Source organism: Candidatus Neomarinimicrobiota bacterium (genome assembly GCA_022560655.1).
In the GTDB taxonomy this organism is placed as follows: domain Bacteria; phylum Fidelibacterota; class Marinisomatia; order SCGC-AAA003-L08; family TS1B11; genus JADFSS01.
On record JADFSS010000008.1, the window covers coordinates 1 to 52,194 of the forward strand.

Consider the following 52,194-nt stretch of genomic DNA (forward strand, 5'->3'; position numbering starts at 1 on the left):
ACTTTGGTATCTCTTCGGTATCACTTCGGTATCATCCCTCCCGTCGGTGGACGTGATACCGGCAGGGGGGGAGGGGGTTGCCCGGCCTGCGGATGGCACTATCCCTGCTGCTCAGTGATAACTTTGGCGGGCGGCCATCATCGGTCAACTGACAGCAATGGAACAGTCATCGTAGAGGTTTAGCATGGCAACCAGCATATCCCGGCAGTTGGCCCGGTTCGCACTGGCGCTGGAGTTTGACGATCTGCCCAAGGAGGTCGTCCGCGAGGCGAAGCGCTACCTGTACGACACCATCGGCTGCGCCTTTGGGGGTTTTGACACCCGGGACTCGCAGATCATCCGGCGGCTCTACCGGCAGATGGAGGGCACCCACGAGGCCAGCCTGCTGGTGAGCGGCGAGCGCATCCCGGCCGTGAACGCCACGCTGGTCAACGCCATTGCCGTGCGGGCGCTGGACTTCAACGACATCTATTGGCGCGAAGACCCGTCGCACCCCTCAGACCTCATTCCGGCGGCCCTGAGCGTGGGCGAGCTGGCGGGGGCCACCATGCAGGCGACCCTGACGGCCATCGTGCTGGGCTACGAGTTCGAGCAGCGCTTGTGCGAGTTTGCCAAGCCCGGCGTGCGGGAGCGCAAATGGCACCACGCCACGCTGACCCAGTTCGCCGCGCCCCTGGTGGCCGGCAAGCTCTTGCGGCTCAGCGAGGACCAGCTGGTCAACGCCATCGGCATCTCGGGCAGCCACAGCCACACCATTGGCGCACCCACGGCGGGGGCGCTGACGATGACCAAGAATACGGTGGACCCGCTGGCGGTGCAGGCGGGCGTGTTTGCCGCGCTCATGGCCCAGGAAGGGTTCACCGGCACCGAGGAGATTTTCGAGGGCAAGGAGGGCTTCATGGATGTGTTCGGCCCGGACTGGGACGTCCCGGCGCTGGTGGACAATTTGGGGGCCAGTTTCAAGATCATGGAGTGCTCCATGAAGGCCTTTCCCACCGAGGCGCTGACCCACACGCATATCGCGGCCACCCTGCAGGCCGTAACGGAGCACGACATCCAGCCGGAAGATATCGAGGAGGTGCGGGTCACCACCATTGCCCGGGCGCGCGACATTCTGTTCGACCCGGCCAAGTACGAGCCCAAAAGCCGGGAGACGGCGGACCACAGTCTGCCCTACTGCATCGCCCGGGCGATCCTGGACCGGAAAATCACGATCCGCAGTTTCGATGAAGAGCAGCTCCAGGACCCGCGCCTGAAGACCATCATCCACAAGATCAAGGGGGTGGCCAGCGAGGAGTTTGAAGCCCTGTTCCCGGAAAAACAGCCCTCGCGGGTGACCATCAGGACGACCAGCGGCCAGGAGCACTCCGTCTATCGGGAGTACCCCAAAGGTGATCCCCGGGAACCCATGACCGAGCAGGACCTGGACGACAAGTTCGCCGCCCTGACGTCAGCGCGGCTGTCTGAACAGGGTCAAGCGCGGGTCAAGGAAGCTGTCTTTACCAGCGATACGCTGGCCGGCGTGGGTCACTTCATGTCCATGATCGTGGAGGACTAGGCCGCGGCCGGGTGGGCTGGCCACTTGCCACCCTGTCTGCCGGCCGAGTCAGCCCGCGAGCGAGCTGGACACCTGTAGGCATGCCGCGCGGCGCTCGTTAGATTACGCCCGATGGGCAAACCGCGACGACTCACATTTTGGCAAGCGCTGAAGGAGCGCCGGGTCCTGCCGCTGCTGGGACTCTACCTGGGGGCGTCCTGGGTGGCGGTGGAGTTCCTGGGCTTCCTGGTGGACCGCTACCGGCTGTCCCCGTACCTCATCGACCTGGTCCTGCTGGTGCTGGGCACGCTGCTGCCGGCGGCGGTAGTGCTGGCCTGGACCCACGGCAAGCCGGGGCCTGACCAGTGGACGCGTCTGGACAAGGTGGTCCTGCCGGCCAACCTGGCGCTCACGGTCGGGCTGGTACTGATCCTGTTCTCGGGCAGGGACCTGGGGGCGATTACCGAGGTGGTCACGGCGGAGGATGAGACCGGCGCGCGCATTGAGCGGGTCATCCCCAAGGCCAGTTTTCGCAAGCAGGCGGCGCTCTATTTTTTTGCGAATGAGAGCAGCGACAGCGAGGCGGATTGGGTCAGGCGCTGGATTCCCATGGCGATCTACCTCGACCTGATCCAGGACGCCTACTTTGACAACCGCTCGCCGTTTCAACTGAGCGCCGACCTGATGGAGTCAGGGGCGCAGCTGGGTGATGCGCCGCTGGCTCTCAAACGGGAGATTGCCCGCAAACTGCACCTGACCTACTTCCTCGATGGCGCCGTCCGCGGCCTGCACCCGTTCGTCCTGGAAACCCGCCTCTACCGGACCGACAGGGGGCGACTGCTGGCCCGCCATCATTATGACGGCTTCGATCTGGGGGAGCTTGTGGACCGGATTGCTGTGGACATGAAGGCCGACCTGGGGGTGTCGCCAGGGGAGATTGACGCGGCGCAGGACCTGCCGGTGGCGGCCCTATCGTCGGATGATCCGGGTGCCCTGGCCCGCTTCATCGACGGCATGATGCAATTAAGTTTTCATCGGGATTGGGCGGCGGCAGCCCGGTCGCTCATGAGGGCGGTAGATGCGGACCCGACCTTTGCGCTGGCCCAGTTCTATCTCTACCAGACTAACCTGTTGCTGGGCACCGAGTCGGGGGACGCCATCGACGCAGCCATGCACTACCTCTACAAAGTGCCCGAGCGCCTGCAGGGTGCTATCAAGGAGGTTTACTATACCTGGCGGGGGGAACCGGAGAAGGCCCTGGCGGTCCTGCGGCTGGACGTAACCCTTTTCCCCGACGACATTATTGCCCACCGGCGCCTGGCGAATTTTTACAGGAAAACCGCCTATTTTGTCGAGGCCCTCGGGCAGTACGAGTTCATCCTGGAGCTCGACCCGGCCGACGAGCTGGTGCTGCGGGACATTGCCAATATACACGGGGCGCTGGGCCATTTTGAGGAGGCGCTGGCCAGCCTGCAAACCTACAGCGATCAGTATCCACGAGACGTCGAGGCCCTGCTGGAAACGGGTGAAATTTACCAGCTACTGGGGCGACTGGCCGATGCCGAGCAGGTATACGACCGGGCGGCGCTGCTGGCCCCTCAGGGGGCCCGGGTGATGATGCTCCGCGCCAGCCTCCACTTTCAGCAGGGGGCGCTCGAAGCTGCGCTGCGCCTCGCCAGGCAAGCGGCGGATGCGGCCCAGACCGTAAAGGCGGAGGTGGAGGCGCTTACCAGGCTGGCGGGCCACTACGAGTCGCTGGGACGCATCAAGGAGGCCATGCAGGTGATTCGCCAGGCCATTCCCGCCGAGCGTAAGCTGTATGGGCCCGCAGGCAGCGCCGTTCTGCGCCTCAAGCACTTCAACCTGTATGCGCTCACCACCATGGCTGACTCGGCCGAAGCGCTGCTGGCCGACATGGATGTCCACCTGCCGAGCCCGTGGAACGATGTGTTGGATGTGATGCAGATCTACTTCCGGCTGAGCCGGGAAAACCCGGCCATCACAGACCGTGAGATGGAGCAGGTGGAGGCCTTTTACCAGGAGTACAAGCTGCTGGTGGACGTTCCGTGGGAACTGATGAATGCCCGCATCAGGGAGAGCAGAGGCGAATACCGCCAGGCCATCCACGGCTATATTGCGGCGCTGTCGCGCTACCCGAAGCGGCTGATGGTGCAGCGCCACGTGGCCCGCTGCTACCGCCAGCTGGGCGATGAGGAAGCGGCCCTGGCAACGATCAGGGAGCTGCTGGCGGTGTACCCCAACAATCCGGCCGCGCTCTACGAGCAGTATCAGATCCTGCGAGGCGCCGATGCCGATGGCGCTCAAATCCCGCTCCGCCGCCTGGCCGCCATTTGGGCTGAGGCCGACGAGGTCTACCTACCGGCGCGGGATGTGAGACAGGCGCTGGGGGCTGAGGTTCGGCTGTAGCCAGGGGGCTAGCCGGCAGACTCGGCGCTGAGGCTAGCGATCTTTTTCCTTCAGAAAGTCCCGGTAGATGCGGTCACTGTCAGGGTTGAGCACCTGCATATCGTCCAGTTCCCGCCACATGCCCGCCCGGGCGAGCATTTCGGCCGTCTCCTTGGCGTGGCCGGACAGAAAAATCGAGAGATAGCGCTCCTGTCCCTGGCGACGCACCACCGTGCTTACCGAGGTATGGAATTTGCCCAGCGCCTGCCGCAGTGCGGGTGCATCGGGCTGCTCTTCGGCGACGATCCCCAGGGCCTCGTAAAAGTAGGCTTTGGCCCGGCGCATGTCCTGGTTTGAGATCAGCCGCTCCACCAGGCTGACCCGACTGGACCAGGCGCGGCCCACGAAGGGGTCATTCTCACCCGTTGCGGCCAGATTGGAAGCCCGGGTGTAGTAGGCCGTACCGGCCAGAACCTCATAGGTGTCCAGTTCGGCCGCGATGATGATATAGCCGTAGAACTCCAGAAATGAGGCCAGCGGGTCGAACGTGGGCGAGAAATTGATGGACCTGCCCGCGGAATAGGGGAAGGTGGCGTCGCGGACAAAGTAGACCTGGTCCTGCCGCTTGTTGAACAGAATCTGAGCCTGGTAGTAGATCTCGTTACCGATGTTGACGGTTGAGAGAACGACCAGTTGCATATCCAACATCATGTCCAGATCGGCGACGTCATCCTCCCACGGGGAGTGCAGGTAGAACTGACGTATGGCTTCCTCCAGCCCCTGGAGCTCCTGACGCTCGCGCACGCTAAGCCGCTCCGTGTCAATTTGGGTCGTCACCTCGCGAAACTGAGCGGGGAGCGCCGTCGCCAGCACGAGCAGTGCTATGGGCACATAGTTCCACATGGACATAAGGTAGAGCCGCGGCGATTCAATCCCAAGGGAAAGCCGCCGGCCTATGCGGCCAGCGCCTGCTCGCGCATCCTGAGCCGCCGTCGGTAATCGATGCTGTCCACGGCGCGGACCGCATATTCCTGGGCGGTGTAAATCTGCTTCATGGTGGGCTCATCGGTGCGCCGGGCCGCATCGCCCACGGCAAAGAAGTTGGGCACCGACGTTTCGCCGCGGGAATCGATGGCGATCTGGCGCTGCTGGGGCGGAAGTTCGTCATCCAGCAGTTTGACGCCCAGCTGGCGGGCAAGCTCGTTGTAGACCTGGTAAGTGCCCAGCACAACCAGGGCAAAGCGCACCTCTATTTCGGGATGGCCATGGAACGCAATGGCGCACAGCTCGCCAACGTCGCCACGCACAAAATCGGTGATGCGTTGCGGGACCAGCTCGATGCCGTAGGCGTCGCAGAGGGTGCGGTTGCCGTCGGAAAGGGCGGGTTCGGCGCCATTGGTGAGGATATAGACGGCGTTGTCGTAGCGCTCGTGGAGCATGAAGGCGACCTCGGCGGCCGTATCGCTGGAGCCAAAGACGGCCACGGCGTCAGCGCGGGTGAGGTGACCCTCGCAGCGGATGCAGTAGAGCACGGATTCACGGTTGGCGAAAGGATAGATGGGACGTGTGGACTCAATCAGATTGCCGTGCCGGTCGTGTATCTGGATTTTTGGCTGCTCGTCCATGATGCCGGTGGCCAGCACCACAGCGGGCGCCTGGTAAGTCAGGGCGTCCACCTCAACGGTGAACCCCCCGTCGACGATCCGAACGGCCTGGCAATCCGCGTCCAGTATGGTGACCTGGTCCGGGTAGTGTTTTGTGAGCCGCGCCCGGGTATTTTTGATGATGAGGCGGTTGGGGATGTGGTAGTGCTGGGCCTCGATGAGCGCCACCCCCTGGGAGTCGCCACCGGTGCGCAACGTGGCCAGCAGCTGGTTTCTGATCAGTCCTTCGTGGACGGTGATCATGTTGTCCACGTTCATGACCCACTGCGAGCGGCTGCGGATGTGAGCGTCTTTTGAACCGGTCACCAACAGTGTCCGCATGTTATTCTGGGCGGCTCGCAGGGCGGCGGCACTGCCGCCAATTCCGCCACCGATGGTGATGATGTCAAACTGTGGGGTAGTGCTCATTGGCCAGCTCTCCGGAGTATATTGTCTTGGCGAAGGTACGCACAAAGTCAGGTCCGCGACAGGCCCCGCGATGGCCGGATGCCTTGAATTGTGCCCCTCCGCCCCGTTAGCTTGCTCGCGCTATGAGCAATATCGCTGACCTCATTCGTTCCCGGGAAGAGCACCAGCCCGTACTGGAGGCCGCCAGCCAGCTGGGGCAGGAGCAGGGGCTTACCCCCTACGTTGTGGGCGGCTACGTACGGGACCTCATTCTCCAGCGGCCGAACCATGACATTGACCTGGTGATTGCCGGCGACGGGATCGCATTTGCCCATGCGCTGGCAGAGCGGCTGGGGGTGGGCAAGGTCGTGGAGTACGCGAAGTTCGGGACGGCGCTGATCCCCATGCAGGGGCTGGAGGTGGAAGTGGCCACCGCCCGCAGCGAGATCTACCAGCCCGATTCGCGGAAGCCGAGCATCACTGCCGGTGACGTAGAGACGGACCTGTCCCGGCGGGACTTCACCGTCAACGCCCTGGCCGCCTCGCTGGGCAGGGAGAGTTTCGGCGACCTGCTCGACCCATACACCGGCATTCAGGACATGCGCAAGGGCATCCTGCGCACGCCCCTTGACCCGGACACGACCTTCAGAGACGACCCGCTGCGCATGCTCCGTGCGGCGCGGTTCGCCGCGCAGCTGGAGTTTGAGGTGGTGGCCGACGGCCTGGCGAGCATTGCGCGCAACAAGGAGCGCATCAGCATTATCAGCCGGGAGCGCATCACCGGCGAGATCATGAAGCTGCTGTCCGCCAACAGACCCAGCACCGGTTTTTTTATTCTCAAGGAGACGGGCCTGCTGGCCTACGTCTTCCCCGAGCTCGATGTCCTGTCCGGCGTGGAAGTGCGGGATGGCCGCGGCCACAAGGACGTCTTTACCCACACGCTGCAGGTGGTTGACAACGCCGCCGCCGCGAGCGGGAAGACCGCCCTGCGCTTTGCGGGCCTGGTGCACGACATCGGCAAACCCATGACCAAGCGCTATCATGCCCAGAGCGGCTGGACCTTTCATCACCACGAGGAGGTAGGGCGCAGAATGCTGGAGGAGGTGGCCCGCCGCATGCGGTTGTCCAACGAACTGCGCAACTATCTGATGAAACTGACCCGGCTGCACCTGCGGCCCATTGCCCTGGCCAAGGAGGGGGTCACCGACAGTGCGGTACGGCGGGTGATGCACGAGGCCGGCGACGACGTGGACGACCTGATGATTCTGTGCCGCGCCGATATCACCACCAAGCAAGCCGCTCTGCAGAAACGCTACCTGGGCAACTTCGAGCGGGTGGAGCAGTTGATGGGGGATGTGACGTTGCGCGACGAGATGCGGGCGTTTCAGTCACCGGTACGGGGGGACGAGATCATGGTGGAGTGCGCTCTGGAGCCCGGTCCGCTGGTGGGCCGGCTCAAGCGCGCCATCGAGTCGGCCATCCTGGATGACCGCATCCCCAACACCCGGGAGGCGGCACTGGCCTACCTGCGGGAAATCAAGGACGAGATACTCTCCACGCCATCCTAGCCGCAATGGCACGCGCAGCGGAGCCGGCCGAAATTTTTGCTTGCCCCGGTACTGTTATGGTGTTATACTCTTGTAGAACAGTAGTGCAATAAAGCGCACAATGCAAGGTTTGCTAAACCCATGAGCACCCGATTCTGCACCCCGCCATTAACGTGAGATTCGCTCTCCTCAGCGTTGTATTTGCCACCCTGCTGGGGGGCCAGCAGGCGGCCAGCATTTCGGGCTTTGTCACTGATGCCGAGTCGGGGGAGGCGCTCACCGGCGCCAATGTCGTGCTGCAGGGCACCCACCAGGGCACGGCAGCCAACCTGGACGGCTACTACGTTTTGAGCAACCTGGCACCGGGCAGCCACGTGCTGCAGGTGAGCTATCTGGGTTACGCAACCCTCGACGTTGAGATCGCCGTGAGCAGCGGACAGGTCTATCGCCACAATGTGGAGCTGGTGCCCAAAAGCCTAGAGGGCGAGACGGTGGAGGTGACCGCGGACAGGGAGAAGTTTCAGCGCGATATCACGGTGAGCAGTGTTACGCTCAATCCGATAAGTCTGCGGTCATTGCCGCAGCTGGGGGAGGTGGACCTGTTCCGTGCGATCCAGCTGCTGCCGGGTGTGCGGGCGCAGTCGGAATTTTCCAGCGGCCTGATTGTGCGCGGCGGCAACAGCGACCAGAACCTGATCCTGTTTGACGGTATCACCGTTTACAATCCCTCCCACCTGGGGGGTCTGTTTTCCACGTTTATCACGGAGGGTCTGCGGGAGGCGGAGCTGTTGAAGGGGGCCTATCCGGCGGAGTATGGCGGCCGACTCTCCAGCGTGCTGGACATTCACAGCAAGGACGGCAATTCCAAGCAGATGGCGGGGAGCGCCGAGATCAGCCTGGTGGCTGCCAAGGCGCTTATCGAGGGGCCGCTGGGCAGCGGCGGGTGGTTGCTCACTGGCCGGCGGACCTATTTGGACCAGGTGCTGAAGGCGCTCAACAGCGCCGCTGTCATCGATTTTGAGCTGCCCTACTACTTCTACGACCTGCAAGGCAATCTGTACCAGAATTTTGGCGTGAATGACCGGGTGTCGGTGAGTCTGTACAGCGGCACCGACAACCTCGACTGGCCCGAAATCCTGGCCCAGATCAACTGGGGCAACCAGACGGTGAGCACCCGCTGGCGCCACCTGTTCAGCACCCGGCTCATCTCCACGTTCATGCTGGCGGACTCGCGGTTTGAGACCAATTTCGCTTTCGGAGGCAGCGGCGCCGCCGAGTTTCACAACCGGATACGCGACGTGTCCGCGAAGGGTGACCTGACCTATTTCAGCAGCGACCAGCGATCCATCAAGTTCGGCTTTGAGACCAAAGCCATGGATATTCACTATCTGGCGACTTTCGGGAGCGATACGACCGCGCTGCTCAACCAGGCGCCGCTGCAGACGGCCATTTACTATGATGACAAGTGGAACTTTCACCGGTGGGTCCTGCGCTATGGTCTGCGCCTGAACTATTACGATCTGGCCCGGGAAAAGGTGACCCTGGCGCCCCGCCTGTCGGCCAAATATCTGCTCAACACCTCGTCCGCGCTGAACCTTTCGCTGGGGCGCTACTACCAATACATTTTTACGGTCAATGACGAGTTCAACCTGCAGGTGATCAACTACTGGCTGGCGCAGGATGGGTCCACACCGCAGCAGTATTCGGACCAGTTGATCCTGGGCTATGAGTATCAGGGCAGGGGGACCTATTTCTCCATCGAGGGCTACGCCAAGACCATGTACAACCTGCAGGTGTTCCGCGACACCCGGGCAAGTTTCGATGAGCCCGGTTTTGGCAGCACGGTGGGTGAGAACTTCCGGTCCACCGATGCGGTGGCCTGGGGTGGGGAGCTGTTTGCCCGCAAAACGCGGGGCCGACTGACGGGCTACCTGGGTTACACCCTGTCGTGGGTGGTGAAGCAGATTGAGGGCGAGCCGAAATACTGGGCCAACTGGGACCGGCGGCACGAGTTCAAGACCTCAGCCAGCTGGAGCCTGACGCCCAAATGGGGTCTGAGCTCCACTTTTCAGGTGGGGATGGGCTATCCCTACACCCGCATGCTGGGCACCTACTTGTATTATGAGCCGGGGCTGGAGGACGACCTCACGATTGAGACCCTCCCCGGGACGCGGAACAACGCGCGCCTGCCGGCCTACCACCGCCTGGACCTGAGCCTGACACGTCGCCTGAGCGGCAAGCGCCTGGCAGGGGAGCTGTACATCAACATCATCAACATCTATAACCACCGGAACGTGCTCTACGTTTTCTGGGACACCGACGAACTCGTGACGGGCAAGGCGGCGGTGAAGAGCGAGCTGAAAATGTTCCCCATCATCCCCTCGCTGGGCATCAGGCTATCGTTTTGAGGGCAGCCGTGGTGATAAAACGGGCCGTTCCCGTCGTTGGACTGGTGCTGATGACGCTGGGGGGTTCCGGCTGCGACTGGATCAACGGACTGCCGCCGGACCAGTCCTACCGCGAGAAGATTGTGCTGAACGGCACCCTCATCGCCGGAACGCTTATCGATTCCTCAGCGCTCACCGCTACAATCAGGCTGCACCGCAGCGCCGACATTACCGAGCCTTATAATGACCTGTCAGTAACCCTGGACGGTGCCACGGTGACGCTGACCGAGGGTGATTCCAGCTATGCCCTGCTGGCCTACCGCGAGGCGCCGGGACTGTGGTACCACCCGACGTTGCTTATTCAGGCTGGGCTCACCTACAGCATTTTGGTGACTACGGAGCGGCATGATCCGGTCACCGCCACCACCACGGTACCCTCGGCGCTGGCCATCACCGACATCATGGTGGATGGCGAGGTACGCGATTCCATCGGCACGATCGTTTACAAGCCTGCCAATGGTGACAGCGTGACCCTCTTTCGGCCGACCCAATTCACCTTCCGCATCGTGCCCGATGAGGCCCTCAATCCGCCGGCCATGGCGCGACTCGTCCTGACCGCCAGAAACGCCGAGGAGCCGACCATGATTACGGACGACGACGAGCTGAGAGCGTTCTTCATAAAGTGGCAGGGGATTCCGGCCGACTCTGTTGCGCAGCGCATTCGTAGGGGCAGGTCGGTCTCGCTCAACAGCATCAATTACGGTGAGGAATTCATCGTGGGCTGGAGCCTGCTCCGGTTTTACGGGCAGCAGAATCTAAGCATTTTTGCCATGGATCAAGCCTACCTCGACTACCACAAAGGCAACATTGAGGGACTGCCGTCAGACCCCAATTATCTGCCGAACAGCAACGTTATCGGCGGGTATGGTCTGTTCAGTTCCGCCAATCTGGGAACCGGGCCGAGCCGGTCATCGATGGACTGGCGGCTGCTACGCCCCGGCAGTGGGGAGGGTGGTTCCCCATGACCCTCACCTTTGGGAACAAGGTGCCCATCTACCTGCAGGTGGCCCAGATGATCCGGGACGCGATCATGTCCGGCGATCTGCGGGAGGGCGAGGCCATCCCCTCGGTGCGGCAAATTTCGGTGGAGCAGGGGCTGAACCCGCAGACCGTGCTGAACGCAACCCGCCTGCTGGTGGATGAGGGCATTCTTGAGAAGCGCCGGGGGGTGGGTATTTTTGTAAAGGCCGGAGGCAGGAAAGCGCTGATGGCGCTGGAGTTGGACCGGTTCAAAGGGAACGATCTGCCCGCCCTGGTGAAACGGGCCCAACTGCTGGGGCTATCCAGCAGGGCAGCCGTGAAGCTGGTCAAAGCGCAATTTGAGGAGTAAGTCCATGGATGCCCTTATTCACATTGCAGACTTAAGCAAGTCGTTTGGCTCCACCCAGGCGTTGCAGAACGTCAGCCTGGATATTCCTGCTGGCCGGATTGTCGGTCTGGTAGGGCCCAACGGCGCGGGCAAGACCACCCTGCTGCGGGCCCTCGGCGGAGGCATGGACTATGAAGGGGAAATCCGCGTGCTGGGGCTGGAGCCCAGAACCCAGCGCAAAGCCTTGATGGCCATGACGGGGGTCATCCACGATGTGGCCGTGCTGCCGCCGTGGATGCAGGTGCGGCATGTGCTGGATTATGTTGATCGGGTGCACCCGAACTTCAGCCGGGCGCGCTGCAATGTGCTGCTGGCCACCACCGATATCACCATGAAGAAGAAGGTGATGCAGCTTTCCAAGGGGATGAAGACCCAGCTGCATCTGGCGCTGGTCCTGGCCACCGAGACGCGGCTGCTGTTACTCGATGAACCCAGCCACGGCCTTGACATCCTGTTTCGCAAGCGGCTGTATTCATCGGTGCTGCAAGACTACTTCGACGGAGACAAAACCATCCTTATTTCCACACACCAGGTGGAGGAGGTGGAGCATATCCTGAGCGATGTCATTTTCCTCGACAAGGGCAGGATCATCCTGTACACCAGCATGGACGACTTGAAAGAGACCTTCGCGCAGCTGACTGTTTCTGCCGAGAAGGCCGATGAGGTTCGCCGGCTCGGCCCGCTCACCGAATCAGAGCTGTTCGGTCGCAAGGTCTTTCTGCTGCGCGACGTCGACCGCGCCACGCTGGAGCCGCTGGGTGAGGTGCAGGTGCCCTCGGTGGCCGACGTCTTCGTGGCCCTGATGGGGGGTGTAGCATGAGCGCGTACCGGGCCCTTTTGCAGCGGGAATGGCGGGAGTGGCGCACGGTCATTGCCATCGTACTGGTGCTGTATGTGATCGGGCTGATCGGAGCGGCAGTGGCACTCCGCGAGGGGGGTGACCGGCTGATCTCGGGACGGGATAACGAAGCCTGGCAGGAGGAGTTGCAGGAGGAACTTGATGAGGGGGGGATCGACATCGACTTCAGTTGGTTCGAGCCAGGGAACGTGATTGGGGTCAGCCAAGCCCAGATCCTGCTGTTCGGGTGGGCCCACATGCTCCGGACGGGGGTCTCCTTCATCAACCTGATCCTGCTGGTGGTAGGCCTCTACTACCTGAGCGATGCGGTGTACAAAGAACGGAGTGACGGCAGCACCTTCTTCCACCGGGGCATGCCCGTTGGCGACGTGGCGCTGCTCTCATCCAAGCTGCTGATGGGGACGGTGGGCATACTGGCTCTGTCGTACCTGCTGGGTGTGTTTTGGGTGCTGGAGGGCCACCTGACGTTTCCATCGGGTTCGGCCCAAATGATGGCAAAATTTGGATTTTCGCCCTCCCAGGTGAACATTGGGGACCTCATTTTGGATTGGGCCGTGTTTCACATTCTGCAGCTGGCCTGGCTGTTGCCCGTGGCGGCCTACTTCCTGCTGGTTTCGACGGTAACCCGCAGCCGCCCGGTGCTGGTGGGTGTGGGCGTGCCGTTGCTGCTGGGGTTGCTGTGGCGCTTCCTGGTGGGCGACAACGCGCTGTTGCGGGAGCTGACCGCGAACTTCAGCGTGCTGGGCGATGTCCTCGTTGACCAGTGGCAGGGCGGGCACCCACAAGATCTGGCGGCCGGGGAGCCCGTGGTTCTGTTTGGTTCATTCTCCGAGTATGTTTTCAGCCTGCGGACGTTGGTCTCGGTGTTGGTGGCGGGAGGGCTATTCGGCCTAACCTTCTTCGCCTACCGCAAAAACCTGCCCGTATCCTAACCTATGGCCTCTCGGGGCGATCATAATTTTGTGGCGCCGAGTCAGGTTGTTGCGTGCTTGTCTCAGCGGGGCAGCTGGGCGAAGATCACAGGCAACTTTCCCGGCGCCAAGGCCGTCTATCTGGGTGGCCGGCTGCCATGACGAGCAGCGGTTGGCGGAGGATCCAAGCGTCCGCCCTGGCATTGAATGCAGTAATCTACAAGGTGCACCATGAAGTTATCTAGACAGCTGGGCCTGTTCATCACGCTGGGAGGCGGCTGGCTGACTGCCCAGGGGATGCCCGGCCTCACCCTTGAACAACTCATTGATCTGGGGCTGGATAACAGCAGCGGCATACGCATTGCGCAGCGGAACCTGAGCGCGGCGAAGGCTGACCGCAGGGGATCCTACTCCGGGTTGGCGCCCTCACTGAGGCTGACCTACCAACAGGACCTTGACCCGGGGCAGGCTTTCATTGACCCGCTCACCGGCAGCAATGTGGAGCCGCAGCCTTTTGGCAACCAACTGATCCTGTCGCAAACCCTTTTTGACGGTGCCGCGGCATGGTATCGCGCCGCCAGCGGGGCGAACGCCCAGGCCAGCGCAGAATGGACCCTGACCGAGGCCCGGCAGCAGGGGGTGCTGGCCATTAAGCAGGCCTATTACAACTACCTGTCCCGCCTGAAGTTGCTGGGGGTGTCGGAAGAGGCGCTGGCCCTGAGCCGGAAGCAGTTGGAGCTGGTGGAGGAGCGCTACCGGCTGCAGGCAGTCAAGCAGACCGACCTGCTCAAAGCCAGGGTCAGCACGGGGCAGCGGGCGGCCGACCTGCACCGGGCGATGCAAGCATTGGCCACGGCCCGCACCAGCGTGAATGTAACCCTGGGGCAGGAGCCCTCGAGGGCCCTAAACCTGGTGCAGGAGAGCGTTTCGCTCGAGCCGCTGCCGGACCGGGAGGCGGCCCTGACGTTACTGCTGAGGGACAACCCAACCCTTGAGAGGAGCCGCCTGGCCGTTGAAAGCAGCTGGCTCAGCGCCAAGCAACAGCGGGGGCTGCTGCTGCCATCACTGAGCGTGAGCTATACCCTCAACGCCAGTAGTGCCGTGGCGGGTGAAGTTTTCACTTTTCCCCAGGACATCAGAAGCACAGCCGCACGGCTAAGCGTATCGCTGCCGTTGTTTACCGGGCTGCGGAACTCGTCGCAGTACAGTCGCTTGAGATATCTGGCCCTGGCGGAGGAGGAGCGCCTGGAGGCGCAGGAGCGAGAGCTGAAGCGGCAGCTGGAGAATACCTTTTCCAGCCTAAAATCGTTGCATAATATCTATCCGATCAACCAGGAGGTACTGGCCTCTGCGGAGGCGGACGTGCGGCTGGCCGAGGTGCAGTACAATCTGGGGGCCATCTCCATTTTGAACCTGCTGGACGCCCAGGTTTCGCTCATCACTGCCCGCAGCACGCTGGTACGCACGACTTACGATATCAAAATCGCGGAGGCACAGCTGCAGGCGCTCATGGGCGTCTCCCACCGGTGAGGATAGATGAAAATCGGCTCTAGGACGATCAGCCTGAAGAATTTCAGCTTCAGGAAAATCAACCGCAAGCAGGCGCTGATCGGATCGGCGGTGGTTGCCCTGCTGCTGATTCTACTGCTGAAGGGCAGTGGCGACAATGAGGGTGAGCTGGGCGACGAGCCCCGCCAGCGCAGCCCCGTGGCGGTGCAGGTTGGCGAGGTCCGCAGCCAGCGTGTGGTGCAGACGGTGACGGCTGCCGGGAAAATCCGGCCGGTCTTCGAAACGGAGATTTCATCGACGGTGAGCGCACAGATCATGGAGCTGCGCATTGACGAGGGCGATGACGTTCAGGCGGGGGACACCCTGGTGGTGCTGGACCGGCTGCGGTATGAGGCGGCGCATAGCCGAGCCAAGTCCGGCTTGCGGTCGGCGCGAGCGGGACTGAGGAAAATTACCGCAGAGCGGGAACGGGGGCGACAGCTCTACGAGAAACAGCTGATCAGCCTGCAGGAGATGGAAGCGCTGGAGGCCTCATTGGAGTCGTCTCTGAGCCTGGTAGACCAGGCCACGGCGACCCTGCAGCAGGCCCGTGACGACCTGGACAAAACAGTATTGCTCGCGCCGGAGGGCGGCGTGGTCACCAAGCTCAACAAGGAGCTAGGCGAGATGGCCCTGGGCTCCACTTTTCAGGCGGACGTCCTGCTGATTATTTCCGACCTCTCTTCCATGGAGGTGGTGGTGGAAGTGGATGAAACCGACGTGGTGGATATCGAGATCCTTGACCTGGTGCAGATCGAACTGGACGCCATTCAGGACACCGTATTCCTGGGCCGGGTTTCCAAGATTGCCCACAGCGCGGTGGTGCAGGGGCAAGGCACACAGGAGCAGGCCACCAGTTTCGAGGTCGTGGTGACCCTGGACGTGGCCGGCGAGTCCCGCATGATAGATCCACGCATTCGGCCCGGTATGTCGGCGACGGCCACGATCACGACCGCCCTGCACGAAGCGGTGGTGGCGGTGCCCATCCAGGCGCTGACGGCCCGTGTGCCGGAGATACCCCCTCCGGGGGAGTTGGCCAACGGCGACGGCATCGGTGGGCGGCAGAGTTCCAACGGTCCTCCCGGCCGGGGGCGAAGGCGCGGACGGCGCGGCGGCGAACAGGGCCGGCCAGGGGGCGGGCCGCCCGGGCGTGGCGACCGGGGTTTTGGGTTCGAGCGGCCCGAGCCGGTGGAAGTGGTCTTCGTGGTGGTGAAGGATTCGACTGGAACCGCCGGGGGCTTCCTGAGGAGACTGTTGGGCAAGCCCGAGATCGAAATCGTGGAGCAGCGGCAGGTCAAACTGGGCATTTCATCCGACACGCATTACGAGATTCTGACGGGGCTGTCCGAGGGGGAAGAGATTGTAGTGGGTAATTATCGCGCGGTGAGCAAAGAGCTGCGCGCGGGGAGCCAGATTACCCGCAAGGAGAGCCGCTCCCCACGGCGCAGACCGCGATGAGTGCGCTGCCGCCGGGCCAATTGCCGCCTAACGGCCGGAAGGGCTTCATCGTCCTGGAGGGGGTCACCAAGATTTACAGCATGGGCAAGGAGCAGGTGCATGCCCTGCGAGGCATCACCCTCAACATCGCGGCCAGTGAATACATCTCGATCATGGGGCCCTCCGGCTCGGGCAAGTCGACCCTGATGAATATTATCGGCTGCCTGGACACGCCCACGGCCGGCCGCTATGAGTTTGAGGGCGAAGTGGTCTGTGATATAGCGGGCGACAAGATTGAGCGGATGGATGACAATCAACTGGCGCAAATTCGCAACCGGAAGATTGGCTTCGTCTTCCAGACCTTCAACCTCCTGCCGCGCACCTCGGCCCTGCGCAACGTGGAGCTGCCGCTGATCTACGCCGGTATGCCCAGGCGAGCACGCCTGGAGCGCGCAGCTGAAGCGCTGGAGCTGGTGGGACTCTCAGACCGTGCGGACCACAAACCCAGTGAGCTCAGCGGAGGCCAGCGGCAGCGGGTTGCCATCGCCCGCGCCCTGGTGACCAACCCGGCCATTATTCTGGCGGACGAACCGACCGGCAACCTGGACTCCACCACGGGCGAGGAGATTATGGACCTGCTGGACGGCCTGCAGCGCCAGGGCAACACGATCATTCTGGTCACCCACGAATCACATATTGCCGCCCGGGCGCACCGGGTGATTCACATTCTGGACGGTGAGGTGGCCCTGGATGAACGCACCGTGAACGGCCAGACGGTGCCGGCATGATCGAAATCCTGCGGGTAGCGGGGTCGGCGCTGTGGGCGCACAAATTCCGGACCCTGCTCACCACGCTGGGCATCGCCATCGGCATCTTCACGGTGGGCGTCGTGATGGCCATCATCGAGGGGCTCAATTCGTCGTTTGCCAATCAGATATCGGCCCTGGGCTCGGACGTGCTCTACGTGGACAAGCGGGCCTGGTTTCAGGGACGGGATGCCTGGATCCTCGCGCGCCAGCGCCGCAACCTGGACCTGGATGCGGTGGAATACATCGCCGCCCGCGCCGAGTACGTGAGCCACGCCAGCCCGCGGATATTTCAGCGTGCGACCGTGAAATACAAGGGGCGGAGTCTTGAATCGGTGGCCGCCCTCGGGGTGCACGAAGACATGGCGGTGATCTCCGGCGATGAGGTGGTGGAGGGGCGCTTCATATCGCGGGTGGACACACGGCACAAGAAAGCCGTCGCCGTGATCGGAGCGGCGGTGCGGGAGAACCTGTTCCCCAACGAGAACCCCGTGGGCAAGAAAGTGAGCCTCAACGGCCGGCGATTCCTGGTCATCGGGGTGCTGGAGAAGCGGGGCCAAATGCTGGGGCGCAACCTCGACAACATGATCTACATCCCGGCCGAGACCCTGCTCAAAATGTTTGGGCGCCGCTGGCGCAACATCTCCATTGCCCTGAAGGCGTCCGACCCGGCACTGGTGGATGAGGCCAAGGAGGAGGTGGAAGGGATCATGCGGCGCTACCGTCAGCTGCGGCCCGGCCAGCCCAATGACTTCGCCATCAACCAACAGAGCACCCTGCAGGACCTGTACGATAACGCCACGCGGATACTCTGGATGGTGGCCATCGGCATCGGCAGCATCGCGCTGATTGTGGGCGGGGTGGGGGTGATGAATATCATGCTGGTGACCGTAACCGAACGCACGATGGAGATCGGTTTGCGCAAAAGCCTGGGCGCCCGGCGCAGCACCATCCGGTGGCAATTTCTGGTGGAAAGCATGACGGTATCGGCCGTGGGGGTGGTGGTGGGTTTCCTGCTGGCCTCCGGGACGGCCATGTTCATTGACCGGGCGACTCCGCTGGCGGCCCGGATTCCCCCCACGTGGGGCGCGCTGGGTGTGGGCGTCGTCTTTGTGACGGGGCTGGTGTTCGGGCTGTGGCCGGCCAACAAGGCCGCCCGCCTGGACCCCATTGAGGCGCTGCGGTACGAATAATGCTCGAGTTTATCCAGATTGCCTTGCGAGCCATTGTGAGCAACAAGCTGCGTTCGAGCCTGACCCTGCTGGGCGTCGTGATCGGCGTGTGGGCCATTACCAGCATGCAGGGGGTGGTCAAGGGCTTCGACAACGCCATGCAGGAGCAGCTCAGCGGGCTGGGGTCGGAGTCGTTCGTGATTCAGAAATTCCCGGCCGTGATGGTGGGGCAGCGTTGGTGGCGATACGCCCGGCGCAAGGATTTCAGCTACGAGGACGCCCTGTACCTGCAGGCCACCAGCCCCAGCGTTCAGGCGGCCACTGCGGTGATCGAGCGGCGGATCCAGACGATCAAATACAAGGACAAGAAAACGGCACCCGACGTGCGCGTTATCGGCACCATGGCTGAATACCTGACCACGGAATCGGTGGACCTGGCCAGCGGCCGCTTCATTACCGACGATGATGTGACGCATTCGCGGCAGGTGGCGGTTCTCGGGCGCGACGTGGCGGCGGAACTGTTCCCTTATCGGGACCCGGTTGACCAGCGCATTCTGGTGGGCAACCAGGGCTTCGTGGTGGCGGGGGTGCTGGACCAGGCCTCAGTTACTTTTGGCGAGTCGCCCGATGAGATTGTGATCATTCCCATTACCGCCTACCAGAAGGTATTCACCTCATCACAGCGGGGCATGAGCACCACCGCGCTCATCGTCCGGGCCTGGGATGCCCAGAGCGTGGATCAAGCCGCCGACGAGGTCGTGGCCCTGCTGCGGGTGAGGCGCAAGGTTCCCCTGGGTGAGGAGAACGATTTCGAATTGATCACCGCCGAATCGCTCATGGGCACCATGATGACCTTCACCGGCTATATCCGCATCGCCGCGATTGGCATCGCCGCTATCTCATTGCTGGTGGCGGGCATCGGAATCATGAATATCATGCTGGTATCGGTGATGGAGCGGACGCGCGAGATCGGCACCCGCAAGGCTGTGGGGGCCACGCGGCGTGACATACGGGTGCAGTTCCTCATCGAGGCGGTGCTGTTGTCGGAGTTGGGGGCCGCCGTGGGCATTGTGCTTGCTGTGCTCACCGCGGCGGGTCTTTCGCCCGTGCTGCACATGGCGGTGCGCGTACCGCTTTGGGCCATGGTGGCTGCCGTGGGCTACTGCTCCGTTATCGGTATCTTTTTCGGCCTGTTTCCGGCCAACAAAGCCTCCAAGCTGGACCCCATCGAGGCCCTGCGGTACGAGTAAATCGGGCAGCTTTCGGCGGGACCGGGGGGTGCCCCAATCTCCTTGTATTCCCTCATGGCCCCTTGTAACTTGGCGTGGCACGATTCTTGTACCCCGTCGACAAATGTCCGCTAAACAGACCGTTTCACCGCAAGAAATCCAAAAGATCGCGCAACTGGCGAAACTGCGACTTGACGTTGCGCAGCTGGACACCTATACGAAGCAGATCAACGCCATTCTGGCGCACGCCCAATCGCTGGAGCAGGTTGACCTGGCAGGCGTTGAACCGCTGTCCAACGTCCTGGATTTAACGAACGTTTCCCGGCCCGACCGGCCGGCGCCGTCTCTGGAGCGGGACAAGGTGCTGGCCAATGCTCCGCGGACGGAGGAGGGCGCCCCTGAGAAACGAGCCACCGACGGCGAGTTCTTCCTGGTTCCCCGGATCATCAAGTCCGGCCCATGAGCGTCGCCGGCATTATCCCTGCCCGCTACGCCTCCACCCGGTTCCCGGGTAAAGTTCTGGTCCCCATTCACGGTGTCCCCATGGTGCACCACGTGTATGAGCGGGCCAGCCGGAGCGCATTACTGGATGAGGTGATCATCGCAACCGATTCGCCGCTGGTAGCGGAGACCTGCGCGCGGCTGGGGGACCGGGTCGTGCTCACCGGTGCCGAACACCAGAGCGGGACGGATCGAGTGGCCGAGGCCGCGCGCCAGGTCTCTGCCGAACTCATCGTCAACATCCAAGGGGACGAGCCGCAGCTGGACCCCGCTACGGTGGATGCATTGGTGGGCCACATGCAGGCCCACCCGGAGCTGCTCATGGGGACGGTGGGTTCGACGCTCATGGCCCCCGAGGACGAGGCCGATCCCAACGTGGTAAAGGTGGTGGGCAGGGGGGGGCTGGCCGTGGCGTTCTTCCGGGAGCTGCCGTCGCCGTTGCCCACGGGGGAACTGCTCCGGCACGTGGGTCTGTATGCCTACCGCAGCGAGTTCCTGCAACAGTTTGCCGCCCAACCCACGAGTCCCGGCGAGCGGGAGTTGCACCTGGAGCAGCTGCGGGCGCTGGAATTGGGCACTGCCATCGGCCTGGTAACGCTGGAGGTGGCCGGCAAGAGCATTGATACACCTGCGGACCTGGACGAAATCCTGGCTGAGTGGCATGGCTAAAGAGCGGCCGCCGGTCAAACATATATTTGTCCTGGGCGGGGTCATATCCGGGCTGGGCAAGGGCATCCTGTCGGCCTCTCTGGGTTACCTGCTCAAGTCGCGGGGCGTGAAGGTCACGATTCAAAAGCTCGACCCCTATCTGAACGTGGACCCCGGTACGATGAATCCGTATCAACATGGCGAAGTGTTCGTGTTGGATGACGGTTCGGAGACCGACCTGGATCTGGGGCATTACGAGCGCTTTATCGATATCGACATGTCAGTGCTGAACAACACGACCACGGGCCAGGTGTACTGGGAGGTGCTGAACCGGGAACGCAAGGGCGATTATCTGGGGCAAACGGTGCAGGTCATCCCGCACATTACCGATGAGATCAAGCGGCGCATCGGCATGGTGAACCCGCGGCGGAAATACGACGTGGTCATCAGCGAAGTGGGGGGCACCGTGGGCGACATCGAGGGACAGCCGTTTCTGGAGGCTATCCGCCAGCTGTGTCTGGAAGTGGGGCGGGAAAACTACCTGATCATGCACCTGACGCTGGTGCCCTACATCGGCAAGAGCCAGGAGCTGAAGACCAAGCCCACCCAGCACAGCGTGCAGCGCCTCAGAGAAATAGGTCTGCAGCCCGACATCGTGGTCTGCAGGACCATGGACGACCATCACCTCACAACCGAAACCCGTGCCAAAATCGCACTCTTTTGCAACGTACTGCCCGAGCATGTATTTGAATCGCCGGACGTGGACAGCATCTACGAAATACCGCTGGTTCTTCACGAGCAGAACCTGGACCGGGAAGTGGCCTGGAAGCTGGGGCTGAAGGTGGCTGACGAATCGTCCTCCTTCCTACGGGAATTTATGGCCCGCTTCAAGCGGCCCAAGCACGAAGTGACCATCGCCATTTGCGGGAAGTACAACGCCCTGCCGGATGCCTACAAGAGTATTCTGGAGGCTTTTATCCATGCGGGCGTGGAAAACGATGCCCGGGTGCAGGTGAAGTGGGTGGACACTGAATGGCTGCACAAGAAGCCCAGCCGGCTGAGCACGTTCAAGGATGTGCATGGCCTGCTGATACCCGGCGGATTCGGCGACCGGGGCATCGAGGGAAAAGTCATGACTTCCCGCTATGCCCGTGAACATAAGGTACCGTTTCTCGGCATCTGCCTGGGGTTGCAGTGCGCCGTCATTGACTTCGCCCGGGATGTCTGCAAGCTGGAAGGTGCTGACAGCACCGAGTTCAATTCCGCTACCCCCCATCCGGTGGTGGCGCTCCTGGACAGCCAGCAGGGTGTGGAGAACAAGGGCGGGACGATGCGGCTGGGGGCTTATGCCTGCGATGTGCAGCCGGGCACCAGGACCCACGCCGCCTACCGTCGACGGCGGATCAGCGAGCGGCACCGGCATCGGTTCGAGGTGAACAACGCCTACCGGCAGCGATTGGAAGCGGGCGGGATGATATTCAGCGGGGTCAACCCGGAGCTGGACCTGGTGGAAATTATCGAGCTGCCCGATCACCCCTGGTTCGTGGCGGGGCAGTTCCACCCGGAGCTGAAGAGCCGGTTGGTACGGGCGCACCCGCTGTTTCGTGAGTTCATCAAGGCGGCAGTGGACTACCGGCTGCACAACGGGCCATGAGGTTCGGTCCCACCACCATCGGCGAGGGTACCTTCCCCATCATTGCCGGCCCCTGCGTAATGGAGTCGGAGGAGCACGTGCTGCATATGGCGCAGCTGCTGGCCGAGGTCCGCGACCGGCTGGGGCTGGCGCTGATCTTCAAGACCAGCTTTGACAAGGCCAATCGCACATCGGGTGAGTCGTACCGGGGCCTGGGGCTGGACCAGGCCTTGCCCATCTTCAGGCGTATCCGGGATGAGACGGGCCTGCCGCTGCTCACCGATGTGCACGCAGTAGATCAGCCTGAGCGGCTGATCGGTTCCGTTGACGTGATCCAGATTCCCGCCTTCCTCAGCCGGCAGACCGACATGCTGTTGGCCGCCGCCCGGACGGGCTTAACGGTGAATGTGAAGAAGGGGCAGTTTCTGTCACCGTGGGAGATAGAGCACGTCGTTGCGAAGCTGAAGGCCGGAGGATGCGAGAGTTTCGCGGTGACTGAGCGCGGCGCCAGCTTTGGCTATCAGAACCTGGTGGCGGACATGCGGGCGATACCCATCATGCAGAGCGCGGGGGTGCCGGTCATATTCGATGCCACGCATTCGGCGCAGCTACCGGGAGCACTGAACGGCCAGACCGGCGGACTCCGTGAATTTATCCCAACGGTGGCCCGGGCGGCGGTGGCGGCGGGTTGTGACGGCATTTTTATGGAAGTGCACGACGATCCCGACCATGCCCAGAGCGATGCCGCCACGCAGTGGCCGTTCGATCGCTTCGAGAGCCTGGTGACGGATCTGCTCGCATTCCGCAATACCTATCTGGAGGTGCGCCATCGCAACTGACGGACTGCGCGAGCGTGTCGGCCGGGTGAAGGCCCTCTTCCTGGATGTGGACGGTATCCTCACTGACAGCACGATCTACCTGGGACCGAATAATCTGGAGCTGAAGCGCTTTACCGTGGAGGACGGCGTCGGCTGCGCCCTGGCCCGCCAGGCCAACCTTACCCTGGCCCTGATATCGGGGCGTCATTCCGAGGCCACCACGGCGCGTGCGGCACAGCTAGGCATCAAGGACGTTTACCAAGGCTACCTGAACAAACTGCAGCCCCTGGAGGAGCTGCTGGACAAATATGGTTTCAGCGACGGAGAGGTGGCCTATGTGGGGGATGGCCTGGTTGACCTGCCGGTACTGGAGCGGGTGGGCGTGGCTATCAGCGTGCCCAATGCCCATCCACTGGTGAAGGCATCGGCGGATTACATTACCGAGCGCTCAGGTGGGCAGGGTGTCGTGCTGGAGGTGGTGGAATGGATCCTGAGGCACCAGGGTCGTTATGATGAAGTGCTGGCGGGGCTGCGGACCCAAATACACGAGGCTAAGAGGATTGGCTAGGAAATCGAAGCGCGACGTGTTGGCCATTGGGCGCGACGTTATCCTTCAGGAGGCGGCGGCGGTGGGCGCCCTGGCCGACCGGCTGGGGCCCATGTTTGAGGAAGCCGTGAACCTCATCTACCGGTGCGAGGGACGGGTCGTGGTGACCGGCATGGGCAAGTCGGGTCAGATTTCCCGCAAGATTGCGGCCACCCTGACAAGTACCGGCACGCCAGCTCTCTACATCCATCCCAGCGAAAGCCTGCACGGCGATCTGGGAATGCTGGGTGTGTCGGACCTCCTGCTGATCGTCTCCAACAGTGGTGAAACCGAGGACATACTGCGGATGCTGCCGACGGTAGAGGTGTTGGGCATCCCCATCGTCGCCATCGTGGGGCGGCCCGATTCCACCCTTGCGACCAAGGCGGACGTCTGGCTGGATGCCAGCGTGGAGCGCGAGGCGGGACCCCTTGAACTGGCCCCCACCAGCAGTACGGCCGCAGCGATGGCAATGGGCGACGCCCTGGCCGTGGCCCTGCTGGAGCTGCGGGATTTTAAACCTGAAGACTTTGCCCTTTACCACCCCGGTGGCACGCTGGGGAAAAAATTGCTCACCACCGTGGAATCCCTGATGCACGGCCCAGAGAAACTTCCCCTGGTCAGCCTCGATACCGTCATGCGTCAGGCTATTTTTGTCATCAGTGAAAAGGGATTGGGGATCACCGGCGTGGTGGATGCTGACGGCCATCTGGTGGGCTGCATTACGGATGGCGACCTGCGCAGGGGCCTGGAAGGGGGTAATCACCTGCTGGACCTGCCGGCCGAAGCCGTCATGAACCGGGAGCCCAAGCGGATTTTGCGCCGCGACCTGGCGGTGAGCGCCCTGGCCACCATGGAGGATTTTGAGATCACCTCGCTGTTCGTCATGGAGGATGAGGAGAGCTGGCAGCCGGTGGGGGTGATCCATATTCACGACATTTTCAAATCGGGGATTCGCCGATGAGCTCGGCGGGCGTCCTGTGGCTCTGGTTGCCGGTAGTGGTGCTGGTTTCGGGTGGCTGCCGGGACAGTGCGGTGATCCAGCAGCGGGGCAGCACCCGGGACATGTTTCCCGATCATGAAAGCTGGGAGAGCAGCATTATCATCTCCCGAAACGGTCGCCTGATGACGGTGGCCAATTCGCAGCGGATGATCCAGTATGACAACACGGATATTGCCCACCTCATCGGCAATGTGCAGGTCGATTTTTACAACGACGAGGGGTTGCACGTGAGTCGGCTCCTGGCCGACAGCGCGGATGTGAATACGCGGACCAACACCATGAGCGCATTCGGCCATGTAATCATCCGTTCCGATAGCGGGCTGGTGCTGCGGACCCGCTCGCTGCGTTGGGACAATGAGTACGAGATGATGACGACCCAGGATTCGGTCATGTTCGCCACCGATAACAGTGACACCCTTTACGGTGTGGGGTTCGAGTCCGATGTGGACTTAACCCATTGGAAAATCTATCGGCCCTGGGGTGTCGTGGAGCGCGGCTTTGGCATCCAGAATTGAGTCCAACGGGGAGTGGCAGGTTCTGTCGGGCCACGGCCTGTACAAGACCTACGGCAACCGGGAAGTCGTTCGCAACGTGTCCATCGAGGTGCGACGGGGGGAAATTGTAGGCCTGCTGGGACCCAATGGCGCCGGCAAGACCACCACCTTTTACCTGCTGACGGGGATGATCCGTCCCAGTGCAGGGAGGGTCAGTCTTGACGACGATGATATTACGACCATGCCCATGTACCTGCGCGCCCGGCGTGGATTGGGCTATCTATCACAGGAGCCGTCGGTTTTTGCTCGCCTGACCGTGGAGGAGAACCTGCGCCTGGTTTTGGAGGTGAACGACCTGAGCGCCGATGAGCAGAGTGAGCGTCTGGAGAGGTTGCTGAGCGAGCTCCATATTGATCATATCCGCGGGAGCAGCGCGGCGACGTTGTCCGGGGGCGAACGGCGTCGCACAGAAATCGCCCGCAGCCTGGTAACGGAGCCCAGCTTCATGCTGCTGGACGAGCCGTTTGCCGGGATTGACCCCATCGCAGTGGAAGAAATACAGCGCATCGTATTGCAGCTTCGGGAGCGGGGTATCGGTGTGCTCATCACTGACCACAACGTCCGGGAAACCCTGAGCATCACCGACCGGGCCTATCTGCTCTACGAGGGCGCTCTCATGAAATCGGGTACGGCGGAAGAGTTGGCCGCCGACGAGGAGACGCGGCGGCTATACCTGGGACAAAACTTCAGCTTGGTGAAGCGGAAGGTGTAAGGGCGTGCCTGACCTCCAGCAGACGCAACGGCTAGCGCTACATCTGTCACCCCAGCAGATTCTGCAGTCAAGTATTTTGCAGTTGAACGGTCTCATGCTGGAGCAACGGATCGTGGCGGAGCTGGAGCAGAACCCCGCACTGGAGCTGCTGGACCAAGAGTTGCCCGCCGAAAATGATGAGGTGGCAGAAAATTCCGAGGATGAAGAAGAAATCGATTGGGAGGAACTGCTCAACAGCCCTGAGGACTATAATGTGGCCCGCTACGAGGACCACTCGAAGGAGGATTTCGAGGTCCAATTGGTGGCCACCGAGGAGTTTATGGAGCGACTATCGCGGCAGTTGGTTGATCTGGGTCTGGCCGAAATCGAGATGCAAATCACCGACGAGCTGCTGGGCAACATCAATAGTGAGGGCTATCTGACCGTTGAACCGCTGCTGATAGCGGACCGGGTAGGCGTAAGCGAGGAAATGGTGGAAAAGGTCCGGCAGCACATATTACACCTGAATCCAGCCGGTGTGGGGGCCTTGGATTTGCGGGAGTGCCTCCTGGCCCAGCTGGAGGTGCAAGCTGATAAAAGGCTTCCGGGGCAGGAACTGGCCGTATCCATCGTGACGCGCCACTTTGATGATTTTGCCAACCGACGCTACACCCGCATTATGCAGTCCCAGTCGTGCACTGAGGAGGAGCTGCAAGCAGCCATCGACGTGATCTCCCACCTGAATCCGAAGCCGGGCATGGGCGACAGCGTGGTGGTGGGCGAGTACATTGTGCCGGACATCCTGGTGGAGGATGACGAGGGCGACTGGCTGGTGACCCTGAATGACAGCACCCTGCCGGGGCTGAACATCAGCAGCACCTATTTGCACATGCTCGCCAATAAGAAGGCGTACGACTTGGAAACCCGTCAGTTCGCGCGGCGGAAAGTGGAAGCGGCGCGGTGGTTTATTCAGGCGGTCATGCAGCGCAGACAGACCATGGTGCGGGTCATGTCGGCCATCATTTCCCGGCAGGAGGAGTTCTTCCGCAAGGGCCACGGGCACCTGAAGCCGATGGTCTTGAGGGATATTGCCGATGACATCGGCATGGACATCTCCACCATCAGCCGGGTCACCAACGGCAAGTATGTCCAAACGCCCCACGAGATATTCGAGTTGAAGTACTTTTTCTCCGAGGGCATGACCACCGATGAAGGCGAAGAGGTGTCCACGCGCATCATCAAGGCTGCCCTGCAGAAGATTATTGACGGCGAGGAGAAGCAGAAACCGCTGAACGACGAATCCCTTGCGAAGCGCCTCAACGAGCAAGGCTACCCACTGGCCCGGCGGACGGTGGCGAAGTACCGGGAGCAGTTGAAACTGCCCGTTGCGCGGCTGCGTAAGGAGCTGTAGCGCTAGACGCCGCACAATGGGAAACGAAATAAAAATTAGGTTTATTCATGAGCTAGCGAATCGCTTTGGACCCCTGAAAAGACTTCCTGACAGTCGGTCTCTCATCGACATCGGCGACGAGTTGGCGCGAGTGTATGTTCGCTATTCAGCTCTCCACAAGATAAATAAGACATTTTATGGTCTAAGGGAAAAAGATTTACTCTTGCTCGAAGGGCGTCCGTCCTATATTTGCTTTTTGTGGGAGGGACAGTTTGAACCTCTTTTGGTTCCTTACTCGGCGTTTGAGGAGGTATTTCAGATAGCTACTGCTGCGTCGGATGGACAATATAAGGTTCAAGTCTTTCCTAATCGTGATGCTACTGAACTGTACATCGCGAAGCAGGGTAGATTTAATGTTGAAGCCTATTTTGGTTGGGGTGCACTTGAAACACTAGCCTCTTCATCAGCAAATGAATTGGTACCGGAGCTCTCCCATTCTCAAATCCAGACCCTTCTCGGAGCAATCGGCGCTGCAAAGAAGTTCGATATTTGGATTCCTCCAAGTGATCGTAGTGGCCTTGATTATTCGCTCACCGATCGATTCGATTGCCGCAAATCGCTCCCTACTGGATTTGATCCAGTCAGCAATACATTAAAAGAAATAGATGTTCTTTGGATTCAACGAGGGTCTAATGAACTCAGAGCCCTTTTTGAAGTGGAGCATTCCACGCCAATCTATTCAGGACTCTTGCGATTTAATGATATCCATCTCGCAACTCCTCAGCAGCATCCTAGATATAGTATTGTTGCGAATGACACTCGCAGAGCACTTTTTGTACGGCAGGTAAACCGGCCCACATTTCGGACAAGCGGCTTGAATGAGGTCTGTACGTTCCTAGAATATGCCGATGTGTATGGCTGGAATAATCGGCTTAATCGTCTATGACTGAGGAGAGAGGCACATGGACGGAGACGAAGCGGAAAAAGTTTGGATTGTTGTGAATGTGTGGCGTGGAATGGCAATAGAAGTCGAAGCATTCGATAAGATCGAGGCCGCATGGGAAAGACAGGCAAAATGGCGCGAAGGAATGGATCCGATTTGCGACGAAGCAGTTGTTTTTGAGGCGGACATACAATCAAAACAGGCGTTATTAAAATGAACCAAACCCCCATCCGCTCCACCACCATCCTGGGCGTCCGCTTGGGGCGGAAGGTGGCCATGGGCGGCGATGGCCAGGTGACCATGGGCGAGATGCAGCTTAAGAGCCGGGCCGTAAAGGTGCGGGTCTTTCCCGGTGACAAAGTGTTAGGGGGTTTTGCCGGCGCCGTGGCCGATGCCCTGACCCTGTTCGAAAAATTTGAGGGCAAGCTGGAGGAGTACAGCCAGAACCTGCAGCGGGCCGCCGTGGAGCTGGCCAAAGAGTGGCGGACCGATAAATACCTGCGGGAGCTGGACGCCTTTCTGGCGCTGATGGACACGCGGCACAGCTACATTCTATCGGGCTCGGGGGACGTGATTGATCCTGAGGACCAGTTGATCAGCATCGGGTCGGGCAGTGGTTATGCCCTGGCGGCGGCACGGGCGCTCATCATGTCCGGCGAGAAAAATCCCCGCGTGGTGGTCCAGAAGGCCCTGGAGATCACCGCCGATATCTGCATCTACTCCAACGATTATATTACCATCCTCGAGCTGTGATGAAAGAGCTCACGCCGCGCCAGATCGTCAGGGAACTTGACCGTTATATCGTCGGTCAGGATGCCGCCAAGAAGTCGGTCGCCATCGCCATGCGCAACCGCTGGCGGCGCCTACAGGTTCCGGATCATCTGCGCGAAGAGATCATGCCCAACAACATCATCCTGATCGGCTCTACGGGCGTGGGCAAGACCGAAATCGCCCGGCGGCTGGCCATGCTGGCCAACGCCCCCTTCGTCAAGGTGGAGGCCTCAAAATTCACTGAGGTGGGTTATGTTGGCCGGGACGTGGAGAGCATCGTACGGGATCTGACGGAGGTGTCGGTGAGCATGGTGCGACACGAAAAGGAGGCCGACCTGAAGGACAGGGCGCTGGTCATGGCAAACGAGCGCCTGCTGGAGATACTGTTTCCAATTGGCGACGGCCAGTTAGGCGCACAAGCCACTGACGGCAACAGCGGTCCTGCCGAGGAAGAGCGCGCCCGCCACGAGCGCACCCGTGAAAAACTGCGCAGGCGGCTGGCGGCGGGAGAGTTCGAGCAGCGCCTGGTTGAAATCACTACCCAAACCGAGCAGACCCCCATGCTCCAGGTGATGGGCCCCTTTGGGATGGACGACGTAACCCTGAACCTGCAGGAAATGCTGGGCAACATCATGCCCAAGAAACGGCGCAGCCAGAAAACCACGGTGGCCGAGGGGCGTAAGATTTTGGCTGCTGAAGAGGCCGGCAAGCTGATCGACATGGATGAGGTGATCCGTGAGGCGCTTCAGCGCGTTGAGCAGATGGGCATCGTCTTCATCGACGAGCTGGACAAAATTGCCAGTGGGGACGGCAGTACCGTCGGCCCAGATGTCTCCCGGGAAGGGGTCCAGCGCGACATCCTGCCCATCGTGGAGGGCAGCAACGTGGTGACCAAGTACGGCGTGGTGCGCACCGATCACGTGCTGTTCATCGCCGCCGGTGCTTTTCACTCGGCCAAGCCGTCCGATCTGATTCCCGAGCTGCAGGGGCGCTTCCCCATCCGCGTGGAAATGGACGATCTCACCCAAAAGGACTTCGTGAAGATTCTCACCCACCCCCGGAATGCACTTATTAAGCAGTATGTTGCGCTGCTTGAAACCGAGGGTTTGAAGCTGACCTTTGAGAAGGCGGCCATCCACGAAATAGCCAGGGTCGCCTACGACGTGAACATGAATACCGAGAACATCGGCGCTCGCCGGCTGCATACCATCCTCACCACGCTGCTGGAGGACATCCTGTTCGAGCAGCCGGAAAATAAGCAGACCGCCCTGGTCATTACGAAAGCGCTCGTACAGGAGCGGGTGGCCAGCATCGCCCAGGACCGGGATCTGAGCCGGTATATCCTTTAGGCGGAGGAAACCGGCTTCCCCGGAGAGCAGAATGACCTCCCAGCATTTCCTCCACATCACCGATCTGACTCCCGCTGAAATAGAGCATATCTTCGACCTGGCGGCCCGCACCAAGGCCCGTTTCAGGGATGGCCACGACTACCGCCCGTTCCGGGGCCTCTCGCTGGCCATGATTTTCGCCAAGCCGTCCGCCCGGACGCGCATCTCCTTCGAGACCGGCTTCTACCGCCTGGGCGGGCACGCCCTCTACCTGGGGCCGGACGATATGGGTCTGGGGCGGCGCGAGGCGGTAAAAGACGTGGCGCGGGTGGTGAGCCGCTACAACGATATGATCATGGCGCGGCTGTTCGACCACGCTCACATACTGGAGCTGGCCGAGCACGCCACGGTGCCGGTGGTCAACGGGCTTACCGACTACAACCATCCCTGCCAGATCATGGCGGACATGTTCACCATTCGGGAGCGCCGGGGGCATTTGAACGACCTGAAAATCACCTACATTGGTGCCGGCAACAACATCGTGCACTCGTGGCTGCGGCTTGCGGCGCGGCTCCCCTTTGGTCTCACCATCGCCTGCCCGGAGGGTTATGGGCCCGACCCTGAAACAGTTACCCTGGCAGAGAAGGCCGGCCTGAGCCAGGTGGCCATCAGCCACGACCCAGCCGCCGCCGTGGCCGGGGCCGACGTGGTCTATACCGACGTGTGGGCCAGCATGGGCCAGAAGGAGGAAGCAGCGGAGCGGCAGGCCCGCTTCGAGGGGTTCCAGGTGACGGCAGAGCTCATGGCTGCCACGGGCAAAAAGAGCTGGTTCATGCACTGCCTGCCTGCCGAGCGGGGTGTGGAAGTGACCGATGAGGTGCTGGACGGGGAGGCGTCCATCGTCTTTGACCAGGCGGAGAACCGCATGCACGTGCAAAATGCCATCATGCTCGCCCTCCTCGGCAAGGCCTAGCGCCGCAAGCCTTAGCATATCCCGGTTAGATTTCGCCTAACTGCCAGTTCGCTGCTTAGCTATTGCGTCTCGGGGAATTGGATACTAATGTCTTTCCTGAGCGGCGAAACAATTCGAGTGTCTATTGCGGACGGGGCTATTCCTTGGATCGCCGGTACGTCTCGCTAAATTCGAATCTCTCGCGCTTTATGGCTTTAGAAAATTAACTGCCAGGAGTTCACAAAAATGTTGCCTCGGCCCTATATAGCTTTGACGCTAGGGATGCTAATTATCCCGATTCTAACAATTCATGCTGCGACAGAATTTCAAGTCATCAACAACGGATTCACCTCTTACATTATCGACGATGAGAACAACCCTTCGATAACCCTACAACGAGATTCGACCTATATCTTCCATATATCAGCACTAGGGCATCCTTTTTGGATCAAGACCGTGCGTTCCACCGGAACGGCGAATGCGTATAACGCTGGCGTTACAGGAAATGGTGTTACGCAGGGAGATTTGCAGTTCACGGTCCCCGGTGACGCACCCGATCAGCTGTTTTATAATTGCCAATTCCATTCCCCCATGACGGGGACCTTTACCATTGAGGGATCCGTGGCGGAGGCGGACACGGCACCGGCGGCGCCCGAGGGACTGATGGTCGAGGCCGGCAATGGCGAAGTCACCCTGACCTGGCGGCAGAGCACGGCCACCGACTTTGCCCTGTACCGGGTCTACGGCGATACCGTGACCAGCCCGGCTAAGCTGGTGGACTCTACCTCCAGTGCTACAGATACCACCGTGAGCCTGACCGGACTTACCAATGGCATTACCTATTACTCCCACGTAACAGCCGTGGACAGCGGTGGCAACGAGAGCAACATTTCCAATGAAGTATCGGCCACGCCGGAGGGCACGGTCAATATTGCCGCTGCCGCCGGCGGCCTGCCCCAAGGTTTCGTCCTCGAACAGAACTTTCCCAACCCTTTCAATCCGGTTACCACCCTGCGGTATACGCTTCCCATTGCGACCAGGGTGCGGCTGGCCGTTTACACTCTCGAGGGCCGGGAGGTCGTTTTGCTGATGGACGATTGGCAACCGGCAGGGACCCATCAGCTGCAATGGGATGGTGCCGACCGGTGGGGCCAGCCGGTGGGGAGCGGCGTCTACCTGGTCAGGCTTGAGTCGGGTGAGGCCGCCGCTACGCGGAGAGTGCTGCTGCTAAAGTAGCGGCTGCCGGCCTAGACCACCGCTGATTGCTTGCGGTCGGCGTCCAGCCCGATCCAGAAGGCCGCCACCCCTGCCAGCATCTCCTGGCCGCCGGCGAGAAACTTTTCGCGGTCAAACCAGTCCTCGAAGAACACCTCCTCCAGCTCGTCGTGCGTATGGGCGGCGTGCTGATCCTCCACCTTATCGTGCCAGGTGAAAAACGATAGCGACAGTGAGGGGAGCTGCTCCTGCTTGAAGGCTTTGAGCCCCTGCACCAGCTGCTTCCAGAAACCTGCGGCGGCCCAATTCTCGACGGCAAAACTGGCCCCTTCGGCCACGCTGAGATCTTCACTGCCGTATATGCGCTCCAGCTCGTCGCAGAAGAATAGGGTCGCTGAGGTTCCGTGGCGCCGCTTGCCCATGTCGGCGAAGCCCAGCCCCAGCTGCTCTCCGATGCGCAGGAGCCATTCGAAGTGGCTGGCCCTGAAACGGAAGGTGCCGCCGTCCACGGTGCCCTCGGTGGAAACCAGCGCCGGGTCGCCGGAGAGATCTTTTTCTTCCTCGGACATGGCGTCGTCGCTCTTGCCGTTTCCACGCCCCGCCTTGTGGAAGATCACGCCGATCTCATTGGCGAGAATTTCCTTGGAGGCGCGCATGGACTGCAGGGTGCCGGAATTGATGGTTTTTTTCAACTGGGCGATGAGGAACAGATTGGAGAAAACCGAGAACTGGGCAATGAAGTGGCGCAGGTGATCCCTGGGAATAGCGCCCTGGGCAAACCACTGGCAGTAGCTGTTGGAGGTGATCACCGGGTGGCGCATGAACTTCGCCTCCACCTCGGCGAGGAACTTGCGGTAGTCTTCTATCTGGCCCGGGGTCCTCTCTCCCGCTTTGATGCGGGCCTGCAGGCTGGCGGAAAAGGGAACAAAGGTTCGATCCCGGTCCTGTGGTATAGTGCCCATAGCGAGTTCCTTATCTAGGGCGTGCCGCCTCGCGACAGTAACGTCAGTTCATCTGGTCCCAGTATATTTCCCGGGTAATATAGCTCACGGCACTGTCCTTGTCTGTCTTGACCTTGACACGATAGTCGCCCGTGAGTCCCGCCTCCACGGCGCTGTCTGAATATACGCCTGACAGATAGGCCCAGTCGGTGCCCACCACGAAGGACGAGTCCTCCGCCACCAGTTCGGTTTTCGCGTTCCACAGCCGGAATACCACCCGGACGAAATCCCCCCGGCTCACCCCCGCATTCTTGACCTGGCCGGTGTAGATGCGGTGGTCGTCATGAATTTCCTCCCGGGCGTCGCCCAGGAAATCAAACTTGGGCTTGAGCTCGCGGATATCCTGGATGGAGCGGACGTGGGATTTGTTCAGCATCAGGTTGCCCAGGGTCGTTTCGATGGTGAGCTCATCGATATTCTCGGCAATGATGTTGCCGCGTACGATGGTGCCGTTGGTGAGGACCACCTCGTGCGTCAGCGGAGGGGGGCTCAAGCGTCTCAGGATGGTGCGGTAGACTTCGGGCGTCAACTCCCGGCTGCGGTAGGCCTCCACGTCCACTCTAAGGCGGTTCATCTCCCGGCGCAAATCCTCCAGCGTGGTCTGCATATCGAAGAAATCCTTGTAGGTGATGCGCCGGGTGGTCCTGCTGGGGATGGTGGCGACCGTGTCGCCTGCCTGGGCCCGTTGACCCAACAAGTCCGTGGGAAAGACCACGGCCAGCGCCAGCAGGAACAGAAAGCGGTGCAGCCAAACATGGATCGGGTGCCTCACTGCAGGCTCTGCCACGATTTGGCCGCCCTGAATGCGGCCCGGCGGATGCGCTCCCGGCCGTCAGGTCCGGGCAGTAGAGCCGCGGTAAGCTCCGCGATGTCGCTGAACAGGCCGTAGTTCAGGGGATCTTCAAGGAGCGGGATCACCTGTGCAAGGATGGTGGGGTCGGCGTACTTGGCCAGATTGGCAATGGCCTGCTTGCGGAAGCTCAAGGGAAAGTCGCCGGACAGGGCAATGTCGATCAGTGTGGCCTTGATGGACGGGTCTGTGAAGTCGCCGAGGGCCGTGAGGAGCGTGCTCAGCAGGGAGTAGTATTCCTGCCGTCCCAGCTGATAGGTTTCCAGCAGTGCCAGCACGAGACGCTCCTCCTTGATCTCACCCATAGCGCTCAGGGCGAAATCCCGCAGCTGCAGGTTGGTGGCGGGATCACCCAGCATGTCGGCGAACAGCTGCACGATCTCGGGGGTCCGTTTCTTGGCCAGCAGGTCAATGGCGGCGCTGCGAGTGATGAGGTTGATTTCAGGGTCCTTGGCGATGCTGATGAGGACGGGGATGGCCTTTTCGTCGCCGATGCTGCCCAGTGCTTTGGTGAGCATCTGCTGCATGCGCAGGTGGTCCTCGCGGCTGGCCTGATAGAGGTCAATGAGGGTTTGGACGTAGTCTTCCGAGCCGATGGACTCCAACCCTTCCACCAGCTTGTTGCGCAGCTGGGCCAGCTTGGCCCCGGTGGTGCTGAGCGCATCGGTAAGGGCCTTGGCGCTGGCATTGCTGGGGATGCGGGCCAGCACCTCAATAGAGGCCAGCATCATGTCGATATTCAGGGCGCTGGCCTCGCTCACATTGGCCGCCAGCGCAGCCACGGCCTTGGGATGCCTGCTTTCGCCCAAGGCATTGGCGGCAGCCAGGCGCACGCTGAGAGGCGCCTCGGTATCCTCGTATATCTCAATAATTTCAAGCAGTGCCCTCATCTTGCCCTGCTGGTAATCGAGGCGGAGCTTCTCCACGTCAATCTCATCCTTTTCCCGGCGAAACAGAAAACAGCCAGCCAAGAGCAGCATGAGCGCGGTGACTCCCAGGAGGCGCAGTGCGCTGCGGGCGGTGAGGCGCGGCGGGAAGAGACGGATGGGCTGCTGGACGGTCATGGCGCGCCAGGCTCAGCTGGCCCACGACTCCAGGGTCAATTGACCCTGGGCGATCTTGCCGTAGGAGTAGTGGGATATCCAATCGCCCAAACAGAGCAGGCTCTTGCCGTCCTGGTTGGTGTGCAGGCGATGGAGGTGATAGTGCCCCATCACCACCAGGTCAACACCCTCGTCCCAGCGGGAGCGGGCGTATTGGGAAAGCTCGTTAAAGATGGCGTCCTCATCGTAGCTGCCCCGGTTGTGGTTGCGACTGTAACGTGATGCGGCGAGTGCCAGAGCTATGCCCCAGTCGGGGTGCAGCCAACGGTACAGGAAAATGGCGACGGGGCTGCGCAGGACCTTGCGCATGAGCCGGTAGCCCGTATCCTTGGCCAGCAAGCCGTCCCCGTGGGTCAAATGAATGCGTCGGCCGTCCAGGTCAACCTGCGCCGCCGATAGATGGACCTGGAGGCCCAGCGGTCCGTTGAGAAACCCGTTGGTCCAATAGTCATGGTTACCCAAGATAAAATGGATGTCTATGTCGGCCGCACGAAGCAGATGGAGCTGATGGATCACATCGAAATAGCGCTTGGGAATGACATGCCTGTACTCAAACCAAAAATCGAAGAAGTCCCCGACAATGAACAGGGTTCCACCCGTTTGCCGGACCATGTGGAAAAAGTCGAAAAGTTGCCGCCGCTTCTCGCGTTCGGCCTCGCCGCCGTTCAGGGCGAGGTGCACGTCGGATATGAAATAAGCCGGGGAGCTCATCGCAGGTTAAATTAGGCGCTGCCCGTCGGAGAGGCAACGCAATATTAGGAGAAATGAGTTGACATTCAGAGAGGTGGCAGGTAAAATCCTGCTTAATATTGTATATGACATGCCACAGGTTCACCCCGGCTTTGTTCACATCACGACGACCTAATACTTGAGGAGGCCCATCTTGGCAGTTTCCCTCGATGCACTGGGTATGGTTGAGACGCGCGGACTCATTGGCGCCGTCGAGGCGGCGGATACCATGGTGAAGGCCGCCAACGTACGCCTCATTGGTAAGGAAAAGATCGGCGGTGGTTTCGTGACCGTCATGGTCCGAGGTGATGTGGGGGCGGTGAAAGCCGCCACCGACGCGGGGGCCACGGCCGCTGAAAAAGTCGGCGAACTGGTATCGGTCCATGTTATTCCACGTCCCCACAGTGACGTGGAGTCCATTCTACCCTCAGGGGATTAAGCTCAACGGATGGTTGGCACAGAAAAGGCTCTAGGGCTGGTTGAGACCCGGGGTCTGGTAGCTGCCATCGAAGCGGCCGACACCATGGTGAAAGCGGCCAACGTACGCCTGCTGGGCAAGGAGGTGACGGCCGCGGCGCTGGTTACGGTGAGCGTCGAAGGTGAGACCGGCGCGGTGCGTGCGAGTGTATCGGCTGGCGCTGCGGCAGCGGAGCGAGTAGGCGAGCTGGTCTCCAGCCACGTGATTCCCAGGCCGCATGACGAAACTGACCGGGTGCTCATTCATCCGGGCGGCAGATCCGGACCCCCTACGCCCACCCCCGCCGATGACGCGCCACCGACAGAGACGAGCGTGCCCTCCCAGCAGGAACTAGCGTCGCTGCCGGTTCGGGAGCTGCGCGATATTGCCCGGCGGACAGCGGGTTTCGGCCTGCAGGGCAGGGATATTTCCCGGGCCACCAAGGAGCAGCTCCTGGCAGCGTTCCGACAGGTAGCCTGACCCCGGCTTGCATCCCGTCCCCTTTGCCCTTATCTTCCCATCAGGCAACTGACGTCCGGCACCCACCCCCGCCGGAACGCCAGGTAATCGTAGGAGGGGGGTGGACGGCCTGCCCGGAGCATTAACCTATGCCCTACTGGTCGCGTCTACTAATTGACTCCTGCGCGACAGAACCTTCTGCCTCACGGAGCGTATAGTCCATCATGATGAAACCTGCACGCCTAGTGGCCCTTTCTGTGATCCTGTGGCTGGCTACGCCCCTCGGTGCCCAGTTTGGACAAAATATTGTCCAGTACGACCGCTACGACTGGCAGTTTATTCAGTCCCCCTACTTCGACATCTATTTCTACGGGGACAACCTTCCTCTGGCCGAGTTTGCATCGGGAGTGGCCGATGAAGCCTACCGTCAGATCTCGGACCGCCTGAACTGGCAGATTCAGAAACGGGTCTCCATCATGATCTACGCGTCCCATGCAGATTTTCAGCAGACCAATGTGACCTTCAGCTACATGTACGAGGGAATTGGCGGCGTTACAGAGCTGTTCAAGAACCGGGTCGTGGTGCCATTTGAAGGCAGCTACGATGATTTCAGGCATGTCATCCGGCATGAGCTGGTGCATGCCCTGCTCAATGATATGATTTATGGCGGCAACGTGCAGTCGATCATAAGTGGCCGTATCCGTTATTCCATTCCGGGCTGGATGAACGAGGGCCTATCGGAGTATCTCGCCACGGGTTGGGATGCCAACTCCGACATGTACATGCGGGACCTTGCTCTGCACGGAGATATAGTGCCGATCCAGCAGCTTGGCGGGCTGTACGCCTATCGCGGGGGTCAGTCGGTGTGGCGCTACATTGCCGGTAAGTACGGCGAGGAGTCCATCGCCGAAATTTTCAGCCGCGTCAAAATGTCTGGCAATGTGGAGCGGGGCTTCCGTGCGGCCATCGGAGCCGACTTTGAGCTGCTCACTGATCAGTGGCGGGATTACCTCAAGAAGCTGTACTGGCCGGATGTAGCTGGCCGGGACCGGCTCAAGGATATTGCCCATCCGGTGACTAAGCACGAGGAACTGCAGAACACCTACAACATCGCGCCCGCTATTTCACCCGACGGCAGCAAGCTGGCCATCATGCGGAACGACCATTCCATCATGGAGATCGTGCTTATCTCCGCTACTGATGGGCGTTTCCTGAAGCGGCTGATCCGGGGCGGAACCACCGCACATTTTGAGGAGCTCAAGCTGCTCAAGCCGGGCATCACCTGGTCACCGGATGGAAAGAGAGTGGCCTTTGCCGCCAAGGCAGCCAGCAAGGACGTACTCTACGTCGCCGACATTAAGACCGCCAAGGTAAAGGAGTACCCAACCGAGCTGGAAGGTCTGTTCATGGCCGCCTGGAGTCCCGAAGGCGAGACGATTGCACTGGTAGGCAATAGTGGCATCAAAAGCGATATCTATCTCCTTGATCTGAAGACTGGGGATCTGACCAATCTCACCGACGATATCTTTAGCGAGTTTAATCCGGTGTGGTCGCCCGATGGCCAGAGCATCGTTTTCAGCACCGATCGGGGGGATTATCCCGGCTACCGGTTTGATGAACAGGGCAACCGGTACGAATTTGAGCAGCGGTATGCTCCGGCCAGTGGTGAGTTGCTTGCATCCGTTGCGCCAGGGTTCAGTCTGCTGGATCACGATCTGGGCCAACTGGACATCTTCTCCATTGACCGGGATGGCTCGAACCTCCGCAGAATTACCAGCGATCCGGGCAAAGAGAATTACCCGGTCTTCGCCCACACCGAGCCGTACCTATATTTCACCAGCGACCGATCGGGCATTGACAACATTTATATGCTGAACCTGGAATCGGATGAAACCAGAGCGGTTACCAATATATTAACGGGAATCAGCGACCTGAGCATGGGCCGGGACGACAGCCGGCTTTACTTCACCGGGTTTGAGCGCTCGGGATTCGATATTTACCGCATCCATAACCCCCTGGATATGTGGGAGCAGCCGAAGACGGTGCCCCTGTCCAACTTTCTGCTGACCGATACTACGGACACCAAGTCCATCCTGGTGAATGAGGACCGGGGCCGCACCCAGCCGCGGTTGGAAGGCGACTACGCGAACTACGTATTTGGTCTGGATAAGCCCTACAGTTATGGCACAGCCGCAGGGGATACAGCGGAGCGGGTGGAGCTGCAGGAACAGGCCTACAAGGACGAGGGGGGCGAATATCGCGTCCATCGCTACAAAACCCGCTTCACACTGGACCTCGTGCAGAGCTATGCGGGGTACAGCACGCTCTACAGTTTCCAGGGCATGACCCAGTTCATGTTCAGCGACATTCTGGGCAATCACCGTATTTCGATGGCCACCGAAATGCAGATTTCGCTGGACAATTCCGACTATTTTCTTACCTACCACCTGCTCCCGTTCCGGACGAACTATTACTTTACGGTATTCCACACCGCGTTCATCTTCTCCACTGGACTATCGGAGTTGAACCGCTTGCGGCACTTTGGCCTCGACATTACGGCTTCCCTGCCCATGAACCGGTTCCGGCGCTTTGATCTGAGCCTCACGGCCAACGCTGTGGAGCACGCCATATTTACCGACCCCAACCGTGATCTCAATTTCACCCGGGCATCTACCGTCCGGATTACGTCCTTAATCCCCCGGCTGGCTTACGTGTGGGATAACGCCGAGTGGGCATTTCTGCACCCGGTAAATGGCTGGCGAACTACCCTGTCTGCCACCGCCAGTCCCAAGCTGAGCAATGAGGGCATCTCATTCCAGACCGTATCCCTAGATGTGCGACGGTATTTCCGTTTGTTTGGCGGAACCAGCATAGCGGCGAGGGTATCCGGCGGCGCCAGCTACGGGGCCGATGCCCAGAGCTTTCTCGTGGGCGGGCTACCGTGGTTGTTCAGCTCGGAGGGGGGCGGCCGCTACGCCCGGAATATCTTTGATGGAACTGCCGTTGAGAACCTGAAAACGATCTACTTTTCCGAATACCTGACGCCCCTGCGGGGCACCCGGCTGATGGAGCGGGTGGGCCGTCAAGCCGTGCTGGTCAATCTGGAGTTCCGCTTTCCATTCCTGATCTATTACTTCCCGGCCCTGCGCATGCTGGGTCAGCTGGGCGGTGTGGCGTTTTTGGATGCCGCGGCGGGATTATGGGATAACGCCGGCGACAGGTCCGATATCGTCACCTACGGTTGGGGCCCGCGCTTCCTGCTTTTCGGGCTACCGATTCAACTCGACTTTGCCTGGCCACTCAATCCTCCCGCTGGGGAGAAACGCACCCGCAGCTGGTACCTGACCATCGGCACAGATTTCTAACTAACCGCTCCGCTTGCCCCCCCGCCTGAGACCGGCCGCCGCTCAATACTGGCGGCTCATGCGCCCTAGCCGCATCCGGGCCTGAAGCGTTGCAATTCCAGATCGGGTCCAGTGACGCTCATTCCGCCGCTCGGACGGGCGAGCTGGTCCTCGCCCACGGTCGGGTGGAGACCCCCTGTTTCATGCCCATCGGGACCCACGGCGCGGTGAAGACGATGGCCCCGTGGGAGCTGCGTGAGCTGGGCGCCGAGATGGTGCTGAGCAACACTTATCACCTGTTCCTCCGGCCGGGCATGGAGGTGATCGGCAAATCCGGCGGCCTGCATAACTTCATGGGCTGGGACGGTCCCATCCTGACCGATTCGGGCGGTTATCAAATCTTCAGCCTGGCAGCCCTGCGGAAGGTGGATGACGAAGGGGTAACCTTCAGGAGCCACCTTGACGGCACCACCCACCATCTCACGCCGGAGGGGGTGGTGGACATCCAGCGCGGACTGGGCTCGGATTTTGTCCTGGCACTGGACGTCTGTCCGCCAGCTGACGCTTCCCGGCGGATGGTGGCTGAAGCCGTGGCCCGCACGACGGCCTGGGCCCGGCGTAGCGCCGAGCGGTTCCAGACCACCGCCCCCAGCGTGGGCGATGACCAGTCACTGGTCTGTATCGTGCAGGGCGGAACCGATGAGAATTTGCGGCGACGCAGCGCCGAGGAGCTGCTGGCGCTGGAGACCCCGGCCTATGCCGTGGGGGGGCTGGCAGTGGGCGAGCCCAAGGAGGCGTTGCTGACAACACTGGAACTGATGGCTGCCTTGCTGCCACAGGCTAAGCCCCGCTATCTTATGGGGGTGGGGACCCCGGCGGACCTGGTGCGGTCAGTGGCGCTGGGCATGGATATGTTTGACTGCGTGTTGCCCACGCGCAATGCCCGCAACGGCCAGCTGTTTACCCCCACCGGGAAGTTGAACATCCGTAATACCCGCTACCGCCTGGACCAGGAGCCGGTACAGGAGGGCTGCGAGTGCCCCCTGTGCGCGCACTTCGGGCGGGCCTATCTTTGCCACCTTTTCCACACGGGGGAGGTTCTGGGCCTGCGGTTGGCTACGGCCCATAACCTGCACTTTTACCTGCGCCTTATGGCCGACATGCGCAGCGCCATCAGGCAGGGGCGTTTCGATTCTTGGTCGCAGTCATTCCTGCGGCAATATGGGGAAGATTGAGCGTGACGGGCAGGGTTGAAGACGCGGCCGGGCCGTCACGGCCCAAGGCGTATCATCGTACGCAGTTGGCGCTCAGCCTGAGTTCCACGGCGGCGGGGTGGGCGTACTTGCTGCTGCTGGTGCTCACGCCTCTGTCTGCGTGGCTGGCTGCAGCCACCGAGTTGACGGCCAATCCTTACTTGCACTTCGTACTGTTTGGCCTGGCGGCAGGTGTCCTAGCGCAGGTTTATGCGCTGCCCCTATCGTTTTTGAGTGGCTACCTGGTGGAGCACCGCTATCAGCTCTCCAACCAAAGCCTGGCGGGATGGGCGTGGGCAAGGACGAAGGGCGCGTTGGTGGGCGCCGCCGTGGGGCTGCCCCTGGCACTGATATTCCTGGCCTGCCTAAGGGCCTTCGGGGCGGGCTGGTGGCTGCCGGTAAGTGGGGTGCTGATCCTGTTCACGGTGGTGCTGGGACGGCTGGCTCCGACCCTCATATTCCCGCTCTTCTACGAGTTTGAGGCGCTGGCTGATGACCATCCGCTGAAAGAGCGCATAGGAACCCTGAGTGGCTCGGTGGGACTGAACGTGGCGGGGGTGTTCCGGTTCAACCTGAGCAAGACGACCAAGAAAGCCAACGCGGCCTTCACTGGCCTGGGGCGGGCCAAACGGGTCCTGCTGGCCGATACGCTGCTGGAGCAGTTCCCCGATGACGAAATCCTGGCGGTGGTGGCCCATGAGCTGGGACACTTCAAACTGCGACACATCTGGAAGGGTATGGCCTTGGGGATGGTCCTCACGGTTGTGGGGCTCAAGCTTGTGGCGAGTGTTCACGCGAGCATCACGGCGGGGAATGTCACCGATCTGGCAACGCTACCGTGGCTGGCACTGCTGCTGGGGTTGTACAGCTTCGCTACGGCGCCGCTGGCCAACGCCTACTCCCGGCGGAACGAGTTCGCCGCCGATGGCTACTCCCGACGACTACTGGGCAGTGGCCGCGACCTGGCCAGTGGGCTTCAGCGTCTGGCCGACCTTAACCTTGCCGACCGGGACCCCCATCCAGTTGTGGAATTCATGTTTTACAACCACCCCTCCATCACGCGGCGGCTGGTCGCCCTGGCCGAAGATGGCGGCGCCACACCGGAGGTTGATTAGACAGCGCTGGCGGTTGGGCGCGCCGGAGATCGCCCTCTAGGGGTCAAGCGCCAGAACGGATCTCGTCGGATGGTTGGGAGAGCGCCTTGACGCTGTCCTCAACACGGGGTGGTATACCGGTATCGACGACGTGCTCATAAATCTGCCGCCGTACCTGGGCATCGAAGTCCGATGTGCTGCTCGTGGCGGTCATGGCGTCTGTGGATGGGGACCGGGCAAGCCCCGCAGGGCCGGCTCACTGCCACTGCGGCATGTGCATTTCCATTAGGGTCTTGGGTGCGGGCACCTCGTTGTCCAGTTTGCCGATGATGAGGCCGTCTTCCAGGACGTAGAGCGCCGGCCAGGCGCGGAAGGTGCCCGCAAAGAGGTCAGGGTCGTATCGGTAAATGGGCAGGTCGAAGTTGAACTCCTCCACAAACCAGCCCAACTCGTGGGATGCGCTCAGGGTGACGCTGAAGACTTCGTAGTCCGGGAGCTCCGCAGATAAAGCCTTCACGTTGGCCACGGCGTTCCAGCAGTGCTCACAGGTCACGGAGAAGATGAACACCAGCTGCCGGCCCTCCAACGCCGGCGGGTCGGCTAGGAAGCCTTCATCGGGGAAGAGGGTCCCCGGCTGGGCCGAGGTGGTGTCCAATTGGGGGTGGTGGATCGTATAGCCGGTAAGGGTACCCAGTGCCAGCAGAAGTGCAGCCAGCGACCCCACCTTCCAGGTACGCCAGCGCGTAGCGGTGGGCGGGGTGAAGCGCCACATAGCTCCCGCCAGGAGCACAAGGACGAGGTTACGGATCAAGGCAATTCCGGGGCTGGTTTCCAGCAGCCGGCCGAAGCAGCCGCACGACTCCAATTCGCCACCCAGTATGCCCATCACCAACAGGGCGGAAAACAGGCCCAGCGCCGCGAGAGTCGCCAGGGCGGTGAGTCTGGGTACCACGCCCATGAGCAGTGCTATGCCGAGGATCGTCTCGACGGTGGGCAAGAGCGCTCCGGCCGGGGTGAGCCAACCCGGCAGCTGATACAGGGGCAGTGTGGCCATGAAGCTCTGGGCGTCCAGAACTTTCAAAGCGCCAGACGTCAGGAAGACGGCGCCCAGGATCAGACGGAACGCGGTGAGAACCCGGGGCAACCAGGATGGCAAATTGGGCGGATTCTGCCTTGGCGTCGGCGATTTTTTATTATCAGACAAGCCGGCTGACTCCCGTGGTTAGTCTCCCACCGCCGGGATTCTGCTCCTCTATTAGCAGGCCTAGTTTAGCCACCGCTGCTGCCCAGCGCCAACTGCTACCTTGAGCTCGTCACCATCCGCTGGTATGTAAGGGGTCATCCAATTTCATCCGCGACCCGAGCTGATTCCGCAGGGCAGCAGGCGTCGGACGGGAATCTGAATTTGATTGTATCGCTGGCGAGAATAAGGGTAAGTTCACTGACGGGGCACAGCCCAAAACGCACGATGATTATGACACGATGCACTTTATGATGGAGGCCGACGGGAATGGCATACATCATAACAGAACCTTGCCTGGATACCTGCGATACGGCCTGTGTCGATGTCTGTCCCGTGGACTGTATCCATCCAGACGAGGGCTGGGAAGCCGGTGATGATCCCACCGGCCATATGCTGTATATCGATCCTGAGGAGTGCATTGATTGCGGCGCCTGCGAGCCTGAGTGCCCAGTGGAGGCCATATTTGAGGAAGATGCGGTGCCGGAAGAGTGGAAAAAGTTTACTAAAATGAATTATGACCGTTTTGGCCAGGACTACGCCGCTTAGCACCATCCACCATTGCGCATTCAGCGGCGGCTGTCCGTTTGACTGGCAGCCGCGTTCTGTTGTCAGTCGCACTGCTCAGGCCCCCAACCAAAGGTGAGTATTGCCCGCGACACGTGATGCAATAATGGCCGTCCTCAAGACGGTGAACTACCCCGGCTTCAATCGCGATATTGTTTCGTTCGGTATGGTGCACGACGTGGTGGTGGACGGCGATCAGGCCCGGCTGCAACTAGGCGTGGCCTCAACCGATGAGGAACAGAAGGCGAAGCTGGCATCGGCAGTCAAGGCAGCCCTGATTGACCAGCTGCCCCTATCCAGCGTGGAGGTGGAGATCGTTCCACCCAAGCCCAGGGGCGGAAACGGTCCGGCTGCCGGTCCAGCAGGCCCGACCGTTGGGCAGAGCCCTATACCGGGCGTGAAATATACCATTGCGGTGGCCAGCGGGAAGGGAGGCGTGGGCAAAAGCACGGTGTCGGTCAACCTCGCCGCTGCCATGACCCTTAGCGGTGCCAAGGTGGGTATCCTCGACCTGGATATTTACGGTCCCAGCCTCCCCATGATTATGGGCGTAGAGGAGCAGCCGGCGATGAACGCTGAGCAGAAGATCATTCCCCTTGAGCGCCACAATATGGCCGTCATGTCCTTCGGCCTGATCAGCGGCAACCAGGCGCCAACCATCTGGCGGGGTCCCATGGTGGCCAAGATGACCCAGCAGTTTTTTGACGATGTGGCCTGGGGGGAGCTCGAGGTACTGGTCATCGACCTGCCGCCGGGCACGGGGGATATTCAACTGACGCTGGTCCAGCGACTTGCCCTCACCGGGGCGGTGATTGTCACCACGCCCCAGAAGCTGGCGCTGTTGGATGTGCGCAAGGGGGCGGATATGTTCGCCAAGGTGAATACGCCGGTGCTAGGTGTCGTGGAAAATATGTCCAGCCTGCCTCTTCGGGGGGTGGTGAAGGACGCTCAGGGACAGGTTGTGCCCGGCGCTACCCTCGAATTCGAGGGGTTGGGCGCTGTATCCAGCGTGACAGGTGATGAGCAGGGCCGTTTTCACGTTGACGTGGATATATTTCGTAGCGGGGGAGGCGAGGAGGAGAGCAAACGCCTGGGCGTGCCCTTGCTGGGGAGCGTGCCGCTCTGGCCGGAGCTGGTGGTGGCGTCCGATTCAGGGGAGCCGTATGTATTGCAGCACCCCGACGACCTCGTTGGGCGAGAATTCCGGCGAATTGCCGATGCTCTTCTGAGCATGATCAGGGGCATGTCTTGAAGCCCAGCCAGCCGCCACTTATCGCAAAATCGTAGCGCACACCTAAATTACTCACCGCTCCGAAGCTGGCGACCCATAACTGTCTGGCGTGGTTATGAAGGGCTGCAGCAAGGCTTTCATCCCAGCGATCGGCATGCCGGTGAAATGACTGCATGATAAACGACCTCACCGTATTGCTCCTGTCCCAGTTTGCGGGCGTCTATCCTGTCATCATCTGGCTTGTGCCTGTGAGCGTTATTAAGAGTGGCTTCGTTCGGTTTAACCTGGGGCTGGCAACCATCATGTTGGGACTGGCCACCCTGTTGACGAGCCTGCAAAGCCCGGCAATGCCAATGAAGGGCTGGATGCTAGGTCTGGGTGGTCTCAGTCTGGTGGTGCTGGGGCTGGGTTGGCATCGAATGCGAATAGCCCAGGCCATACTAACCCCACTGTTGCTTTTGTGGGGTGGGTTACTATGCCAGCAGGCGCTGGATGGTCGGATTGCTCAAGCTGACTGGGCCCACTGGATGGCGGTGATTTGGGGTGGTGCCGTGCTGGCCGCGGTGATGTATGCCATGGTGCTGGGGCACTGGTACCTGAATGTGGCCGAGTTGCCCATCGGCTACCTGCGCCAAGCCACCCGGCTGGCCCTGTTGCTGCTGGCGGGCCGCGCGGCCTGGGTGGCGGGAGTGCTGGTCGTGACCCAGGCAGAACTGGGCCTACGCCTCCAGCCTGCCTATCTGCTTTTGACCAGACTGGACGGGTTCATTCTGTGGATTGGCCTGCTCATGGGGCTGGCGGCGCCGCTGGTCTTTGCCTGGATGGCCATGAGGACCGCCCGCATCCAGTCGACCCAGTCAGCCACCGGTCTGCTTTACGTGGTGCTGATCCTGGTGGTGATGGGCACCCTCATTTTCGATGGCTATCTGCTGGAACTGGAGCTGCCGCTGTGATGGTGGACCTGTCCATTGAGTGCGATCAGTGTGGCCATTATTACCGCGTCAAAGCGGCCGACTCCCGGTCCGCTATCTGTCCCCAGTGCGGCACCTCGCCGGGAACTGTTGAATCGGCATGGTCGTTGGAACAGGGATGCCCGCTGTGCGGGTGCCGGCACCTTTACCGCCGTAAGGCGTTCAACCAGCTCCTGGGTCTGGCAATCATGATTCTAGGTGCGGTCCTGGCTGTGGCGGTGAGTTATTGGTTCCTGCTGCTATTCGGGCTGATGGACCTGCTGCTTTACCGGCTGGTAGCCGAGTTGGCAGTTTGCTACCGCTGTGGTGTGGAGGTGAGCCTGGAGACTGGGGTTGCCAGGCTGGAACCGTTCGACCATCATACGGCCGAAATCTACACGTACGAGGGGCAGGAATCCGGTGACTAGCCTACGGTTGCCTCGGGCGGGGGTGTAAGGTAACTTAGCTTTGACGGTACCGATGAAATCCGATAACGAATCCGAACTGAAAGCAAGACTCCTGGCAGAGGGGAAATTGCCCCGGCACGTCGCCATTATCATGGATGGCAATGGCCGGTGGGCAAAGTCGCGGGCTCTGCCCAGAGTGGCGGGACACAAGGAGGGGGTGAACTCCGTCCGGGAGATTACGCGCGCCTGCGGAGAAATCGGCGTAGAGATGTTGACGCTTTACACGTTCAGCGCCGAGAACTGGAAGCGCCCCCGCACGGAGGTAAATGCACTGATGCGGTTGCTGGTCGCGACCATTCGTGACGAGGTGCAGGAGCTCATGGAAAACAATGTCCGTCTGACCGCCATTGGACTGATTGAAGACCTCCCTTTGATCGCCCAGCGGGAGCTCCGGAGTGCCATCGGCTTGACGGCCGACAACAGCGGCCTGAACCTGAATCTTGCTCTCAGCTATGGTGGCCGACAGGAGATAATCGCAGCTGTTCGCAGTATCATCCATCAGTTCACCGAAGAGCAGCTTGCTGCGGGCGACATCGATGAGGCCTTGTTTGAGGCCTGTCTCTACACAGCCGGCATGCCCGATCCGGGGCTAATCATCCGCACTGGCGGCGAGACCAGGCTGAGCAATTTCCTCCTGTGGCAGTCGGCCTATAGCGAGCTGATCGTCACCGAGATCATGTGGCCCGAATTCAGGCGCGAGGCCCTTTATGAGACGCTGCTGGAGTATCAGCGGCGCGAGAGACGGTTCGGGCTGCTGAGCGAACAGGTCGTGGCAGCGCCGATGATGGATTAAGCATGGTGTTCAAAACAGGAATCACGCTGATCTTTTTGCTGGCAACGCTGGCCTGGGGCCAGCCGGTACCCAGTTTTTCTCTCAAGGAAGTGGTGGTGGAAGGCAGCGAACGGGCCTCCCAACAGGTGATTCGTTCCACCTCGCGGTTGATTCCCGGGAGAACGGTGACGGGCCTGGATATTCAACGGGGCATCCGCCGATTGTGGGATCTGGGTTTCTTCGCCGACGTGCAGGTCTACATGGATGACGAGACCGATGAAGGGCTGGTGCTGCGCATTACGGTGGAGGAGTACCCGTCTCTGGAGGAGATCATTTTCGAGGGGAACAAGAAGATCAGCAAGAACAAGTTGTTGGAGGCCATCGAGTTCAAGCCGCCCCAAATTCTGTCCGAGTACGCCGTATCAGAGGTGGTGCGCAAAGTCAAGGCGGCGTACCACGAGGATGGTTTTCTGAAGGTGGAGGTGGCCGTTGATCAGCTGCCCGGGGAGCGTCCCCATGGGCAAAAGTTGGTGATCTCGATCAAGGAACACAAGCGGGTGCGTCTGAAACACATCCGCATCGAAGGCAACGACAATGTTGCTACCTGGCTGATACGGCTGAAGATGAAGAACACCAAGCGGTGGCGGTGGTACACCTTTTGGCGCTCTCCATTCAACCAGGACGAATACGAAGAAGACATAAAGAGCGTGTTGGATTACTATCGCAACCAAGGCTACCGCGATGTCATGATCGCCAGTGATTCAGTGGGCTATGCTCCCGATGGCAAGTCCATGGAATTAGTGCTGCGCATCAGTGAGGGGCATCCGTACTACTACCGCAACTTCAGCTGGGAAGGCAACACGCTGCACACGGATGAGAAGCTGCAGGCGGCGCTGGGATTCAGCACCGGAGACCTGGTGAACAAGGAGGCCTTTGCGATGGCCGTGGCGCAGAAAGTCCACCCGGTGTATATGGATGAGGGCTACCTCTATTCGCGTGTGGAACCGGTGGAGTATCCGGTAGGTATGGATTCGGTGGACGTGGTCTTCAACATTGTTGAGGGCAAGAAGGTCTCCATCCGGTACATCAACATCTCCGGCAACGAGAAGACCCGCGACTATGTGATTCGCCGTGAGCTGCGCATTGATCCGGGCGACACCTTCAGTTATGAGCGGCTGGGGCGCAGCCAGCGTGACGTTTGGATCCTGAATTTCTTCGAGAATGTGGAGCCCGACGTGCAACCGGTGGACGAGGATGAGGTAGACTTAGATATAAAGGTGACCGAACGGTCGACCGACCGTGCCAACCTGTCCATCGGGTACACTGAGCAGTTCGGCATCATTGGTGGTGGCGGGCTGGAGTTCAACAACTTGCTCGGCACGGGGCAGTTGCTTAATCTGAATTACACCCGGGGTGCACAGAATAGTTTGGGTCTGTCGTCTGGGGTTCGGCAATCGGCCTACCAGTCAATATCGGTGAGCCTGATGAATCCGTGGTTGCTGAACACGCCTAACCTGGTGGGCCTGTCGGTCTTTTATTCTGAGCGGGGGCGTTCCCAGGCCGCTGCGTTTTACCTGCCGTTCGACATCATTCAAATTGGTGGTTCCGCCCGCTGGGGGCGCCGGTTCCGGTGGCCGGACTCCTTCTTTCGAGGATCGTGGAGCTTTCAGGCCGCAAACAAGAGCTACTCACTGGATGATCCATCACAATCACTTGAGGAGCGGCGTCAGCTGTTAAAGAGTTACCTGAGCGGGGTGACCGATGACGAATTCCCCGAAGGCGAGGCCTACATCTCGACGATTGGCATCTCCCTTACCCAGGCCATCTCCAGGGACAGCCGCGACCGGCCCGAGTTCCCCACGAGGGGTTCGGAACTGAACTGGGTGTCCACCCTCTCCGGGCTTTGGCTGGGCGGCAATGAGGATTTCCATAAGCATGTATTCACCCTCAAGTGGTATGTTCCCGCCACCCAGAAACTGGTGTTCCACCAGTCGCTGAAGCTGGGGGCCATCAAACAGGTGACGAGCCGTGGCGACCGGTCGATTCTGCCACCGGATGAGCGCTTCTACATGGGTGGGACGGGGATACCATTTGGTGAGATGTTACGTGGATACCAAGACAACACCGTGGGTCCCTATCTTGATCGGCCGCTGGGCGGAACGGTGATGCTGAAATATTCAGCGGAGCTGCGGTTGTCGCTTTCGAACAGCCCCACTGTCTATGCCCTCGCCTTCGTAGATATGGGCAACACCTGGCTCGATTTTGGCTCGGTTGACCCCTTCCTGCTGAAGCGGTCGGCAGGTGTCGGCGTTCGCATATTCATGCCCATGCTGGGGCTGCTGGGCTTGGACCTGGGCTACGGCTTCGACCCGGTGGACAGTGACCGTGTCCGTAGCCCAAACCGTGATCCGGGTCCCCATGGGTGGGAGTTTCACTTTATTTTCGGAGCACCCTTTTAACTCGAAGAAGGAGTTGTAGTGAAGACACACGGGCATACCCTTGGTTCGATCAGCCTGGCGTTGGCAATCCCCATGATGTTGGCGGGCCAGCTCAAGATAGGGTACATCGATTCCAACCGGATCATGCAGGAATTTGAGGAAGTTCGCGACGCCCAGGCACAGCTGGAGAAAGAGACCCGGAGACTGCAGGTGGAGTACAACGTTCACGTGGAGCGCCTGGACAGTTTGAGCAAGCAGTTCGAGCGCCAGCGTCTGTTGCTGAGCAATGAGAAGATTCGTGCAAAAGAGCGCGAGATACAGGAACAAATTCAGGAGACACAGCAGTACCAGCAGGCCAAATTTGGTCCCGAAGGAGACCTCTATCGCTACCAGGCCCAGCTGATGGCGCCGGTATTGGACAAGGTGGATAAAGCGGTGAAGAAGATAGGCGCTGAGCGGTCATATGACTATATCGTTGATGCCGCCGGCGGCGCCCTGGTCTACGCCTTGCCAGAGTGGGATCTCACCAGTGAGGTGATCGAGGAGCTGCGCCGTTCCGCATCAAACTAACGCTCCACACTGACTTGCCTACCCTCGCCCAGATCGCCCGTGTGATCCACGGTGACGTGGACGGGGATGGCTCCATTGAGATTACCCATGCCTGCGATATCAAATCGGGCAACGAGGGCGGTATTACTTTCCTGGCAACCCCTGCGTACAGTACTTATCTGGCCGATTCTGGTGCCAGCGCCGTTATTCTGGGTGCCACTATGGACAGCCAGGGATTGGCCGGCATACGGGTGGAAAACCCCGCATTGGGGTTTGCTGCCGCGCTGGCCTTTCTCCATCCGGCTGCTGGAGCCGAGACGGGCGTCCACCCCTCCGCCCAGGTGGGGAACGCGGTCAAACTGGGCCAGAACGTAAGCATCGGTCCCTTCGTTGTAATTGGTGCCGGGGCCTCCGTGGGCGATGACTCCATCATTGGCGCGGGTACTCACGTGGGTGGGGGCGCGGTGCTGGGCCGTGCTGTGCACCTCTATCCCAGCGTGGTGCTGTACGACGGCGTTCAGTTGGGTGATGAGGTAATTGTGCACAGCGGGGCCGTCATCGGGGCAGATGGATTTGGCTATGTCACGGATAACGCCAGCCACCACAAAGTGCCTCAGGTAGGTGGGGTAGTCATCGGCCACCAAGTGGAGATAGGCGCCAACAGCACCGTTGACCGGGGCACCATCGGTAATACTACGATTGGTGAGGGCACAAAAATCGACAATCTGGTGCACATAGCCCACAACGTGAGGGTGGGTCGCGGCTGCCTCTTTGCCGCGGAAGTGGGGATTGCCGGCTCGACTGAAATCGGCGACTTTGTGACCCTCGGGGGACAGGTGGGCGTGGTAGACCATGTGACCATTGGAGACCGGGCAGTGGTGGCCAGCAAATCGGCGGTGATGCAATCGCTGGAGGGTGGAAAGACCTACGCTGGAATTCCCGCGCTGGAACAGCCCCGCTGGCTGCGACAGTCGGCCTCGATCAAGAAATTGCCTGAGCTGGCCGCGCGGTTGCGCAGGTTTGAGACGCGGCTGGGCGAGCTGGAAGGCGCTCAGCAACAAGAAAAAGATTGATTGCCGTGACGGCCTATCAGCAGACCATTCTGAAGAAAACCTCGGTCTCGGGCATCGGCCTGCATACCGGCGTGGCGTCCACTGCTACCTTCAAGCCGGCCGATGTGGACACGGGCATTCGTTTCATCCGCACCGACTTGGACGCCTTCCCCTCCGTTCCCGCGGATATCGACCACGTGGTGGACATTTCCCGGGGCACTACCATCGCACAGGACGGTAACCGGATCCACACAGTGGAGCACATCCTGGCAGCAGCGAGCGGACT

Annotated in this window: 50 protein-coding genes; 42 read left to right on the forward strand and 8 right to left on the reverse strand. The window is 60.8% G+C overall.

The features are described from left to right. Window positions 1-184 precede the first annotated feature (184 nt). The gene (locus tag IH971_02430; GenBank protein ID MCH7496690.1) at window positions 185-1,558 is read left to right on the forward strand and encodes an MmgE/PrpD family protein; all 1,374 of its coding nucleotides are present in this window, start codon (window positions 185-187) and stop codon (window positions 1,556-1,558) included. 111 nt (window positions 1,559-1,669) lie between these two features. After that, complete coding sequence (locus IH971_02435) at window positions 1,670-3,964, forward strand: tetratricopeptide repeat protein (protein ID MCH7496691.1); 2,295 nt, start codon at window positions 1,670-1,672, stop codon at window positions 3,962-3,964. Window positions 3,965-3,997: 33 nt separating this feature from the next. Here IH971_02435 and IH971_02440 read toward each other — a convergent pair whose 3' ends face one another. Both IH971_02440 and IH971_02445 read right to left on the reverse strand, forming a co-directional pair. Then, window positions 3,998-4,846, reverse strand: coding sequence for a DUF4835 family protein (locus IH971_02440; GenBank protein ID MCH7496692.1), 849 nt, complete (start codon window positions 4,844-4,846; stop codon window positions 3,998-4,000). A gap of 50 nt (window positions 4,847-4,896) precedes the next feature. Next, the gene (locus tag IH971_02445) at window positions 4,897-6,015 is read right to left on the reverse strand and encodes an NAD(P)/FAD-dependent oxidoreductase (GenBank protein ID MCH7496693.1); all 1,119 of its coding nucleotides are present in this window, start codon (window positions 6,013-6,015) and stop codon (window positions 4,897-4,899) included. A gap of 122 nt (window positions 6,016-6,137) precedes the next feature. Between IH971_02445 and IH971_02450 the strand changes: the two genes are divergently transcribed. The 26 genes from IH971_02450 to IH971_02575 all read left to right on the forward strand — a co-directional run bounded on the left by IH971_02450 (window position 6,138) and on the right by IH971_02575 (window position 32,373). Next, entirely contained in the window at window positions 6,138-7,562 is a 1,425-nt protein-coding gene (locus IH971_02450; GenBank protein MCH7496694.1) for an HD domain-containing protein, read from the forward strand. A 152-nt stretch (window positions 7,563-7,714) separates the two neighbouring features. After that, window positions 7,715-9,949 (forward strand): TonB-dependent receptor, encoded by a 2,235-nt coding sequence (locus IH971_02455; protein MCH7496695.1) that lies wholly within the window; start codon window positions 7,715-7,717, stop codon window positions 9,947-9,949. 11 nt (window positions 9,950-9,960) lie between these two features. After that, the gene (locus IH971_02460) at window positions 9,961-10,953 is read left to right on the forward strand and encodes a DUF4249 family protein (GenBank protein MCH7496696.1); all 993 of its coding nucleotides are present in this window, start codon (window positions 9,961-9,963) and stop codon (window positions 10,951-10,953) included. After that, window positions 10,950-11,318: a GntR family transcriptional regulator gene (locus IH971_02465; protein MCH7496697.1), complete on the forward strand. Its 369-nt coding sequence runs from the start codon at window positions 10,950-10,952 to the stop codon at window positions 11,316-11,318. Before IH971_02460 ends, IH971_02465 begins: the two co-directional genes overlap by 4 nt. A 4-nt stretch (window positions 11,319-11,322) precedes the next feature. Beyond that, complete coding sequence (locus IH971_02470; GenBank protein MCH7496698.1) at window positions 11,323-12,177, forward strand: ABC transporter ATP-binding protein; 855 nt, start codon at window positions 11,323-11,325, stop codon at window positions 12,175-12,177. Continuing rightward, entirely contained in the window at window positions 12,174-13,148 is a 975-nt protein-coding gene (locus IH971_02475) for a hypothetical protein (protein ID MCH7496699.1), read from the forward strand. Before IH971_02470 ends, IH971_02475 begins: the two co-directional genes overlap by 4 nt. 210 nt (window positions 13,149-13,358) lie before the next feature. Further along, a complete protein-coding gene (locus IH971_02480; protein MCH7496700.1) occupies window positions 13,359-14,657 on the forward strand; it encodes a TolC family protein in 1,299 nt (432 codons plus the stop codon). Between the two features lie 6 nt (window positions 14,658-14,663). Continuing rightward, complete coding sequence (locus IH971_02485; protein MCH7496701.1) at window positions 14,664-16,133, forward strand: efflux RND transporter periplasmic adaptor subunit; 1,470 nt, start codon at window positions 14,664-14,666, stop codon at window positions 16,131-16,133. After that, on the forward strand, window positions 16,130-16,900 hold the full coding sequence (locus IH971_02490; GenBank protein MCH7496702.1) for an ABC transporter ATP-binding protein: 771 nt from the start codon (window positions 16,130-16,132) through the stop codon (window positions 16,898-16,900). Before IH971_02485 ends, IH971_02490 begins: the two co-directional genes overlap by 4 nt. After that, window positions 16,897-18,111 carry an ABC transporter permease gene (locus tag IH971_02495; GenBank protein ID MCH7496703.1) on the forward strand — a complete coding sequence of 405 codons (1,215 nt, stop codon included), beginning with the start codon at window positions 16,897-16,899 and terminating at the stop codon, window positions 18,109-18,111. Before IH971_02490 ends, IH971_02495 begins: the two co-directional genes overlap by 4 nt. After that, window positions 18,111-19,340, forward strand: coding sequence for an ABC transporter permease (locus IH971_02500; protein MCH7496704.1), 1,230 nt, complete (start codon window positions 18,111-18,113; stop codon window positions 19,338-19,340). Before IH971_02495 ends, IH971_02500 begins: the two co-directional genes overlap by 1 nt. 103 nt (window positions 19,341-19,443) lie before the next feature. Next, the gene (gene gatC, locus IH971_02505) at window positions 19,444-19,782 is read left to right on the forward strand and encodes an Asp-tRNA(Asn)/Glu-tRNA(Gln) amidotransferase subunit GatC (GenBank protein MCH7496705.1); all 339 of its coding nucleotides are present in this window, start codon (window positions 19,444-19,446) and stop codon (window positions 19,780-19,782) included. Next, complete coding sequence (gene kdsB, locus IH971_02510; protein MCH7496706.1) at window positions 19,779-20,489, forward strand: 3-deoxy-manno-octulosonate cytidylyltransferase; 711 nt, start codon at window positions 19,779-19,781, stop codon at window positions 20,487-20,489. The genes gatC and kdsB overlap by 4 nt, the downstream gene beginning before the upstream one ends. Next, window positions 20,482-22,122 carry a CTP synthase gene (locus tag IH971_02515; protein MCH7496707.1) on the forward strand — a complete coding sequence of 547 codons (1,641 nt, stop codon included), beginning with the start codon at window positions 20,482-20,484 and terminating at the stop codon, window positions 22,120-22,122. Before kdsB ends, IH971_02515 begins: the two co-directional genes overlap by 8 nt. Further along, on the forward strand, window positions 22,119-22,940 hold the full coding sequence (kdsA, locus tag IH971_02520) for a 3-deoxy-8-phosphooctulonate synthase (GenBank protein MCH7496708.1): 822 nt from the start codon (window positions 22,119-22,121) through the stop codon (window positions 22,938-22,940). Before IH971_02515 ends, kdsA begins: the two co-directional genes overlap by 4 nt. Before the next feature lie 25 nt (window positions 22,941-22,965). Then, complete coding sequence (locus IH971_02525; protein MCH7496709.1) at window positions 22,966-23,487, forward strand: HAD-IIIA family hydrolase; 522 nt, start codon at window positions 22,966-22,968, stop codon at window positions 23,485-23,487. Beyond that, complete coding sequence (locus IH971_02530) at window positions 23,432-24,469, forward strand: KpsF/GutQ family sugar-phosphate isomerase (protein ID MCH7496710.1); 1,038 nt, start codon at window positions 23,432-23,434, stop codon at window positions 24,467-24,469. The genes IH971_02525 and IH971_02530 overlap by 56 nt, the downstream gene beginning before the upstream one ends. Further along, window positions 24,466-25,023, forward strand: a complete 558-nt coding sequence (gene lptC / locus IH971_02535) for an LPS export ABC transporter periplasmic protein LptC (GenBank protein ID MCH7496711.1) — start codon at window positions 24,466-24,468, stop codon at window positions 25,021-25,023. Before IH971_02530 ends, lptC begins: the two co-directional genes overlap by 4 nt. Before the next feature lie 22 nt (window positions 25,024-25,045). Next, window positions 25,046-25,774, forward strand: coding sequence for an LPS export ABC transporter ATP-binding protein (gene lptB / locus IH971_02540; protein MCH7496712.1), 729 nt, complete (start codon window positions 25,046-25,048; stop codon window positions 25,772-25,774). Window positions 25,775-25,778: 4 nt separating this feature from the next. Beyond that, window positions 25,779-27,164 (forward strand): RNA polymerase factor sigma-54, encoded by a 1,386-nt coding sequence (rpoN, locus tag IH971_02545; protein ID MCH7496713.1) that lies wholly within the window; start codon window positions 25,779-25,781, stop codon window positions 27,162-27,164. Window positions 27,165-27,180: 16 nt separating this feature from the next. Then, window positions 27,181-28,089, forward strand: a complete 909-nt coding sequence (locus IH971_02550) for a hypothetical protein (GenBank protein ID MCH7496714.1) — start codon at window positions 27,181-27,183, stop codon at window positions 28,087-28,089. Between the two features lie 16 nt (window positions 28,090-28,105). Further along, the gene (locus IH971_02555; protein MCH7496715.1) at window positions 28,106-28,303 is read left to right on the forward strand and encodes a hypothetical protein; all 198 of its coding nucleotides are present in this window, start codon (window positions 28,106-28,108) and stop codon (window positions 28,301-28,303) included. Continuing rightward, complete coding sequence (gene hslV, locus IH971_02560; GenBank protein ID MCH7496716.1) at window positions 28,300-28,839, forward strand: ATP-dependent protease subunit HslV; 540 nt, start codon at window positions 28,300-28,302, stop codon at window positions 28,837-28,839. The genes IH971_02555 and hslV overlap by 4 nt, the downstream gene beginning before the upstream one ends. Beyond that, window positions 28,839-30,206, forward strand: a complete 1,368-nt coding sequence (gene hslU / locus IH971_02565; protein ID MCH7496717.1) for an ATP-dependent protease ATPase subunit HslU — start codon at window positions 28,839-28,841, stop codon at window positions 30,204-30,206. Before hslV ends, hslU begins: the two co-directional genes overlap by 1 nt. 31 nt (window positions 30,207-30,237) lie before the next feature. Next, window positions 30,238-31,158: an ornithine carbamoyltransferase gene (gene argF, locus IH971_02570; GenBank protein MCH7496718.1), complete on the forward strand. Its 921-nt coding sequence runs from the start codon at window positions 30,238-30,240 to the stop codon at window positions 31,156-31,158. A gap of 570 nt (window positions 31,159-31,728) precedes the next feature. Further along, window positions 31,729-32,373 carry a T9SS type A sorting domain-containing protein gene (locus IH971_02575; GenBank protein ID MCH7496719.1) on the forward strand — a complete coding sequence of 215 codons (645 nt, stop codon included), beginning with the start codon at window positions 31,729-31,731 and terminating at the stop codon, window positions 32,371-32,373. A gap of 11 nt (window positions 32,374-32,384) precedes the next feature. On the opposite strand, the gene IH971_02580 is transcribed toward IH971_02575, so the two are convergent. The 4 genes from IH971_02580 to IH971_02595 are packed head-to-tail and all read right to left on the reverse strand — an operon-like array spanning window position 32,385 to window position 36,017. After that, entirely contained in the window at window positions 32,385-33,314 is a 930-nt protein-coding gene (locus tag IH971_02580) for a hypothetical protein (GenBank protein ID MCH7496720.1), read from the reverse strand. A gap of 43 nt (window positions 33,315-33,357) precedes the next feature. Beyond that, entirely contained in the window at window positions 33,358-34,125 is a 768-nt protein-coding gene (locus IH971_02585) for a hypothetical protein (protein MCH7496721.1), read from the reverse strand. Continuing rightward, the gene (locus IH971_02590; GenBank protein ID MCH7496722.1) at window positions 34,122-35,267 is read right to left on the reverse strand and encodes a HEAT repeat domain-containing protein; all 1,146 of its coding nucleotides are present in this window, start codon (window positions 35,265-35,267) and stop codon (window positions 34,122-34,124) included. Before IH971_02590 ends, IH971_02585 begins: the two co-directional genes overlap by 4 nt. Window positions 35,268-35,279: 12 nt before the next feature. Further along, window positions 35,280-36,017: a UDP-2,3-diacylglucosamine diphosphatase gene (locus tag IH971_02595; GenBank protein ID MCH7496723.1), complete on the reverse strand. Its 738-nt coding sequence runs from the start codon at window positions 36,015-36,017 to the stop codon at window positions 35,280-35,282. A 199-nt stretch (window positions 36,018-36,216) separates the two neighbouring features. Here IH971_02595 and IH971_02600 point away from each other — a divergent pair, with 199 nt between their 5' ends. The 5 genes from IH971_02600 (at window position 36,217) to IH971_02620 (ending at window position 42,663) form a co-directional block, all read left to right on the forward strand. Continuing rightward, on the forward strand, window positions 36,217-36,474 hold the full coding sequence (locus tag IH971_02600) for a BMC domain-containing protein (GenBank protein ID MCH7496724.1): 258 nt from the start codon (window positions 36,217-36,219) through the stop codon (window positions 36,472-36,474). A 9-nt stretch (window positions 36,475-36,483) separates the two neighbouring features. Further along, window positions 36,484-36,972: a BMC domain-containing protein gene (locus IH971_02605; GenBank protein MCH7496725.1), complete on the forward strand. Its 489-nt coding sequence runs from the start codon at window positions 36,484-36,486 to the stop codon at window positions 36,970-36,972. A gap of 203 nt (window positions 36,973-37,175) precedes the next feature. Continuing rightward, window positions 37,176-40,316: a PD40 domain-containing protein gene (locus IH971_02610; protein ID MCH7496726.1), complete on the forward strand. Its 3,141-nt coding sequence runs from the start codon at window positions 37,176-37,178 to the stop codon at window positions 40,314-40,316. An 89-nt stretch (window positions 40,317-40,405) separates the two neighbouring features. After that, window positions 40,406-41,530, forward strand: a complete 1,125-nt coding sequence (gene tgt / locus IH971_02615; GenBank protein MCH7496727.1) for a tRNA guanosine(34) transglycosylase Tgt — start codon at window positions 40,406-40,408, stop codon at window positions 41,528-41,530. A 2-nt stretch (window positions 41,531-41,532) separates the two neighbouring features. Next, a complete protein-coding gene (locus tag IH971_02620) occupies window positions 41,533-42,663 on the forward strand; it encodes a M48 family metallopeptidase (GenBank protein ID MCH7496728.1) in 1,131 nt (376 codons plus the stop codon). 43 nt (window positions 42,664-42,706) lie between these two features. On the opposite strand, the gene IH971_02625 is transcribed toward IH971_02620, so the two are convergent. Next, a complete protein-coding gene (locus IH971_02625; GenBank protein ID MCH7496729.1) occupies window positions 42,707-42,856 on the reverse strand; it encodes a hypothetical protein in 150 nt (49 codons plus the stop codon). 42 nt (window positions 42,857-42,898) lie between these two features. Next, a complete protein-coding gene (locus IH971_02630) occupies window positions 42,899-43,846 on the reverse strand; it encodes a DoxX family membrane protein (protein MCH7496730.1) in 948 nt (315 codons plus the stop codon). A 306-nt stretch (window positions 43,847-44,152) separates the two neighbouring features. Here IH971_02630 and IH971_02635 point away from each other — a divergent pair, with 306 nt between their 5' ends. The 9 genes from IH971_02635 to IH971_02675 all read left to right on the forward strand — a co-directional run. Continuing rightward, window positions 44,153-44,431: a ferredoxin family protein gene (locus IH971_02635; GenBank protein MCH7496731.1), complete on the forward strand. Its 279-nt coding sequence runs from the start codon at window positions 44,153-44,155 to the stop codon at window positions 44,429-44,431. 124 nt (window positions 44,432-44,555) lie between these two features. Further along, window positions 44,556-45,701 (forward strand): Mrp/NBP35 family ATP-binding protein, encoded by a 1,146-nt coding sequence (locus IH971_02640; GenBank protein MCH7496732.1) that lies wholly within the window; start codon window positions 44,556-44,558, stop codon window positions 45,699-45,701. Between the two features lie 152 nt (window positions 45,702-45,853). Then, window positions 45,854-46,633: a hypothetical protein gene (locus tag IH971_02645; GenBank protein ID MCH7496733.1), complete on the forward strand. Its 780-nt coding sequence runs from the start codon at window positions 45,854-45,856 to the stop codon at window positions 46,631-46,633. Further along, the gene (locus tag IH971_02650) at window positions 46,633-47,058 is read left to right on the forward strand and encodes a hypothetical protein (GenBank protein MCH7496734.1); all 426 of its coding nucleotides are present in this window, start codon (window positions 46,633-46,635) and stop codon (window positions 47,056-47,058) included. The genes IH971_02645 and IH971_02650 overlap by 1 nt, the downstream gene beginning before the upstream one ends. A 52-nt stretch (window positions 47,059-47,110) precedes the next feature. Further along, window positions 47,111-47,890 (forward strand): isoprenyl transferase, encoded by a 780-nt coding sequence (locus IH971_02655; GenBank protein MCH7496735.1) that lies wholly within the window; start codon window positions 47,111-47,113, stop codon window positions 47,888-47,890. A gap of 2 nt (window positions 47,891-47,892) precedes the next feature. Further along, a complete protein-coding gene (gene bamA, locus IH971_02660; GenBank protein ID MCH7496736.1) occupies window positions 47,893-50,328 on the forward strand; it encodes an outer membrane protein assembly factor BamA in 2,436 nt (811 codons plus the stop codon). Window positions 50,329-50,346: 18 nt separating this feature from the next. Next, a complete protein-coding gene (locus IH971_02665) occupies window positions 50,347-50,877 on the forward strand; it encodes an OmpH family outer membrane protein (GenBank protein MCH7496737.1) in 531 nt (176 codons plus the stop codon). Window positions 50,878-50,891: 14 nt separating this feature from the next. Beyond that, window positions 50,892-51,929, forward strand: coding sequence for a UDP-3-O-(3-hydroxymyristoyl)glucosamine N-acyltransferase (lpxD, locus tag IH971_02670; protein MCH7496738.1), 1,038 nt, complete (start codon window positions 50,892-50,894; stop codon window positions 51,927-51,929). Between the two features lie 5 nt (window positions 51,930-51,934). Then, window positions 51,935-52,194, forward strand: a 260-nt coding sequence (locus tag IH971_02675) for a UDP-3-O-acyl-N-acetylglucosamine deacetylase (GenBank protein ID MCH7496739.1), incomplete at its 3' end; no start/stop codon positions are given.

Bases quoted from the DNA above. Each gene is read 5' to 3' on its own strand.
- IH971_02640 (MCH7496732.1), top strand. From the start codon at position 44,556: ATGGCCGTCCTCAAGACGGTGAACTACCCCGGCTTCAATCGCGATATT.
- IH971_02550 (MCH7496714.1), top strand. From the start codon at position 27,181: ATGGGAAACGAAATAAAAATTAGGTTTATTCATGAGCTAGCGAATCGC.
- IH971_02500 (MCH7496704.1), top strand. From the start codon at position 18,111: ATGCTCGAGTTTATCCAGATTGCCTTGCGAGCCATTGTGAGCAACAAG.
- IH971_02475 (MCH7496699.1), top strand. From the start codon at position 12,174: ATGAGCGCGTACCGGGCCCTTTTGCAGCGGGAATGGCGGGAGTGGCGC.
- IH971_02495 (MCH7496703.1), top strand. From the start codon at position 16,897: ATGATCGAAATCCTGCGGGTAGCGGGGTCGGCGCTGTGGGCGCACAAA.
- IH971_02490 (MCH7496702.1), top strand. From the start codon at position 16,130: ATGAGTGCGCTGCCGCCGGGCCAATTGCCGCCTAACGGCCGGAAGGGC.
- gatC (MCH7496705.1), top strand. From the start codon at position 19,444: ATGTCCGCTAAACAGACCGTTTCACCGCAAGAAATCCAAAAGATCGCG.
- IH971_02465 (MCH7496697.1), top strand. From the start codon at position 10,950: ATGACCCTCACCTTTGGGAACAAGGTGCCCATCTACCTGCAGGTGGCC.
- IH971_02480 (MCH7496700.1), top strand. From the start codon at position 13,359: ATGAAGTTATCTAGACAGCTGGGCCTGTTCATCACGCTGGGAGGCGGC.
- IH971_02595 (MCH7496723.1), bottom strand. From the start codon at position 36,017: ATGAGCTCCCCGGCTTATTTCATATCCGACGTGCACCTCGCCCTGAAC.
- IH971_02650 (MCH7496734.1), top strand. From the start codon at position 46,633: ATGGTGGACCTGTCCATTGAGTGCGATCAGTGTGGCCATTATTACCGC.
- IH971_02445 (MCH7496693.1), bottom strand. From the start codon at position 6,015: ATGAGCACTACCCCACAGTTTGACATCATCACCATCGGTGGCGGAATT.
- IH971_02605 (MCH7496725.1), top strand. From the start codon at position 36,484: ATGGTTGGCACAGAAAAGGCTCTAGGGCTGGTTGAGACCCGGGGTCTG.
- bamA (MCH7496736.1), top strand. From the start codon at position 47,893: ATGGTGTTCAAAACAGGAATCACGCTGATCTTTTTGCTGGCAACGCTG.
- IH971_02555 (MCH7496715.1), top strand. From the start codon at position 28,106: ATGGACGGAGACGAAGCGGAAAAAGTTTGGATTGTTGTGAATGTGTGG.
- IH971_02530 (MCH7496710.1), top strand. From the start codon at position 23,432: ATGAAGTGCTGGCGGGGCTGCGGACCCAAATACACGAGGCTAAGAGGA.
- IH971_02485 (MCH7496701.1), top strand. From the start codon at position 14,664: ATGAAAATCGGCTCTAGGACGATCAGCCTGAAGAATTTCAGCTTCAGG.
- IH971_02625 (MCH7496729.1), bottom strand. From the start codon at position 42,856: ATGACCGCCACGAGCAGCACATCGGACTTCGATGCCCAGGTACGGCGG.
- lptC (MCH7496711.1), top strand. From the start codon at position 24,466: ATGAGCTCGGCGGGCGTCCTGTGGCTCTGGTTGCCGGTAGTGGTGCTG.
- IH971_02580 (MCH7496720.1), bottom strand. From the start codon at position 33,314: ATGGGCACTATACCACAGGACCGGGATCGAACCTTTGTTCCCTTTTCC.
- hslU (MCH7496717.1), top strand. From the start codon at position 28,839: ATGAAAGAGCTCACGCCGCGCCAGATCGTCAGGGAACTTGACCGTTAT.
- IH971_02600 (MCH7496724.1), top strand. From the start codon at position 36,217: ATGGTTGAGACGCGCGGACTCATTGGCGCCGTCGAGGCGGCGGATACC.
- kdsA (MCH7496708.1), top strand. From the start codon at position 22,119: ATGAGGTTCGGTCCCACCACCATCGGCGAGGGTACCTTCCCCATCATT.
- argF (MCH7496718.1), top strand. From the start codon at position 30,238: ATGACCTCCCAGCATTTCCTCCACATCACCGATCTGACTCCCGCTGAA.
- IH971_02515 (MCH7496707.1), top strand. From the start codon at position 20,482: ATGGCTAAAGAGCGGCCGCCGGTCAAACATATATTTGTCCTGGGCGGG.
- IH971_02645 (MCH7496733.1), top strand. From the start codon at position 45,854: ATGATAAACGACCTCACCGTATTGCTCCTGTCCCAGTTTGCGGGCGTC.
- IH971_02610 (MCH7496726.1), top strand. From the start codon at position 37,176: ATGATGAAACCTGCACGCCTAGTGGCCCTTTCTGTGATCCTGTGGCTG.
- IH971_02590 (MCH7496722.1), bottom strand. From the start codon at position 35,267: ATGACCGTCCAGCAGCCCATCCGTCTCTTCCCGCCGCGCCTCACCGCC.
- hslV (MCH7496716.1), top strand. From the start codon at position 28,300: ATGAACCAAACCCCCATCCGCTCCACCACCATCCTGGGCGTCCGCTTG.
- IH971_02575 (MCH7496719.1), top strand. From the start codon at position 31,729: ATGACGGGGACCTTTACCATTGAGGGATCCGTGGCGGAGGCGGACACG.
- IH971_02435 (MCH7496691.1), top strand. From the start codon at position 1,670: ATGGGCAAACCGCGACGACTCACATTTTGGCAAGCGCTGAAGGAGCGC.
- IH971_02635 (MCH7496731.1), top strand. From the start codon at position 44,153: ATGGCATACATCATAACAGAACCTTGCCTGGATACCTGCGATACGGCC.
- IH971_02440 (MCH7496692.1), bottom strand. From the start codon at position 4,846: ATGTGGAACTATGTGCCCATAGCACTGCTCGTGCTGGCGACGGCGCTC.
- IH971_02655 (MCH7496735.1), top strand. From the start codon at position 47,111: ATGAAATCCGATAACGAATCCGAACTGAAAGCAAGACTCCTGGCAGAG.
- IH971_02450 (MCH7496694.1), top strand. From the start codon at position 6,138: ATGAGCAATATCGCTGACCTCATTCGTTCCCGGGAAGAGCACCAGCCC.
- IH971_02430 (MCH7496690.1), top strand. From the start codon at position 185: ATGGCAACCAGCATATCCCGGCAGTTGGCCCGGTTCGCACTGGCGCTG.
- IH971_02470 (MCH7496698.1), top strand. From the start codon at position 11,323: ATGGATGCCCTTATTCACATTGCAGACTTAAGCAAGTCGTTTGGCTCC.
- kdsB (MCH7496706.1), top strand. From the start codon at position 19,779: ATGAGCGTCGCCGGCATTATCCCTGCCCGCTACGCCTCCACCCGGTTC.